Genomic DNA, 57417 nt, shown 5'->3' with positions numbered 1-57417 from the left:
GATTTCGCTTTCTCGAAATCGGTTCGTCTCAACAGTTTGCCGCCGCGTGCGCGATTTCTGGCGAACAATCTCGCCGCGCACCCCGTTTTCTAGCTAGCGGCAGGGTCCTAGAATCCATCCCGCTCGTTTGATGAACCGCCTTTCACGGCGGCGCTTGCAGTCTTTTAACCGAGGAATCTCAGGGCATGGAAGAACAATCGCCCGAATCCACCAAGCTGGATTCGATCGAAGCTTCGGCAGCGGACCTTAACGATCAGGAAATCTCGTCGGAGGAAATCGCCCGACTCAATACGGCTTCGCAGCCCTATGTCGGTCGCTGGAACTCGTTGGTTTCGACCACCAACTGGGAAAAGGGCCGGATTATCGCTCAGTGGCGGCAGTCGCTGACCGAACAACAAGCCCCAGCCACCGAATACTCGGACGAAGCCTGGGCGAGCCGCGTCGGCTCGGTGACCGGACAGCATGTCGGCCGCCTGCGCCGCGTCTACGATCGTTTCGGCGACGTCTACGAGAAGTTCGACAAGCTGTTCTGGAGCCACTTCCAGGCGGCGATCGACTGGGAAGACGCCGAAATGTGGCTGGAAGGCGCCGTCCAAAATAGCTGGTCGGTGGCGACGATGCGGGGCCAACGTTGGGAAACGATGGGAAGCCTCGAAAATGACCGCCCGCGCGACGAAGACGTCGTCGTGACCGAGTTGGACGAAGACTTTGAGCCGCATGCCGAAGGGGGCGACTCGGAACTAAAGGGAAGCGTCGGCGAGATCGAACCGCACGATGGCATGCCGGTTCCGGAAGGTCCTGACTTTGGCGATGAAGACGCCCCTGGCGCCTTGCCGCGCGAAGTCTCGCAGTCCGGCGAAGAATCGGAAGCCGCTCCAGAAGAACAACCGACGCTGGTCAAGCCGTTCTCCGAGATCGGCAAGCTGCCGGAAGACGTGCTCGAAGCGTTCGACGCCATGAAGTTGGCGATCATTCGTCACAAGGCGATGGGCTGGACCGAGATCAAGCTGGAAGAAATGATCAGCTGCATCGAGTCGCTCAAAGTTCTGGCCAACGCCCCCAGCGGCGATCCGGTGACTAAGCCGCGCGGCGAAGAAAAAGCGGAAGCGGCCCCCGAGGCGGAAGCGGAAGGAGAATAGTCCTACGCAGCGACTATGCTCCAAGAAACGCGAAGAGGCGATTCCTTCACGGAATCGCCTCTTCTGTTGCGCTGACGTACGCGCAGCACGTGTCGCTTACTCCGCCGCGGCGGAGGCCTTCGTTTCGATGCGGCCAAACAGGTGTCCGCTCACTTCGCCATGAGTCCAGGTTCCGGCATACTTGTCGCCGTCGATCACCACGTGCGAACTGAAGGTCCCCAGCCCCGGAATCGCCACATTGTCGAGCGTGATGACTGGCGTCTTCCCGGCCCACTTCACTTCCAGCGGCATCGGAATCACCGCGTCTTTGTCGCCGTACTTCACCCGGGCGTTAAACAACCAGAGATCTCCCTGGTCCAACTTGTGCACGCTCTTGATCTCGTAGCGTTCTTCCTTCGGCGGCATGTCGCGACCAACGATGGTGAACTTGCCGACCAAGACCGAACCAGTCAACGTCTTGCTGAACTTTTCGAACAACGCTTTCTGTTCGGCGGTCGGTTTCGCTTCTTCGGCGAGCGAGAGACTCGGCGCGATGGCCATCAGCGCCAACGCACAAACGGAAGGGAGCGATGTGGTGCGAGTCATGAAACGTTTCTCTTAAGTGATGGGGGTTAGGTTGGGTGCAACGAAGCGCTGGCCCAACAATGCGTTTGCCAGCGAAAGGTGGGTTGCGCGAGCGACTGAACGTTTCGAGCCAAACAACAACCTTGGGCTCGCTTCACCCACCCGACAGATGCTTTCGACAGCTTGCTATTATTTTTGCGGTTTCTGATGGCGGAGGCAACGCGCAAAAAAAGAGACCGCCCAGGGAAAGGCGGTCTCGATCGGATTCGCGTTTGTCGTAAGGCTTAGCAGTCCGTTGATTTTCTCAACAGGCTGCTGGATCGCAGGGATGCGCTCCCAAAATAGCGACCGTAAGTCGTTATTTTGGGAGCCGCGAAGAGCTATGCTCTGAGCCTGGCGAGGTTGGAAAATGCCACGAGGCCATTTTTCAACAGGCAGTTAGACCAAGCCGCGGCGAACGGCCCAGACCGCCGCTTGCGTACGATCGGTCACGTCGATCTTGCGCAAAATGTTTTGCACGTGTTCTTTGACCGTCTCGATGCTGATGTTCAGCGAACGACCGATCTCGCGGTTGCTCAGCCCCAGCGCCAAGTGACGCAGGACCTGCATTTCGCGATTGGTAAGCGGAATGTCGCTGTGCTTGGCTTCCTGACGTTTGGCCATCGCGCCGCGGACGCGATTCATCAGGCTGTCTTCGGCGATCGGCTGATCGGCGGCGGCGTTCTCGATCGCGGTGACGATCGTTTCGCGCGACGACCCCTTCAACACGTAATCATAAGCCCCCAAAGCGACGCCCCGCGCGACGTAGGTCGGGTTGTCGTAAGTCGACAACATGATGACCCGCGTGTTAGGGGATTCTTTCTTAATCTTTTCGAGGGCGCCCAGACCATCGGTGTTAGGCATCCGGATGTCCATCAAAACCACATCGGGGTGGTGGGCGATCGCTTTTTCGACCGCTTCTTCTCCATTGGACGCTTCGTCAACAATGCTGATAGCTGTCCCTTTGAGCAAACTTGCCAAGCCGCTACGAACCACTTCATGGTCGTCTGCAACAACGATGCTGATACTCATTAAATCACTTCTCCACAACATTTTCGTGCAATGCCACCTACCGCGTGCTGCCCGCGACCAGCAGGTAGTCTGCAAGATTGGGCGACGAATCCGCGAATGCCCAGTCAAACATTAGTTGGCGAACTTCAGGCTATCTTACCGCCCACAGCCCAAATAGCTAGTGCTTCTGGTGGGTCCAACTTCCGATTGCGGTGTTCCACCCCGTAACAAAGACGTAAATAGCCAAATTGCGTCCTTTTTTACGTCTAACCCGCAAGATGGGGATTCCCGCAGCGTTGCGTTTCCGCATCAGCGCGTTGACTTCTGGAAAGGCGTAACCTAGATAACCTTGTCGGCGCCATTTTTCGATTCGCCTGTGTTACGACAACTCCCCTGGTCGCCACTTCCCGCTAATAACCAAGTGTGAAAAGCATGAGTCAGCCCCATATCCTGCTGGTCGACGACGATCGCCATTTGCTCGAATCGATGGGCATGTGGCTTCGCGAAATTGGCTATGCAGTCACGACATCGCCTGGATACAACGATGCGATCGCCCAGTTGGCCGAACCGAAATTCGACCTGGTCCTGGCCGACGTTCGTTTGCAGGATGGGGACGGCTTCGATATTTTGCGACACGTCCAAAAAACCCAGCCGGAATTAACGGTTATTCTGATTACCGGATATGGCACGGCCGACGACGCCGTCGAAGCGATGCGTCTGGGCGCCTTCGACATGCTGACCAAGCCGCTGATCGATCGCGAATTGGAAATGGCGATCAACCGCGCCTTGTCGCAACGTCAGGTGCTGGCCGAAAACGAAAAGCTGAAAGAGCAGCTCGATCTGCGGTACGGCCTCGAGAACATCATTGGCCACGACCATCGCATGTTGAAGATCTTCGACATGGTCGAAAGCGTCGCCGATACTCGCGCCACGATCTTGATCACCGGCGAAAGCGGTACCGGTAAGTCGCTCTTGGCTCGCGCGATCCATCGCCGCAGCAACCGGCGCGAACGTCCGTTTGTCGAAGTTGCCTGCGGCGCGTTGCCCGAGACGTTGCTCGAAAGCGAACTGTTCGGCCATGTCGCCGGCTCGTTCACCGGAGCGACCTCCGACAAGATCGGTAAATTCAAGCAGGCCGACACCGGCTCGATTTTCCTCGACGAAATCGGCACCGCCCCGCAAAGCATGCAGGTCAAACTGCTTCGCGTTTTGCAAGAGTTGGAATTCGAACCAGTCGGCGGCACCAAGACGATCTCGGTCGATACCCGCGTCATCCTGGCGACCAACGAAAACCTGTCTAGCCTGGTCGAGCGGGGCGAATTCCGCCAAGACCTGTTCTACCGCGTGAACGTCATCAACCTGGAACTGCCGCCGCTGCGTCAACGCATCAGCGACATTCCCCGCCTGGCCGCCCACTTCCTGGAAGAAGTTCGCCAAGACACCGGCCGTCAGATCCGCGGCTTCACCGAAGAAGCGCTCTCGGCGTTGCAGCGATATCAATGGCCGGGCAACGTCCGCGAATTGCAAAACGTCATCGAACGTTCGGTGCTGTTGTCCAAGAGCGAAATGATCGGCCCCGGCGAACTGCCGGCCGCGATCGCCTCCGGCGCCCCGGTCTCGGTCCAGCGGACCAACGGCCGCACGCTGAAAGAAGCGCTCGAAGCCCCGGAACGTCAAATCATTCTCGAAACCCTCGAATCGAACGGCTGGAACCGGAACCTGACCGCCGACGAACTGGGCATCAACCGCACGACGCTGTACAAGAAGATGAAGCGTCTCGGGCTGGAAGACATGGCCGGCGCCCGCTAGTCGCGAAAGCCGCCGCTGATCCGTAAGGCCGCACTTGTTGCGGCCTTGCCTGTTTCTTGACGCCGATCAGGCGATATTGCGCGCGATTGGGCCTGCCCCGATTTTTTGCTGCGCAGCAAATGATATCCCGTAATATCATGCAGATCTGAGCGAATCACGCCTCTTCCCCCCATCGCCACTATGACGAAGTATTGCCTGCTTGCCGTTTTCGGATCGTTTGCGCTGGCCACCATCGCCCTTGCGGACGAACAAGCAACGCGTCCGTCCAACGTCGTCCTAATCGTCTCCGACGACCAGGGCTTCGCCGATCTCAGTTGCAACGGCGTCCGGACGCCGCACTTGGATGCCCTGGCCGCGGCCGGAACTCGGTTGACCAGCTTCTATGTCTCTTGGCCCGCCTGTACGCCGTCGCGGGGCTCGCTGATGACCGGGCGATATCCGCAGCGAAACGGCGCCTACGACATGACCCGCAACGAGGCGCCTGACTACGACCACCTTTACGATCCCGCAGCGCGTTGAGAATTTGATTCCCGCCTGAAAGAACATCGGCACGACCCATCTGACCAACGGTTGCTATCGATTGCATCCGGTCGAATGGGGCATCGGCGAAGCGGCTGGTTGCCTGGCCAGCTTTGCGCTGGATAGCAAACTCTCGCCTCGCGGAATTCGCGGTTCGGCCGATAAACTGGCCGACTTCCAGCGCAGCCTGGTCGCCGATGGCGTCGAGCCCTCTTGGGACAAGGCTTAAATCGCAGCGACCACTTCGCGCAGCGCTTGAAATCCGTAAACGGCGCAGGTCATCAGTGCGCCGATGACGAGGATCATCCCACAGCCAAGCGTGGCGATCGTCCGTGCCCAGCGATTATCAGCAGTTACGTCGCGGCTCATCGTCGTTTTCCCGTGCGTGTTGAGCGTTTTTCTGATCGCAGTAGCGTTTCTGGCGTTAGTGAGGCAAGCTGGTCAAGGCGACCGAAGCAGGCGAATCCTCAAGATTCGTCGATGCAGGTCAACGCCGACCAGCGCGGCCGCAACCAGCCACAACGATACAGATGGAGGAAAACCGCTCTAGTAAGAGATTGAGTGGAGGAACAGCAGCGTCCACATCAATACCCAGAGGAGCAAATTGACCGCCGCCAGACCGCTGGTCGCCATCACGCCCCACAGCAAGACGTTGTTCAGCGTGATATCCGCTTCCCAAGTGGTCTTCATGACATTTCCCCAATTCCCAGTAAGAACTAATTTCGCCTGCACCTACCTAGGCGAAATTGGGAGCGGGATCGGGTAAGAAAATTTTATGGGGCGAAAGAAATCGGCGTTAGAGCGACGTCGGATCGTCCGCCGGGGGCGTTTCTGGCTCGTCCGGTGTGCCGACATGAATGACGTCGGCCGTCGTTAGAACCCGTTCTTCTTTCTTGACTTCCGCCGCCGGGACGAACTCGACCAGCGTCTGGGAATGGGCGTCGCGATACTCCATTTCCCACTTCTCCGGCAGTCCCTCGATATGGGCCTCATGCGGCAGCGTCATATCCAATAGCAGCAGCCGCGAGCGGCGGGTCATCGCATGCCGAAAGATCTCCAATCGCTCGATCGGGATCTTGGCGTCGGTCGCCATCGCCAGGTAGGCGCACAGCTTGGGCAGGTCTTGGTCGCTGAAATCGGGGTTATCGATCGTGATGCAGAGGCCATTCTCGGCGTACCTATACGATCCCCCCAGCAGCTCAATATTACCGAGAATGCCGGCCCGATAGTTGGCGATCTGCAGCCGCCGGTCGTAGCTGGCCCCGGCAAAGAAGAGGGCGATGCAGGTCGAGAGAGTCACGATCTCTAGCATAGTGACGTGGAACCGCGATTCTTCTCGCCACCGAACGCGAACCTGGTGCGTAATGTCGATAATTCCCCCCAGCAGAATCGACATGCTCAGGGGGAATCGCCAATAGATATGCCCGGTCGCCAGCCACAAAATGGCCATGGCGATCACGAAGTTCATCAGCGCCGCCCCGCCGGGAAGACGCTTGGAATATAGGAAGTTGGCAAATCGCATTGGTTTTTGGGCCCAACGAAGGCAGGTGGCGCCAAGAGCCTAAAATGTGCAATCACCGAACCCCTCTACAGGAAGGCGGCCTCTAGCTCCTTTAGCACCTTATCTTCTTTATCGGAAATCCGGTCGCCAAAACGTCCCAAGATTCCGCCAGTTGCGTCGGCAACTTTGCGAGCGCGGCCGATTGTTTCGTCACGAAACGCTTTATCCTGCTCAGGCGACAGGCTATCGCGGATCGCGCGGACGTACGCTTGCCAAACCTTCATGCTTTGTTCTTGCGGCGGGTGGTCGAGCCAGTTCTCCAGCACGTCGTAACTGGCGTGCCCTTTTTCGACATGCAGGTCGAGCGCGGCCTGCAAAATCGCCGCTTTTTCTTCGACCTGTATAAACCCGTCGGCCCACGCAACCGCCATCAGCGGAAACAACGCCATCGCCGTCAGGTTCTCGGCCGTGACGCCGATGTCGACAAAGTGCTTCAGCAGCGCTTCATCGCGGATGCCGGTCGCCTTCTGCAGCTCAGCGATTTGTTCTTCCTCTTGGACCTGTTCCCAGAGTTTGGCCCAGAGCTCTTGGTTTTTGGGGACGAACATCGCATCCAACAAGAGACGGAAATCAGGCGTTTCATTGTGGTGCAGATGATTGGGTGCGTTTCGATCAGTCACGGTGCGCCCTCGCAGCTTTCTGGCAGGGAGAGGAGAGTTTCCTAGTACTACCCACATTTTATCCCTATTGCCTCGCGGGAACCACTACAAGGTTTTCGCCGCATGCAACAAATCGCGGGCTAGAACCGAGACTCGTTTCGTGGGATATTGGCGGCCCGCTCAATTCAGAGCGAGACGCGATCGCCGAAACTCTCTAAGAGCCGATGATGAAAAGACTTGCAGTCGTACTTGCCGCCGGCAAGGGAACCCGCATGAAGTCAGAGCTCCCCAAGGTGCTGGTCCCCGCCCTGGGACGCCCGATGATCGAGTACGTCCTGGACGCGCTCTCCGCCGTCGGCGTCGATCGGGTGCTGGTCGTCGTCGGCCATCAGGCCGACCTTGTTCGCGAAACGCTGTCGAATCGCGTAAACGTCCAATTTGTCGATCAGACCGAACAGCTTGGCACCGGACACGCGGTCATGGTTTGTCGCGAACAATTGGCCGATTTTGAGGGTTCGGTCGTCGTGCTGACCGGCGATTCGCCGCTGGTCCAGACCGCTTCGCTCGAAAAACTGCTGACCCGTTTCGAGCAAGAAGAAATGGCCTGCCTGCTGGGAACCTTGGAAAAAGAAAACCCGACCGGTTTGGGACGGATCGTCCGTGACGCCGAGGGGCGATTTACCGGCATTGTCGAAGAGAAGGATGCGAATGATCAGCAGCGGCAAATCCGCGAGGTGAACATGAGCACCTATGTCTTCGATTGTCAAAAAATGCTGCAGTCATTGGACGAATTGACCAACGAAAACCGCCAACGTGAGTACTACCTGACCGATTGCCCCGCCATTTTGCGGCAGATGGGGGAGCTGGTGGACGCTTCGCCGGTCTTGGCCGAATGTGAAGCGTTAAGCGTGAATTCGATGGAGGATTTGCGTTTGGTGGAAGAAGAGATGACCCGTCTCGGTTACACTAAGTAATTCGCCCTGGCCATTGTGTCGCTCGTACTGAACGCCCCTCCGGATTGGATCGTGCATTCCGCTTCGAAAATGAGAGAGATCAAAATCTTTAGCGGTCGCGCCAATCCGCGTCTGGCCGGCGATATCTGCAAGTTCCTGAACATCCCGCTGGGCCGCATCACGCTAGGGGAATTCCCCGATGGTGAGAACGCCTGCAAGATCGAAGAAGATGTTCGCGGCCGCGACGTCTTCCTGGTCCAACCGACCTGTCCTCCGGTCAACAACAACATCATGGAGTTGTTGATCATGATCGACAGTTGTCGCCGGGCCAGCGCCGAGCGGATCACCGCGGTGATCCCCTATTTCGGCTATGCCCGTCAGGACCGCAAAGACGAAGGTCGCGTGCCGATCACCGCCAAGCTGGTTTCGGACGTCATCACCGCCGCCGGCGCCGATCGCGTCTTGACGATGGATCTGCACGCCGCCCAGATTCAGGGCTTCTTCAATGTGCCAGTCGATCACTTGTACGCCGCCCCGGTGCTGAACCACTTCTTCCAGAATCTCAACATTCCGGAAGATGACCTGGTGATCGTCAGCCCCGACGCCGGCAGCATCAAGCGGGCCGTCAGCCATCACCGCCGTTTGGGCGGACGCCTGGCGATTTGCGACAAGCGTCGTCACAGCGCCAGCGACACTACGCAAGAGAACATCATCGGCGGTCCGGTCGAAGGTCGCACGGCAATCATCTTTGACGACATGATCAGCACCGCCGGCTCGATCTGCGGCGCCGCCAAGACCACCTTTGAAGCGGGCGCCAAAGATATCTACATCGCCGCCACCCATGGCGTGCTTTGTGGAGACGCGATCGCCCGGCTGCAAGCGGCCCCGATCAAAGAGATCATCCTGACCGATACCATCCCGCATCAGTCAGGCCACTTGCTCCCCAACACCAAAATCCTGACCGTCGCCCCGCTATTGGGCGAAGCGATCAAACGAATCCACAACGACGAATCGATCAGCGCGATCTTCCGCGAAGACTTTGGGGCGTTTCAGGGCTAAGCGAAACGCAACGACATTGATTCACTGAGAAACGTGTGCCGCTGCTGGCTTGCCCAGCAGTGCTTCATTTTCCAAGTTGTAGGGTGGATGGAGCAAGCGCTCAGAAAGTCATTTCGCAATAACGCATTCGCCGCTTGCGCAACCCACCTTCTGCCTGCGATCGCATTGTTGGGTTTCGCTCCGCTGCACCCAACCTACATTTTCAATGTGCCGCCTACGGCCATCTACTTTTTCTTCTTCGCTCGCTTCGCCAGTTTCAGCACGGCGTCCCATTCCGACTTCTTGACCGGTTGGACCGACAGGCGCGAGCCTTTCCGCATCAGTTCCATATCGGCCAGCGCTTTGACGCCGGTCAGTTGATCGCGGCCGAGCGCCTCTTCAAAGATCTCGGTCAATTGGATGTCGACCATAAACCACCGCGGCGACTCCGGCGTGCTCTTTTCGTCGTAGTGATGATCCTTCTTGTCCCACGACGTGTGATCGGGGTAGCCCTCTTTTACGATCTTGGCCGTGCCGACGACCGCCGGCGGCTTGGCGTTGCTGTGGTAAAAGAAAGCCTCGTCCCCAACTCTCATGTCGTCGCGCATGAAGTTGCGGGCCTGGTAATTGCGGACTCCGCTCCAAAACGTCGTCTGCTTTTTCTCATTCGCCAGATCGTCGATGGAATACGATTCCGGCTCGGTCTTCAGCAACCAATAACGCTTTGTCGAACTGGACTTAGCCGCTTTTTTCGCCACGACGCACCACTTTCCGTGATAGCAACAAGGAATACGGGTTGGGAGGTTGTCGCTTCATCATCTAAAATCAGCTAAATGCCGCAAGACAGGGAAGACGAAACAGGGCAGATTCGGTTTGGCACATCGCCGAATTTCCGCTAATTTGCACCCGATTCTGGCGAATAACTAGTCACGAAGAGCTATGAACGAAACGTCCACCAGCAAAACGATCGAACTCGACCGGTTTATGGCCGTGCCGATGTTCTGCGCTTCGCTGACGTTTCTCTATTTCGTTGCGGCGGCGGTGCAAGAGTTCAACTCGGAAACGGTCTATCAGTCGGACGAAGCGAGTCTCTACTTCGTCAAGCTGACGGTATTGATGTTTCCGATTTTCCTCGCCGAAGCGCTCGCCCATTGCTGGATCGGCAGCCCCCGCTGGAAAATGGCGCTGCTCCGTTCGCTGTTGCCCCCGCTGCGGTTGGCGGCTCGCGATCATGAGACCGGCACAACAATGTGGCTGCCGCTGCTCGGTTGGCGAGAAGTCGACGAAGATTTGCATGAAGAAGTCGAACGCGCCTTCAGCGGCCCGATGATCCTGGTCGCGCTGATGATCCTGCCGCTCCTCTCGATCAGCCTGGTTTGGCACTACCGGATCGACATCGGACAATATCCTTGGCTCCAGGTGATCGTCGAAACAGGCTACAGCATCACCTGGCTCGCCTTCACGGTCGAGTTCATCGTGATGTTCTCGCTGGTCGACAAGAAGTTCCACTACGTCCGCAAACATTGGGTCGACCTGCTGATCATCTGCTTGCCGCTGGTCGCCTTCCTGCGGGTGCTGCGAATTTCGCACCTCTTGCGACTGCAGCAAGTGACCAAAGCGTCGCGCATCTATCGGCTCCGCGGTCTGGCCCTTCGTTTCTGGCGAGGCATCATCGCGCTTGATATGCTCTCGCGACTGATGCAACTCGACGACGATCGTCGAATCGAAATGCTGGAGGAGTTGGTCGCCGAGAAGGAAGAAGAGCTCGAAAAAATTCGCGAACAGATCGCCGAGCTCGAGACGCGGGTCGAATCGAAATCGAAAGTAGCGGCGCCGCAGATCACCTCGGCGACGCCGGTTGAAGATACGGAAGCCGCCTAACGATGACGCGACGCCCGCTGGCCTGGCTAGAAGAAGAGTTGCAGACGCTCGATCAGTTGCACATGCGTCGCCACTTGCGCACCCACCACGGTCCGCAAACGGCCGAGCAAACGGTCGACGGCCAGCAGTTCATCAACTTTGGCGGCAACGATTACCTGGGGCTGGCCGCCGATCCACGTCTGGGCGAAGCGGCAATCGCCGCGATCCAGCAGGAAGGTTGGGGCTCTGGCGCCAGTCCGTTGGTTACCGGCCATGGCGTTTCGCACGCAGCGCTCGAAGCGGCCTTGGCCGAGTTGGAAGGGACCGAAGCGGCCCTCCTCTTCTCCTCCGGATTCGCCGCCAATGTCGGCACGATCACCGCGCTGGCCGGCAAGGGAGACGTCGTCTTCAGTGACGCCAAAAACCATGCCAGCATCATCGACGGCGTCCGCCTCTGCGGCGCTCGTCCCCAGATTTATCAGCATCTCGACGTCGATCATCTCGAGAAGCTAATCGCCCAGGCCAGCGCCTTCCGCCGCCGCTACATCGTCACCGACACGCTCTTCAGCATGGATGGCGACTTCGCCCCACTGGTCGACTTGTGCGAACTGGCTGACCGCTACGACGCGACGTTGATTGTCGACGAAGCGCACGCGACCGGCGTCTTTGGCGAGCAGGGCCACGGCGTCTGCGAACATCTGGGAGTCGAAGAGCAAGTCGACGTCCGGATCGGCACGCTCAGCAAGGCGCTCGGCGGACATGGCGGCTTTGTCGTCGGTGGCCAGCAGTTGATCGACTGGCTGCTCAATCGGGCCCGCAGCTACGTCTTTTCGACCGCCGCGCCAATGGCCGCTTCAGCGGCGATGCTGGCCGCCCTGCAGATCGTGCGGGATGAGCCAGAGCGTCGGCAGCTGTTACTAAAACGCGCCGACGCACTTCGCGAAACGTTACGCAAACAAGGCTGGCAAGTCGGCGGCGAGAGCCAGATCATTCCGATCCTGCTGGGCGAACCAGAACCAACCATGCAGGCCTCGCACCGCTTGCGCGATCAGGGGCTGTTCGTGCCGGGCATTCGACCTCCGAGCGTTCCCAGCGGCGAGTCGCTGCTGCGGATTAGCCTGAGCTATGCACACACGCCGGCGCATCTCGACAAGCTGACGACGGCGTTGGCCACTTTGCGTCAGCAACTGCTGTAAGCTCGCGTTCGATTTTCCACTTGATTGGCAACCTGCGCGATCCATCTCTATGGCAACCTACTTCGTAACCGGCGGCAGCGGCTTTGTCGGCAGACATCTTTGCCGTCGTTTGGCCGCCGATGGGCACTCGCTGCGGTGTGCCGTCCGCAAGCGTTCGCAAACCGCCCACCTGCAGGAAATCGGCGCCGAGTTGGTCAAAGTCGATCTTGCCGAGGGTGGCGAACTTACGTCGGCGATGGAAGGTTGCGATGCGATCTTCCATTCGGCCGGACTGATCAGCGGCATGTCGCGGCAGCAACTGTTTGACGTCAATCGCGATGGTACGCGGTTGGTGGGCGAAGCGGTCGCGGCGCTCGCCGATCCTCCGCCGCTAATCTATGTCTCCAGCATCGCCGCCGCCGGTCCGGCCAAGAAAGATAGTCGGCGCCGCCCTGACGAGTTCCCCAAGCCGGTCTCCGGTTATGGCGAAAGCAAACGAGCCGGCGAACGACAGCTGGAAACGCTGGCCGATCGCGTGCCGATCACGATCGTGCGGCCCGGCATCATCTTTGGGGCTGAGAACCGCGACCTGTTTCCGATGTTCCGTTCGATCAATCGGTTTGGCATCCATGCGATGCCGCGGGCCGATCTAAAGCTATCGGTCATCTACATCGACGATCTAATCGAACAGCTGGTTCAGGCGCTCGCCCAAGGCAAACGAATCACCCATCGCCCCGACCCGCAAGATAAATTTGATGGCGTCGGTTACTACTTCAGCTCCGATCCGGTGCAGCCAACTTACCTGGAATTGGGTCAAATGGTCGCCGATGCGGTTGGCGTCAAGCGACTGCGGCCGATCACCACGCCCCGCCCGCTGTTGTGGACCGTGGCGACGTTGTCCGAGTGGTTCGGCCGCGCGATCCGTAAGCCGAATATCTTGAGCCTGGACAAGATTCGGGAAGCGGTCGCCGGCGACTGGACGTGCGACATTACTAGCGCCCAAGAGGAACTCGGCTTTCAGACCAAACAACCGCTCGCCGAGAGCTTCCGCGAAACCGGCCAATGGTATCGAGAGAATGGTTGGCTTTAGACGTTACCGCCGGCGGCGCAGCTCAATCAAGATATGCCGCTGGTTCGCCAAGCTAGAGAAGCCGACTCCCAAAATCATCCAGCCGAAAAAGAGCATCATCAGCGGCGGATGCACCGGGATGAACATCATCGATCCGGCGGTCAGCATCCCCAGGCCAAACGTTGTGATCGCCAGCAAGATGCAGGTTGTTCGCCAACCGTCGGCCATGCTGTGCAGCGACTCGAGCGGCGGCAGCTCACGCAGTTCGACAATCGTCGTTCCCTCGTCCGCTTCCAGGATTCGCCGCGCCGCCGCTTCGTCAAAGGCGTCAATCTCGCCACGTTCCACCTTTCCGGTCGAGTCTTTCAAATAGGCGGCGAACTTCATACAGCGAACCCAGACGCGTTACAAAACGAGCGAACAACAGACCAAGCACATTCTACTAGTATAACAGTAGAACGCCTGTCGGCTATGTCAAAGCGGCTCGCGTTCGCTGAACCAAACTGTTGTCGCGAGCCCCCGAGCCAGGCAGGTTGAACATGCTCAGCCCCAGGTAAACATCTCGCCACTCGGGAGAAACGTGATAAAAGTCCTCGAGCACCGCCGAGCTAAACTTGTAGTCGTGGGCGTCGTTTCCTTTCAAGAAGACCAGCACCCGGGCGGCGTCCAACAGCTGCGTCGCGCCGCCGGTCCCCGCTTCGGCCAGATACCCGCGAGTTTTTCTGGCGGCGGTCATCGGGTCGCGGCTGAGATCGGCAAAAATCTGCTCGGTCGCCGCCGAATCGCGGTCCAGCTTCTCCGGCGTCAGATCGTCGATCGTAACGCTCTTCACTTTGCCGCGGCCTTTCATCGCGCCGCGGAACATCGGCAGAAAGGCGACGTTCTGCAACAGCATCAGTCGCCGCGTCTGGTCATCGCCTGAGGTTTGAAAAGCGTAGTGCAGGGCATTGGTCGTCGTCATCGCATGCAGTGCGACAATGCCTGGCTGCTGCATCAGCATCTCGCCGGCGGTTAGATGTAATGCATCCCAGATTGACTGCGGCGAAGCGCCCCGGTTCAAAAGCTCGACCGTCAGATCGCAGGCGTCGTCGTTGGTCGCGGATCGCATCGCGGTGATCAGTTCAAGCGTCGCATCGCTCTTCAGCGCGCCGTCCTGCCAATCATTGCGGATCTTCCCGGCGACTTCGCTGTTGCGGCGATAAGGTCGATCCGCTTCGTCATCGCGCTCGGCTGGATTGCTTCCTTCATGCATCAGCAGGGCGTAGGCGAGCGATCGCAACACTGGCTCGGCATGATCCCGCCCGACAAACTGCAGCGTCCGCTGGCTGTTGGCGACGAAGATCGCCTTGTGCCCGATCGAGCGAAAGTCGCGAGCCCCAAATCGATAGAACTGTTCGTAGATCTCGTTCATGCCGGCGGTGCGAGCCAGCGACGCCACCGCAGTATCAGCGGCCGCTTCATCCCAGTTCTCCATCGCTTCGGCAAAGGTCCGGCCGGCGACGGTTGGCTTGGGCATCTTTCCTTCGGCAACCGCAGGCATCATCCAATCGCCCCGCTCTTGCACATCGCGGGCAGCGGCCGACTTGTAGTAGTCAAGCGCCCAGAAGATCGGCAGCCAGCGATGCTCTGGCGGCGAAGCGATGCTCGCCAGGTGAGCCGAGTTGACGACCAGCACCGCGTGAAACTTGTGCCCGACCGACGGACGAGGCTCGACGTTCTTCACCCCGACCAGCAGCAGCGCGGCGAGCAGCTCTTGATAGCTGAGCCCTTTGTTGATCCGGGCGCCAATCTCTTCCAGCAGTCGATCGCGGGGCGTCTCTTCGATCAGCTTGACCAGCGGCGCGATCTCGGGCTGCAACTGCACATGGGCAAGATCGACGTTCGCCTCTTGGGCCGAGACGGGACGCAGCCCTTGCAGGAACGCAAGATTGCCGAGACCGACCGCTGCGCCAGTCTGCAAAAATCCACGTCGCGATTGTTTGCCGAACATGAGCTCCGCCTTCCTAAATCGAGATTGCCTGGAATCCACGCATGATTCGCTCTCTTCCTTTATCTCCCGTTTGCCGCCGCAAGGCAAATGGAAACGCGCACGGCGACCCGCAATCGCGGGCAAGAAATAACGCGACGCCGATCCTTCACAGAACCGACGTCGCGGGTTTGTAGGTTGGGTGCAGCGGAGCGCTGGCCCAACAATGCGGTCGCAAGCGAAAGATGGGTTACATAAGCGAACGACGCGTTGCCAATGAATGCAACTTGCCCGCGATTACTACACCCACCCTACATTTTTTCGCCAACTAGCCGACCGTGATCGAGGCTCGTTTGACGGCGATCAGTTCCAACAGCGCCTTTTGCGGGTTGGCGAACTTGGCGATCCCTTCTTCCATCAGCGTCTTCTCGAGGTGCTGATAGTCGACGTGCTTGTCGAGATCGGCCAAGACGGCGTCGCTCGGCATGTCGGCAACCTGGCTCGTGATCTGGACGCCGCTTTCCTGCACTTTGTCATTGGTGCCAGGCGGGTTGGTTTCGATATCGCTGCCGGCGAACGCGGCGACGTACTTCCACGGCGGATCTTCCGGCTTTTTGGTGCCGGTCGACGCGAAGATCATCTCTTGCTGGTGCTTGACCGGCTTGTCGCTCCAGAACTTCTGGTTCATCTGCCAAATCCGCTTGGCGTTGACGATGCCCAGCTGGCCCTGCGCTTCGTCGGTCAGTTGCGGCAGATGCTGTTCGGTGTAAACGTCGACCCGCGAAACGAAGATCGAGTAGACGCTCTTGAAGCTATCGAGATTCTCCCGACGCTGGGCGCCACGCCAAACGGCGTCGCGAGCCGCTTCGTACTGACGCTCGGTGAAGATCAACGTCACGTTCAGCGTGATCCCGGCGGCGCACAGTTCTTCCAACGCGTCGAGCCCGGCCGGGGTCGCCGGCACTTTGATCATGCGGTTCTTGTGACCTTCGGCCCAATGCTTGCCTAGCTCGATGTACTTGGCGACGCGCTCGTCGTGCGGCATGTCAACTTCCGGATCTTCCAACAGCGGATCGACCTCGAAGCTGACGTAGCCGTCGTTGCCCCCGGCCTTTTCCCAGACCGGCAGAAAGACGCTTTGGGCGTCGGCGACCAGCTGATTGGTCAACGTCCAGGCCACGTCGTTGTCCGAAAGTCCTTCGGAAATCAGCGCCGCGATTTTGTCGTCGAAACGGCCCGTCTTGATGAGGTCCGAAACGATGACCGGGTTCGACGTAGCGCCGGTAGCGCCGAGGGCAAAGTTACTGCGAACCAGGTCGGGATCGATCGAGTCGAGCCAAAGTTTCGTGCCGGAAGCAATCAGCGATTCGAGCGGTGAGGCCACAATGGTCTCCTTAGTTGTGGGAAACGAAAGCACATTTCTCAATTCTAGCGGATTCCTGGGGAGAGGCCAGCGACCGTTAGCGGGGCGGAAGTGCCCAAAAATTAGCCACATGGGGCCATGAAGTTTCCGTTAACGCAAATCCTGGGGAAAGACCACGCCGAACTTGATTTGCCCTGCCGTATCCGATATTTTGACTTATCAAACAATCACAAAACATTTGCACAAACGCGAGGCTTTCATGCTCCCCAATTTTCGCCAGCGCACCGAGCGGCAAAGTGGCTTTACCCTGGTCGAATTGCTGGTCGTGATCGCGATCATCGGTATCTTGATCGCCCTGCTGTTGCCTGCCGTGCAGCAAGCCCGCGAGGCGGCTCGCCGGATGCAGTGCACCAACAACCTGAAGCAGATCGGCATCGGCCTGCACAACTATCACGACGCCCTTGGCTCATTCCCATCGGGCTATGTCTCGCACAGCAATTACAGCTCGATCAGCAGCCTGCCATCCGGGGACTATGACGCGGTGACCTGGGACGCCACCCCAGGTTGGAGCTGGGCGAAGTTGATGCTGCCGTTTGTCGAACAGGCAAATGTCGCTGACGCCCTGCCCAACCGCAGCAAAGCGTGGGACCCATCCCTGCAGGCCGCGGCGCAGACCAAGCTCGAGATGTTCCTCTGTCCGTCGTCCGCCGGACCGACCGACGCGCTGCAGGTAGTCGACGACGCTGGCGACCCGCTCGACAAAGGAAGCGGCGCGATCTACCTCGGCCGGGCGCACTATGTCGCCAGTCATGGGCAGGAAGAATGCTGGGGCGACGCCAGCGGACCGAGCGGCGGCTTGAACGGCGACGCCGGCAAGATCGCCGATGGCCCCTTTTTCCGCAACTCACGCACCCGGTTTCGTGACGTGACCGACGGCCTATCCAACAGCGTCTTCTGCGGTGAGCATACGTCGCGTCTGAGCGACAAGACGTGGGTCGGCGTTGTGCCTGGCGCTTTCGTTCACCCAAAGATCGCCTCGCCCGAAAATGGCGCCGAGTCGGCCGCGACGCTGGTGCTGGTTCATAGCGGTCCGGCGGCCGGCGAACAGGACGCGTTCGGCAACCCGATCATTCACCCGCCCAACTATCCAACGCTACACGTCGGCCAAATGCAGTCCGATCATCTCGGCGGCGCGAATGTGTTGCTCGGCGACGGCTCGGTCCGGTTTATCTCGGAAGTGGTCAACCGCCAACTATTCGCCGCGATGACGAGCATCGCCGAAGGGGAGGTGATCAGCGATGAATAGACGCGATTACCTTGCCGGGGCGTTGGCTCTGCTGACGATCATCGGCTGCGGCGGCTATCCCGAAGTGAGTCCCGCCGCCTACGAAATGGCGAAAACCCTTTCGACCGTCTGCAACCTGCAAAACGACCAGCAACTGCAGCGATTTCGCACCCTGATCGACGACAAATTGTCCGCTGGCGAAATCACCGCCAGCGAGCATGCGATGCTCTCGCGAATCGCCGACATGGCCGAGTCAGGCGACTGGCAAAACGCCGAACTGGAAACGCGGCAGATGATGCTCGATCAGGCAGGCAGATAGTTGCCGGCTTTGTCGGGACCGCGTGGATGAACATAGACGTCGGCCGCGATGGGGCTGCTCATTTGGCCGTACGGCTTGAAACGGAGTTGCCCCAGTTTTTCATTGAGCTCCGCGAACGCCTGTCGCGGAGCTTTGCCATCCATTCCACTGCGTAGCGAATCGCAGTGGCGGGCGTAGGCCTCGTTATCGCCGGTATTATTGACGCACGCGTAAACTGGTTCCCAGGTTTGGAAGACTTGCCACAGCAGCTGTTTGTGATGGACGAAGACCAGCCGATAACGGATCCGGTTCCACTCATCGTCCGAGATGAAGTACTCCACGCGAAAACTTGCTCGAAGATTCGCACTGAGAAACTCGCTGTATTTAAACCGCCACGCCGTATTTACCGCCGAGAGCAATTCGTCGCTATACGTCCCCCCTTCAAACGCGACGACGCGAGCCAATTCGTCGGCCGTTAGCCCCCCCCGCTCAATCCGCCAATCGATGCCTTCTGCATAGAACCGCTGAAACAGCTCTACATATCGAGGGGCGTCTAGCGACTGGAATGGCCGATCGGTGGGGCGATTCTGGTAGAAAACCTCGAGCGATTCGTAAAGCTCGTCCTTTGACAATAAGCGCACGTTGAATTTCGGCGACAAATCCAATTGGAACGGGGACGAGACGACAACCGCATACGTTTGCTCCGCTTCGCCGACCGAGGTGAACTCCACAAATAGTTCCTTTGCAGAGGTCTGTTGAAGTTCGGCCAAGACGCAGTGCTGCGGCTGCCAGAACGCTTCGACGCGAAAGTCCGGCGAGACGGTTCGCATTTCTTCGCTACTAAAGTCCCCCAGCGGATGGAAACGGTTCAGCTGCAGGTACTCCTGAACCCGTTCGACAAAGTCGGCATCGAGCCAGCGAATCCCCGGGTTCGGCTGCAACTTGATCCGCATCGGCGGAACCTGGATCGTTCGCCAGTCAATTTCTGACCGGGCCGGTTCCCACGATCCCGTTACATCAATCAACCATGAGAAAGCGGCGATGACGAGCAGGAATAACAAGATGGCGGCAAGTACAACATGCCATGACTCCATCGCTTCGCTTCTCCCTACCTACCTATCTACACTTCCCCATCCAGCTTGATCTCTTCATTCAATAGCAGCTGATTGCCGAACGGATCGATCACCTTCATACAGAGCGAATTGTAAAACGTCTTCTCGACGCTCGGCCGGTTGTAGGGGTAATCTTTCGCCATGATCTCGGCGTGCAGCGCCTCAATGCCGGTCATCCAAACAAAGACGTTGGTCCCCGGCGTGCCGTCGCCGTGATGTTCGCTGAGGTGCAAGATTAGCCCGGCGCGAGAAACCTGCAGATAGATCGGCGAGGTCTCGTCGAGACGATGTTCCCAGTCGATCTGGAAGCCGAGGAAATCGAGGTAAAACTCTCTCGCCTTGGCGAGGTCAAAGATTCGCAAGACGGGTATGGTTTGTTGAAACGCAATTGTCATCCAGTCGACTCCCCCCGGTGGGAAATTTGAAAATGCGTCCCTAGCGTCCGGCATCTGGCGGTCAAAGTCAAACGAATAATTGCCTGGGCGCCGTTGCCACGTCCGCGTTCCCTGCTTCTTCTATTCGCAATTTCCCACCCCTTCAGCTACACTTCCTAGATACGAGCTGGGTCGAAAGTCGGCGGAGTTTTCACCAGCGGCAAAGGGGTTCGGTCCCGCGTCAGGCAAGGCGCCAAGACTGGCTCTCTTTCCTGGTGCGCACTTCCGTTTTTTCCCTTGGCTGGCGGCTTGTAAATCTGTGGAATCTGACGACCCTTTCCACCATCACGACGACCCCGAGCGTCCTAGTCCGCTGTCGGCGCCCATTCGCAAGATGGTCACCGGCGCCGTGCTGTTCCTGATGATCTGCGTCGTCGCGGTCGTTGGCTACGTCTCGGCCGGCTGGGATCTGGCCGACTCGATCTACATGGTGATCATCACCATCTTCGGCGTCGGCTACGGCGAAGTGCAACCGGTTCAATCGATCCCGCTGCGGGCGCTCACCATCATGGTGATCATCGCCGGCTATGGCGCCGTCATTTACACGGTTGGCGGGTTCATGCAAATGGTGGTCGACGGCGAATTGCAAAAGGCGCTAAAGGCACGACGAATGACGAAAGAAATTGAAAAGCTGACTGGTCACACCATCCTGTGCGGCGTCGGGCGAATGGGCTCGATCCTGGCTCGTGAACTGCACGCCGAAGGGAAACTGTTCGTTGTGATCGACTCCGACGAAGCCCGGCTGGCCGCGGCCGAAGCGCTCGGCTACTTGATTGTCAAAGGAGATGCGACCGAAGAGTGGGTGCTCGAGCAAGCCGGCATCCACCGCGCAGCGCTGCTGACGACCGTCCTGTCGGCCGACGCGACCAACGTCTTTGTGACGGTCACGGCCCGCGAGATGAACCCCGAGCTGACGATCATCGCCCGGGGCGAAAACCCCCGAACCGAAAAGAAGCTGATCGGCTGCGGCGCCAACAAGGTTGTCTTACCGACGGCGATCGGCGCCAAGAAGCTGGCCCAAATGATCATCCGCCCGTCGGCCGAAAACCTGCTCGAGCAGCTAACCCACCGCAGCGATCTGAACGAAGAGCTCGGCCGGATCGGGCTGCACTTTGACGAGTTGGAAGTGGCCCCTGGCTCTTCGCTGGTCAACAAACCGCTGGGCGAGATCGAACTGCGCAGTAACCACGGCTTCTTGATCGTCGGCATCCGCCATCCTGACGGCTCGACGATCCTCAACCCGCCGCCCGAGTCCCGCCTGATCGCCGGCGACATCGTCATCGTGCTGGGCCACGACGACGACATCCCGCAACTAGCCGAACGCTTCAGCAGCTCCAAAGGCAAAATCATGTACCGCGGCGCGATCATCGACGCCGACTGAGAAGAAAAGCGGAGAGCGGTAGGAAGCAAACACGAACCCGAGGGCGCGAGCCGAGGGAATGCGGCCGCAAGTCGAGAGGGAATAGAACACCGAAAGAAGCCGTAGGGCAGGCCTTGCCTGCCGAACTTCGCGCCCCACATCGCATTCTTCTCGAATTACCAACCAGCCTCCTCTACAATCAGCCATGCCGTCTTAAGTCTCTTCCTGGCTGACATTGCGTCATGACCAAACTGCGAAAATGGATCTTGTTCGCACTCGCTCCTCTCTGGCGGTGCAAGTGGCTCCTCTTGGTTTGTCTACTCATCACCGTGGGCTACGGCGCGGGCACCTTTCTCACTGTCGCCAACGCCAGTGTCACGGTTTATACGCCCGCCTCGTTGGGAACATTCATTTCTTACACCGAGATCCACTATGGCTGGCCGCTCGAATACGAGGTGCGCCAGGTCGACAGTTCGCTTCCGCTGCACCGCTGGAAGCTGTGGGCCAACGTGCAGTCGTTCTCCGGATTAAAACTTGCGGCGAACGCACTTGTGGCGCTGCTCACCAGCCTCTTGATCACCTATGCGACGGCGTGGCGGCGGGCTCGCTGGGGCTGGCAATTTCAATTGAAAGAATTGGTCGCGCTCGTCGCTCTGATCGCGGCGGTCTTGGCCTATGCCGCGCACCTCCGGTCGGTCGATTTGGCCGACCAGCGCTACCTGGCCGATTTGCAAAAAAGGGGCTGGGTCGCCAAGCGGATCCACATCCCTTGGCAACGACGCCCGTTTCGCGACCTCGGCCTGATCAGCGAGAATGCGGCCCATCAATACTGGTTGACTTGGGAAAATCGGAGCCAAGGGGCGTTCATTGATCAGGCGCTCCAGTTCGAGCCGAAGTCGGCCGACGTCAATCAACTGCTGGCAGAACAGGCGCGGGATCCACGGCGGCTTTCCTCACGATTCATCGCCGCAACGGTCAACGATCCGCAGCTCCATGGAAGCGGCGTCGAGGCGTTTTTAAACTGGACGCCGAGCGTCTCGTATCTGACGCTCCGCGGGGATCAAATCCCAGGATCCTCGCTGGCGCAAATCGGACAGCACTGTCCCCACGTGAAATCGCTGGGGATCGATATGCCGCTGGTCCAAGGTCCTGATTTGCGTGGGCTCGAGTCGCTCCACCACCTCGAATCGCTGTTAATCTTCAACTGCGATCCGGACGCAGGCCCCGAGATCGTGCGCCTGGCCGAGCGACTTCCCCAGCTCGAGCTGATCTACCTCTCGGGAGCCGTCTACGCGGAGCTTACACCAGCCGAAATTGCCACGCTCCGCAGCCGCCGAGGGCTCCTCTTGACGCAATAAAATGGCCAACCTGCGCGGCATTCGGCGTCTCATTTTTGTTCCTTGACAAAGCGCACGGATTTCCGCTCGACTACAAGGTCGTCGCGCATGCTCCGCGGACTTCGTTTGGGGCGTTCGATTCGGACGTGAAGCATTGAGTCTGGTTGTCACGACACGACATGATCGTGGTAAGCATCCGCCGTCGACGCGAAAAAAATTGGTCGTGGTCCAGTCCACCAAGCGGCGAAAAAATGAGTGCGGTCCGGTCCAGTCTGCGCGTGGAAGGGACGCGCGATCTGAACGAAGAAGCGAGCGAAAAAAACGAACGGTCGAGTCCACTGCGGTTCGAAAAAAGCGAATCGTCCGGTCCAGTTTTCCGAGATCCCAGCGAAAAGCGTGAGCCAGGTTTGACTTAGGTCATTCCTGTGGGGCTTTGAACTTTCGGCGCTGGTTCCCATAGAGCTGCGTCGCTTGGCGGCGGAAGAACAAATTTCGCGGGCGGAGTCCACTTTTGGTGTTGGTCCGAATAGTAGACAGGTCAAGCAATCGAGCGAAACGGGACGCAAAAAAAACGAACGCTGCAGTCCAGTCCGTACCCGTTTTGGGGCGAGCTTGAATGGCCGCATCAAGACACGGCTCACAGAGCCGTGGCACGCGGGCGTGAATTGAGAAATTTTGCGACTTTGCTCGGCGCAGAAAAAAACCTGCGTGCGGGCGCAGGTGGGGTCGAGGGATTGCTTTGGTGGTAGAGCCACTTAGGCGGCGGCTCGGTCGCTGCGGGACGTGCCGCCGTGCTGTGGCATGCGAATCGTCGCCGGCGAGTCATCGGCCTTGATGTCGGCCGGCTCCAGTTGGACCGGACGCTGACCGCGGGCGCCGCTGAGGTGTCCCAGCAGCACGCCGATCGCCGCCTTGGGGTTGGACAGCGATTTGAGCGACTGGGCGATCACTTGGTTCCAATAGCCGTCCGTCTCGAACTGCTGCGGGTGGCGAACTCGAATCCGTTCGGCGGCAGCGGCCGACGCGTAATCGTGCTGCTGCACCAACGACTGCTCTTTGACAATCAGTTGCGAGGCTGCGGTCGGCCGGCTGATCAGACCTTGGGCCTTCAGCGAAAAGGCGAGGTCGAGATCGGCGGCTTCGTCACCGAGCTGCGCGGCGGCGGGCAACAGCGGCTCGAGCCAACTGCGGCGATAGAACCCAGCCAGGCGGCTTGGTCCGACCAGCGATTTGCCTTCGGCCAGCGGCAGGAAGCGGCGATAGCCGAGCGAGTCGGCCGCGACGCCAATCGACGCGATCTGGTCGCCCGTCCGAAGGGCCGGCGAAACCGACGCCACGGCTGGATCGGCGAACAGGGCACGCACACCTTCGGCCCAGCCGGCCGTGGCGACGACGCCGGACGAGAGGAGGTGGACGATTTCGCCGCTGGTGGCGGCCAGGCCGACCTGCCAGCATTGAACTTCGCTGACTACACTTCGAGCTTCGACAAACTTCACTTCGCCTGCCAGTTCGTACGGGTCGGTGTAGAACCCGCTATGAACGACAACAACCTCGGCGGAAGCGGGGCGGTTTTCGAGCACCGACAGCATCGTCTCTTCAAGCAGCGCCGCGTCATGCAGCGCCGGGATGATGATCGAGAGTCGCACAGATATTCATTCCTTCCGGCTTCGACGCAACGCGTCGCATATCAGGGGTGGCCGTGAACACTGCCGGCATGCTCACGTGATGAATCTTCGGAACCGAAGGGCACGCGAGTTTACCTGTTTTCACCCAAAAACGCTCGACGCCGGGGGAAAGAGTGTAAGCGTCGCTAGCGGCGCCATCACTTCTTCTCGGCCCAGACCCCGAGCAGGGAGATTAAAAGTTCCACTGCCTTCTCCATTTCATCAAGACAGGCCCATTCCAAAGGGGAGTGGGGATTGTGCTGCCCCGTCGAAAGGTTAGGAGTCGGCAAACCTTGTTCGGTCAGGATCGAACCATCGGTGCCGCCCCGAATGACTTCCAGCTTGGGGGTGCGTGATAGCCGCTGGTGGGCCTCGATGGCGTAGTTGAGCGCCCGTGGCTCTTTTTCCAGCCCTTCCCGCATGTTGCGGTACTGGGGCGACGTGACGACCGTCAGCTTGCAGCCCGGCAGGTCGGCCTCGACGCTGCGGGCGGTCGCTTGCAGCAGGTCTTCGTGACCTTCCAGCTCTTTGGTTTCAAACGATCGGAGAATCAGTTGGATTTCGACCTCGGCGACCCCGCCGCTGACATGCACCGGGTGGATGAACCCATGACGGCCCTCGGTCGTCTCAGGCGACATCATGTCGCGCGGCAGACGATCGAGGTACATGCCGGCTGCCCGCAATGCGTTGACCATCCGCCCTTTGGCGATCGAGGGATGAATGTTGACGCCATGGATCGAGACGACCGCCAGGTCGGCCGAGAAGGTTTCGGCGTTGATCTCGTCGGCGCCGCCCCCATCCAGCGTGTAGCAAACGTCGGCCGCCAGCCGCTTCAGATCGACATGGTCAACGCCGTGGCCGATTTCCTCGTCGCAGGTCAGCAAGATCTTGACCGGCCCGTGGGGGATCTGTGGATCGGCCATCAGCCGCTCCGCCATTTCCAGGATCACGGCGATGCCCGCCTTGTCGTCAGCGCCCAGCAGCGTTGTGCCGTCGGTGGTGATCAGCGTGCAGCCATGCAAATCGGCCAGTTCCGGATTCTCGCTTTCGCGGATCACCTTGGTGGCGTCGCCCGGCAAAACGATATCGCCTCCCTCGTAATTCTGGATGACCTGCGGTTGGACGTTCGCGCCGGTCGTCTCAGGCGAAGTGTCCAAGTGCGCGCAGAACGCCACCGCTGGAGCGTCCGGTACATTGCCGGGCAGCTCGGCGTAGATGATGCCGAACTCGTCCTGCTCGGCGTTGGAAATGCCAAAGGCCCGCATTTCGTCCGCCAACATTTTGCCGAGCTTCAATTGCCCTTTGGAGCTGGGGTATTCCTTGCCCGGAGAACCCGCGGTCGTGTCGACCTGGACATAGCGGAGAAAACGATCAAGCAGGCGTTTGCGAGTCATGGAGACCAATCTCGAGGAGAAGCGAATGTGTGCGGGAAGAAGTTCTATTTCACCCGGCGGCGCAGCAAATGACAACCATCCCCGAGCGGAACGGCAATGCGCCGTATCGCAAGATAGGGGCAAGATGGCCCCGTATAATCGAAAGAGGCCCGATTTCACCAGAAAACGGCGCCAATCCGAACAGTGAGCCCCCAGGGTTATTGATGTATGCTTTACTAGCGGCGACGATCAACTGCGGCATTACAAAGTCTCTTGCGAAAGGGGGGGCGACATGGCGCGGAACGTAGAAATCAAGGCCCACGTGACCGACATGCAACGGCTGCGTCGACTGGCGGCGCAGATCGCGACCGAAGGACCTTGGACGCTCAGTCAAGTCGACGTCTTCTTTCATGCCCACCACGGGCGATTGAAGCTGCGGACGATCAACGGCGAAGAGTCGGAGTTGATCTACTACCATCGCGACGACTTGGAAGGGCCGAAGACTTCGACCTACGAACGCTCGGTCACCGAAGACCCGGCAGGAATCCGGCGGATCTTGTCGGCGGTCCTGGGAGAGTTGGGCGAGGTTCGCAAACGGCGGACGCTTTATTTGGTAGGCCAGACGCGGGTCCACTTGGACGAAGTCGAACAGCTGGGCAACTACATGGAACTGGAAGTCGTCCTCCGCGACGACCAATCCGAAGCGGAAGGAGCGATCATCGCCGAAGACTTGATGGACCGCCTGGCCATCCGCCGCACCGATTTGTGCGACGGGGCTTATTTGGATTTGTTCGAATCATCGCAGGTTCGCCGAGCAGCGGACGAGTGAGTTGCGCCAACTGGCCGTTGTCGTCGACGTGCTTCAAGTCTTCAACTATCCTGGCAATTAGCCAATCATACGTCTTTTCCGCCGAGCATCGCATGTCATCTCGCCTATTCGTTTTGTTGTCGCTGTCGTTCGCCTCATGCGTTTCGCTGCAGGCCGAAGAGATTCCGCCGGCGCTGACCGAATACAAAGGCCGAACGATTGCGCAGACGATGCACTATCTTGGCGCTCCGTGGCTGATCCGGGAATCGCGCGAACGAGAAGAAGACTGCACGACGATGCTGAAAAACCTGGGCCTGAAGCCAGGGATGACTGCGTGCGACATGGGCTGCGGCAACGGCTTTTACACGCTGAAGATGGCCAAAGCGGTCGGCGAGAACGGCAAGGTGCTGGCGGTCGATATCCAGCCCGAGATGCTGCGGCTGCTGCAAGCCCGGGCCGAGGAAGCCGAGCTGACCAACATCGAGCGGATCCAGGGAGACGTCCACGATCCCAAACTGCCGGAAGGTCAGGTCGATCTGATCCTCTGCATCGACGTCTACCACGAGTTCTCACACCCCGAGCAAATGTTGGCCGCGATGCGCCAGTCGCTCAAACCGACGGGCCTCGTGGTGTTGGTCGAGTTTCGAGCCGAAGACGACAACGTGCCGATCAAGCCGCTGCACAAGATGAGCAAAGAGCAGGTCAACAAAGAATTGACGGCAAATGGATTTCGCCTGGCGAAGCAGTTCGACGGCCTCCCTTGGCAACATATGATGTTCTACGCCCGGGACGACGCCCCAAGAGAGGCCCCCAAAAAGACGGAAGCCCCTTCGCAATAAAGATTTACGTTGCGACTACCAACCTTGCCGGGTCTGGCCTAGAATAGAATTTTGCGTCCCCCACTGTCGTCGCCTGGCTCTATGGAAATCGATCAACTTTCTGACTTACTCGCGCAAGACGCCGCCCTGGCCTCTTGGCTTAGGCAGCTACGCATCGCCGATATCCAGCGGGGAAGCGAGAACGTCCGCAGCATCGCCCGGCATCCGATTTCGCCCGATCTGGTCGTCTTTCTGCTCAACCAGCTTGAGCGGCTGTTGCCCGGCTCCAGCGATCCCGACATGGCGCTGAACAACCTGGAGCGGCTCTTCCAGGCGAGCCGTAGCCCGCTGTCGATGGCCAGCCTGTTTGAGCGGGACCTGCGATCACTGGAGACGCTGCTGCGGATCTTCGCGACCAGCCAGGCGCTGGCCGATCAATTGATCTACGATCCGGAAAGCTTCGAGCTGCTTCGCATCACCGACGGCCAGCCGATCGCCCGGCAGATGCTGGTCGACGACGTCGTCTGCGAGGTGAAAGCGCTGAACGACGAAAAAGCGATCATGACGGCGCTCCGCCGCTTCAAACGGCGCGAGACGCTGCGGATCGCCTATGGCGATGTTATCCGCGAACAGTCAATCAGCATCGTGACGCGGCAGATCTCGTACCTGGCTGACGCGCTGCTCGAAGCGACCGTCGCCGCCGCCTACCGCTTGATGCAACCGCGGTATGGCCGCCCCATGGTCAAAGCCTCGGGACCCGGCGGACGCCGGCCAGCGCGATTCGTCGTTCTGGCGCTGGGCAAGCTGGGCGGCGTCGAGCTGAACTACTCCAGCGACGTCGATCTGATCTTTATTTATGACGAGCATGGCGCCACCGACGGCGAAAAGAAGATCTCCAATGGCGAGTTCTTCGATCGCCTTTCGCAACGCGTCCTGAAACTGCTCGGCGAACCAACCGAACTGGGCGCACCTTATCGCATCGACATGCGACTGCGCCCGGAGGGAAGTCGCGGGCCGCTGGTCGTCAGCTTTGAATCCGCGCTGCACTACTACGACGTGCTGGGACGGACCTGGGAACGTCAGGCGTTCGTCAAAGCCCGCAGCGTCGCCGGCAACCATGACCTGGGCGAAGAACTGCTGACGCAGCTCGAGTCTTGGATCTATCGTCGCTACCTCAGCCGCGCCGACATCTCCGGCATCAAGGCGCTCAAGCGGCGGATCGAAAAGCGGGCCGAACGCGAAACGACCGACGACACCAACGTCAAAACGGGCCGCGGCGGCATTCGCGATATCGAGTTCGTGATTCAGTTCTTGCAACTGCTGAACGGCGGCGACTTGCCCGGCATTCGGACCGGCAACACGCTCGAAGCGATCGCGGCGCTGGAAGGCGCCGGTTGCTTGACGCTGCAAGAGCGGACGATCCTGGAAGAGAACTACGCGTTCCTCCGCAAGCTCGAACATCGGCTGCAGATCATGTTCGACCTGCAAACTCATACGATGCCCAGCGATGAGAAAGAGCTGACCAAGGTGGCTCTTCGCATGGGCTACGAGCATGGCAAAGAGGAATCGGCCCTGGTCGCCTTCCAGAACGACTACGCCGAAAAGACCGAGCTGAATCGCAAGATTCTCGATCACCTGCTGCACGATGCGTTTCCCGGCGACGACGACACCGCGCCAACGATCGACCTGGTACTCGACCCCGAGCCAGGCGACGAGATGATCGACGAAGTGCTGACCGGCTACGGGTTCCATCACCCCAAGAACGCCTACGACAACCTGATGGCGCTCACGACCGAGAAGGTTCGCTTTCTCTCGACGCGGCGCTGTCGTCACTTTTTGGCGGCGATCAGTCCCCAGTTGCTCGAAGCGATCTCGACGACGCCTGACCCCGACTCGACGCTGATCAACCTGGCGCAGGTCAGCGACTCGCTTGGCGGCAAGGGAATCTTGTGGGAGCTGTTCAGCGCAAATCCGGCGACGCTTAACCTGTACGTGCGGCTCTGTGCTGGCAGTCCCTATCTATCGAGCATCTTGATCAGCCACCCTGGCATGATCGACGAGCTGATGGACTCGCTGATGCTCGACAAGCTGCCGACGCGCGAGACGCTCGACCTGACGCTGACCGAACTTTGCCGCGGCGCCGAAGACATCACACCGATCTTGCACAGCTTCAAGAACTTGATGCACTTGCGGGTCGGCGTGCTCGACATGCTGGGCAAAAAAGACCTGCAAGCGCGGCTTGAGACCCTCTCGGACATCGCCGACATTTGCCTGAAGCGGATTGTCGCGCGCGAATACGATTATCTGAGTCAGCGGTTTGGCGAACCATGGCTGCCCGAAGATCGCCGCTGCGAGATGGTGATCATCGGACTTGGCAAGCTGGGTGGTCGTGAGCCGAACTACCATAGCGACCTCGACCTGATCTTCCTGTACGAAGGGGAAGGGCAGACCAATCCGGTCAACGGCAAAGGCCGTCCTGGCAGTGCGACCAGCAACCAACATTTCTTCGGTCAGCTGTCGCAGCGGATCATCAAATCGATCAGCGAGCTGGGCCCATACGGACGACTGTACGAAACCGACGCTCGACTTCGCCCGACCGGCAAGCATGGACCATTGGCGGTCTCGTTCGCCGAGTTCTACCGTTACCATGTCGAAGGCGTGGGCCAACTTTGGGAACGCCAGGCTCTTTGCAAGGCGCGCCCCGTCCATGGCGATCCGGCCGCCGGCGAGCGAGCGAAAGAGCTGATCCGCAACGTGATTGTGGCGAAGACCTGGCAGCCGGAGTACGCCGTAGAGATCCGTGACATGCGGCGGCGGATGGAAGAGACCGCCACCATCGCCAACTTGAAACGCGGCCCCGGCGGCACCGTCGACATCGAATTTGTCGTGCAGATGCTGCAGCTGTCGTGCGTCAGCGAACAACCCGAAACGCTGCAGCCCAACACGATCGATGCGCTCAGCGCCTTGCATGACGCGGGACGCCTGGCCGACGACGACCACGAACACTTTCATAATGCGTACGTCTTTTTTCGGATCGTCGAAGCTCGGCTGCGGTTGATGAATACGACCGCACGGCATGACTTGCCGAAAGAGCGACTGGAAGTGGCGAAACTCGCTTACCTGCTGGGCGACATGAACGGCGCCCAACTGCTGCGCGAGTGTCGCAAGCTGGCCCGCGAAACGCGGCGCCGATTCGAGCGAATCTTCAGCGAAGCGGCCCAACTGGCGCCTGCTTCGTCGTAGCTAGTTCGATCCCAAAGTAGTTTTGCGATCTGCAATCTCTTTGCTGCGCAAAAACTTGACTTCGACGAAGATTGTCGCGAACCTCAACCGGCAGACGGATCTCACCACTGGCCTGTGAAGTTTCGTCGATCGGACGAATGGCGTCAAAAAGCTTTACGCGGCGCCAAGCGCCTTTGCATACTAGAGCGTTTTTCTGATAGCTGTAGCGTTTCTGGCGTTAGTGAGGCAAGCTGGTCAAGGCGGCCGCAACCAGCCAGAACGATACAGATGGAGGAAAACCGCTCTAAGCGTCGCCCGAATGCTCGTGTGGGTAAGGCTCTAAGTGAACCAGCACGTCTCGCAATTGCACGAACTGCTGGATCAGCTTGTCCTTAACCTGATGGCCGATCCGATGCCCTGCGTCAACCGTTAGCTGGGCGTCGACTTCGATATGGATGTCGGCGAGAAACTCGAGCCCGGTCTTACGCACCCATAGCTTTTCGACCGCGCGCACGCCGGGCACCGCTTCGGCGGCAGCGCGAATCTGCTGGATCAATTCGTCGCTGGCTTGCGGATCGAGCAACTCGCTGGTCGCTTGCCGGTAGATGCGGCCCGTGTTAAGCAAGATCGCCCCGACCACGACCAAGGCGGCGCCTTCGTCGGCCCACATGTAGTCAGGCCCGCCCCAGCGGACGACCGCCAGACCAATCAACACGGCGAGCGAACAGAGAGCGTCGCTGCGATGATCCCATGCGCTAGCCGCGATGGATAGCGACCCAGTGCGGCGGCTGATCGACAGTTTGTACCAGAAGAGCGACTCTTTGATCACGATATTGGCCGCCGCGATCCACATCGTCCAGACCGGCGGAACCGCGTGCTCGCTTCCCAACCGACTGATCGCTTCCCAGCCGATAAACATCGCCGAGATGAAGATCAACATCGCTACGTTCGACGCGGCGACCGCCTCGGCCCGGGTATGCCCATACGGGTGCTCATCGTCGGCCGGACGCTGGGCGTACCACAAACCATAGATGACGACGATCGAAGTGAGGGAGTCGCCGAGCGAGTTAACCGCGTCGGAGATCAGCGCGAACGAGCTACCCAATAGGCCGCCCACCAGTTTCACGATTCCCAACGTCAGGTTCACGCCCAGCCCGAACCAGGCGGCGCGCGAAGCGCTGCGGTAGAGAGGAGCGGGCGAAGAGCCAGACGAAGGATTCAAGGGCGAAACAACCTATTGCAAGCTGGGGAATCTCAATCGTAGCCCGAAGCGCGAGCGAGGGAAATGCGGTCTCCCCCGTATCGCACTACGCTTGCGTCCAGCGGCGGAGAAAAAAACGTTCGGCCAAGTTGATCGAGACAAACACGATCACCCCCAGCAGCGTGCAGCAGATCATCGCGGCGAACAGCTCGTCGGTCTTCAGATTGTCGCTGGAACTGCGAATGTAATAACCCAGGCCATGTTGCGTGCCGCTATATCCGACGAAGAACTCGCCCACGATCGCGCCGACCACCGCCAAGCCGCTGCTCGCCTTCATGCCGGTGACCAGGTAACGGATCGCCGCGGGAAATTGCAGTTTCCAAAGCGTCTGCCACCGCGACGCTCGATGCAGGCGAAACAATTCGTCGAGCCCGCGATCGACCGACAACAGCCCGGTCGTCGTACTGGTGATGATGGGAAACAAGCTGATGATCGTCGCCACCACGATCACGCTCGGCAGGCCATAGCCGGTCAGCGTGACGATCCAGGGAGCGATCGCCACGATCGGCACCGTTTGAAAGAAGATCGCGTAGGGATAACCGCTGAGCCGGATCAGGCGCGATTGCGAAAAGACCAGAGCGACCAACGTTCCGAGCGCGACCGCCGCCGCAAAGCCGGCCAGTGCGCCGGCGCCCGTCAGTAGCGAACCGAACCAGAGCGCGCTCCCTTTATTCCAAAACGCGGAACCAACTGCCGCAGGGCTCGGCAATAGATAGGGCGGAATCTTCGCCAGCGAGACGCTCCCCTGCCAGATGGCCAGTGCGATCAGCAGCGTGACCATCGGCAACAAGATTCGTTGTAGGGTCTCGCGCATCAGGCCGCTCCTGTGCGGAGGTGATGCGAGATAGCGCCGCAGGTAGCGGCGAACTCGGCCGAAGCTCGCAGGTCGGCGTCGCGGGGAGCGTCAAACTTGATCGGCACATCGGCAACAATCCGCCCCGGCCGGGCCGACATCACCAACACCCGCTGGCTAAGGAAGACCGCCTCGGCGACGTTGTGCGTGATAAAGACGCCGGTCCAGCGGCGCTGCTTCCAGATCGAGAGCAGCTCTTCGTTGAGTTGCTGTCGCAAGATGTCATCGAGCGCCGCAAACGGTTCGTCCAATAGCAAGACCTGTGGATCGGTCACCAAGGCCCGAGCCAACGACACCCGCATCCGCATCCCGCCCGAGAGCATCCGCGGAAGCTTGCCGGCATCTTCCTGACGTAGCCCAACCAGCTGAATCGCCGACGGGATCTTCGCCAAATGCTCGCCATCGGCCAACCCCAGCAGTTCCAGCGGCAAGCGAATGTTGGCCTGCGCGGTACGCCACGGCAACAGGGTTGGATCTTGAAAGACGAACGCCGTCTGCGTCTTGCCGGGATGTTGCTCGTCGATGGTAAGATCGCCGCTGGAGACCGACTCGAGCCCGGCGATCAGCCGTAAGAGGGTCGACTTGCCGCAACCCGACGGCCCAACCAGCGACACGAACTGCCCACGCTCAATCGTCAGATCGGTCGGCGCGATCACCTGCTGATCGGCGAACCTCTTGGCGACGGCGGAGAGTTGAATCATTTGGGAAACCGGTACGCGGCAATCAGAGCAAGTCTCTACCAGTGTAGGTTAGTCCGCCAAGCTGACGAGAGGGTGGGAAACAAATTCCTCGCCTCTTGAAACTTAGACCTGCGTGGCGCCGCGTCGATTTGCGCGACGCGCCGAACGAACAGCACGTAGACGCGCACCATGGGGGAGGAAGGCGCAACTTCACGACTCTCTTCGTCTGCTACGGACAAGCCCCGACTCCTTCGACCGCATCGCCACGCAGTGCTGCGTGCCAGACTAGATCGCCTGATCGCCCGGCTGATTATTCACCGGGATGTTCAAATTCGTCCGCACCTCGACGCCGTTGACCGTCATCACCGAGACGCCGGCGCCGGTGATTGAACTAGCGTCGAAAATCGCCGTCGGAACTTTCGCATCTTCAATCCATTGCAGCACGTTGCGCCACTGCTGCAAGCGGAAGAATTCCGACACGCCGACGCCGGGCGGAATTCCTTTGCGGGCCAGATCGGCTTCGGTTTTTTCCCGAATCTCATCGGCCCAGATCAGCTTGCCGTCCCCATTGGCGATCCGCAGCGTGGCGAATACTTCGGTCTTCTGGATCGATTCGACGGAGAACCGCCCGATGATGCGCAACCGTAGCGTCTCTGCCGTCAGTTTCTCTCGCACTTCGATCGTTAGCACATGCCCGGCGCTGGGGTCTGGTTTGTAGCCCGCCTTGATCGCCTTGGCGAGATACAAACTCTGCAGTTCTTTGGCCAATTCGTTCCGCTCGATGTTGATCGTGGGGATCTCGGCGTCGACGCGAATCGCCAGTCGATCGCCGCTGGAAAGAAGCGGAGCAAGCGGCTGCAGATCGTTAATCAGCTCGGCGTCTTGCGGCTGCGGCAGACGAACCGCACGGACCGTTGAATCGGTTTGGTTCGCGTCGCCAGAGACGTACCACTGCCGTCCATCCGAACCGCGATAGCCGACGCCGCCAAACGGCAACAGGTAATTCCAACCAATCCGTTCCGACGGCAGATGGACCGCCACCAGGTGCGCCGCGACTGTCAGCTCCGGCAGCCTCGAGAACGCTTTGACCAAGAGCACGTCATCGTCTCCCCACGAGATCGCCAGCGGCTTGTAGGGAAATGGGAACGATTTGTCGACATTGTTGGCGACCAAGTCCCACACGAGGATGCGCTGGGCATCGGTTCCGGCATAGCAGGCCATCGCCAACTTGCGGCCGTCATCGGAGAACGCCATGTAGCCGGCGGCGGTAAACTTCTCGATCGCCGGACTGGCCAGCGTGCCGAGCATCGCCCCCGAGTCGGCGTCGAGCAATTCCATCTTTTGCGGCGAAGCGACGCAGAGCGTATGGCCGCTGGGGGACGCTTGCAACCGAGTCGAAGCGCCATACATCCGCCGGGCGACGACGCGACACTCCGGCAGCTTCCATTGCGTCAGTTCTCCTTTTTTCGACAAGACCCAAAGCGTCGACTTGTCGGAACCGAACGCCATTGTCGCGATTTCGCCATCGCTGTTCTGAAACGGGCGAAACGCGACCGCCGGCTTGCCGGTCGCCAAGTCGAACAAATCGATGCGGTCTTGGTTCGCCTTGTCGGCAAAAGCGCCCCAACTGCCGGTCGGATCGACCGCCTTCAAAAGAGTCGCAAAGGGCAGCGTGGTCCGCATCAGCGGCTTGCCGGTCTGCAAATCGACCAGGTCAAAGTATTGCTCTTCGATCGTCGTCAGGCCGCGTTGGCGGCGATTGCCGTCGGGTTCGCGAAGTCCGATCAAGGCGCGATTGGCGGTGCGGGCCATCACCATCTGCCCCAGCTGGGCGAAGTTGGCGATGATTCGAGCGCCGTCGTGTAGGCTCGCGTCGGCAACCGCTGGGGCCTCGTCCGGCTGGTACTTCCATTGGATGTCGGTAACGATCTCCTGAATCCGGTCATCGACGATCGGCGTGAGCGGCGGCAATCCATTGTCAAAAGCGGTCGCGCCGCTGGCGATCATCTCGCGGTTGGACGCGATGGTGTCGTTAGAAATCGCCGTGAGGGCCATCGTCATCCGGCGATCACTGTCGCTGGCGAAGTCGAGCAGGCGATTGTTGTCGACAAACCGCCGCGGCTGGCCCACGTCGCTTGACGACTTCTGCGTATCGTCAATCCAGACGATGTCAGGCGAACCCCGCTCCACCAATACCCAGCCGCCGATCAGCCAGCCGCTGCGATCGGGACGCCATTCGATCGGTCGATCATGATAAGAAAATCCCGCCGGCCCCTTACGGCCAGGATCTTCGTCGAACTGCAACTCGGCCCCTTTCTCGCCGGTTCGCATGTCCCACGTGATCAAGTGCTTGCCCCCTCCAGAATTGGAGTAGAGCAGCAACTCTTCGCCATCGGGGGAAAAGCTGACCAGTTGCGGCGAAGCGAAACCGGGAAGCTGCGCCTTGCCGCCGACCTGGCCCGCTTCAACCCCGGTCCGCAGGTCGTAAATGTGCACCATCTTGTCGGTCGAAGTCGCGACGGCGACATAGGCGCCGCCAGGGCTGACGGCCAGCTGAGCTTCTTGGAAGAAGCTGCCAACGCGAATCTGACTAATCATGCGACCACTGGCGATGTCGTAACAACGGATCGCATGGTCGTTCGGTTCGGCGATCAGAATCCGATCGGGCCCGGCAAAGCGGATCGCGGTCAGATAAAAACTGTCGCTGCTGGGAGTGATCGTTCGCACCAGACGTTCTGTGGCGAAGGACCAGACCTGGACCCCCGTCTTGCGCGTCGTATCGTTACGAACCTCGGCGGCGAAGTAGTGCCCGTCTGCGCTATACGCGATCTTCTTATACAGCGAAGATTCGAAGTGGAGCTTGCCGACCAGCTTTTGCGTCGGCAAATGGTAGGCGAAGAAGTCTTTCGAGCCTTCGGCGAAAAAGACGAAATGGCTCGGATGTTCTGCGAACTGCGGCTTGAGTGAATAGCTTTTCTGCGGCGAGGTCGACTTGACCGTCTTCTCAGGCGGCAGCATAAACTCGTAGGGATTGGCGTCGACGGTTACCTGCCACTCAAACTGCTCCGAGCGTACCAGCGGCGGCGTTTGCGCGTCGGTCCGCGGCATGGTGGGATAGTTGCCCAGATCTTCTTGAATCGCGGCTGCGGGGACCGGGGCAGGGTTGCCCACAACTCCAGCGGCGGGAGCACCGCCGGCGCCACCGCTCGGAGCGCTGCCGGGGGCTCGAGGTGGCGAGAACCCGCCTCCGGTCGCTGCGCCGTCGGCCGGCATTCCCCCGTTGATCGCCTTGGTCAGACGGTCGAGTTCGGCATGCACAAATCGGACGTCATCCAGGCTCAGCTTGGCGAGCGGAACCGCGATCTCCTGCCCGGTGTCATCTCGTTTCAAGACGGCGGCGCCGTCGCGGACATCGACCAGCTCGGCCTTGACCGAGAAGCCCCCTTCGCGGGCATGCCACTCGCGCGCAGCCGCGGGAACCGTCAAACCGAATAGCAGCAGGGATAGGATGAACCCGCGCACGTATGTTGCCCCAAAATCGGAAGAGAAGAAACGTCTTTGGGGCGATTTAGCCACGTCACCCCCGACCGATGGTAACCCATCGACAGGGCCGGGTCAAAATGGCTTTCAAGACGGATAGATCAAGAGAAAACCGGCCGATTTCGCCCGACTCTTGTCGGCCGATTGACGACCAACATGGCCATTGGCGAAATTCCCGCTATTTGCGTCGCGACTGGGCGGAATATGCCTGCTTTACGAAATTGGGAACCCGCATTTGCGACGCCGGGTTCACGGTCGCGTCGCCATGTTCGGCAATCTGATCTTCCAACATTTTCAAGATCTTATTGTTCGACTTGTAGGCGGCGTCGAACAGGTCGCCCACGAACGGAATGATGCCAACCAACAGGTCAAAGAAAACATAGCCGACCATTTTCGCTCGTTTGCGAAACGGCATCCCTAACTGCCTGTTGAAAAATGCCATCTTGGCATTTTTCAACCTCGCCAGGCTCAGAGCGTAGCTCTTCGCGGCTCGCATCCATGCGATCACGCAATCCGTCGAGAAAATCAACGGACTGCTAAACGACGCGTTTCCCATAGTAAAACGAAAGCCGCCTTCGCGGTGACGAAATCGCCGACTCCTGGAATAAGCCCCAACAACGCGTCGAGGCCAACGCGCCATCGCGTGCCGGGTATGCGAACCGCGTTCTCCATGAGATCGACGAAGCGTTGCATCCGCGACGACGGTGACTTCGTTGTCTTGTTTGTTTCCGCCGACATGATTGAATCGCCTTCCTTAGAGCGGTTTTCCTCCATCTGTATCGTTGTGGCTGGTTGCGGCCGCGCTGGTCGGCGTTGACCTGCATCGACGAATCTTGAGGATTCGCCTGCTTCGGTCGCCTTGACCAGCTTGCCTCACCAACGCCAGAAACGCTACAGCTATCAGAAAAACGCTCTAGAACAACAGGATTGCTGCGACCATCAGCGCCAAAACCAGTCCGAATATGCCTGACGGAATTCGCATCGATCCGATACCAGGGATGACGCCCAACAGCGTCAGTCCCAATGCGATTAACATCAATTTGTGAATCATCGTTTTGCCTCCCAGCGATCATTCGTTTCCTGATGAGGGCTTAACGCAGGCGGCATGCCACGGCGCGGAAATTCGAGACATTTCACCCGTAAGCCATTACACAGAAACGACTTAAAATTGCGACACGTGCGGCCAAACGGGGCGATTGGCGAGACTCGGCAGTGGTGGGCGGGCGCGCAACCAGACCCCGACACAGCCAAAATTTATGAAAAAAGCCGCGATCGAAATCGCGGCTGAGAGCAGTTTTCTAGAATAACGGCAGGGAAAGCGGCCTAGCAGTCCGTTGATTTTCTCAACAGGCTGCTGGATCGCAGGGATGCTATCCCAAAATAGCGACGTAAGTCGTTATTTTGCGAGCCGCGAAGAGCTACGCTCTGAGCCTGGCGAGGTTGAAAAATGCCACGATGGGATTTTTCAACAGGCAGCTAGCCGTCCAATCCGCCGAACAGCGGCGTCGAGATATAGCGTTCTCCCAGGCTCGCCATGATCACAGCGATCCGTTTGCCCTTCATATCAGGACGAGCGGCCAGTTGCGCGGCGGCCCACATGGTGGCGCCGCTACTGATGCCAGCGACGATCCCTTCCTGCTTGGCGAGCTGGCGTCCCCATTCGAACGCATCCTCATCATCGACCTTGATCACCTCGTCCAGCACCGACGTATCGAGGTTCTTCGGCACGAATCCTGCGCCGATCCCCTGAATGCGGTGCTTGCCCGGTCCGCCACCGCTGATGACCGGCGAGCTGGCCGGTTCGACGGCGACCGCCTTGAAGTCGGGGTTCTTCGACTTGATGAAGCGGGCGACGCCGGTGATCGTTCCGCCGGTTCCGACGCCGGCGACGATGGCGTCGATATTCTCACTCGAGTCGGCCCAGATTTCGGGACCAGTCGTCTTTTCGTGGATCGCTGGGTTGGCCGGGTTGTCGAACTGCCCAGGCATCCAGGCGCCCGATTCCTTCTCGACCATTTCGGCGGCGGCGTTGATCGCCCCCTTCATCCCTTCAGCAGCAGGCGTTAGCAACAGATTCGCGCCCATGGCGCGAAGCAGGGCGCGACGCTCCAGCGACATCGACTCGGGCATGGTCAGCGTCAGCTTGTAGCCTTTGGCGGCACAAACGAAGGCGAGCGCGATGCCGGTGTTGCCGCTGGTCGGCTCGACGATGTGGGTGTACTGATTGATTTTGCCGCTCTGCTCAGCGTCGGCGATCATCGCATAGCCAATGCGGTCTTTAACGCTGTTCAGCGGATTGAAGAACTCGCACTTCGCAAAGACGGTCGCATGGTCATCGGGCACCAGGCGATTGATCTTAATCATCGGAGAATCGCCGATGGCGGCGCAAGCATTATCATAAGACTTGCCGCGTGGCATGACTTTATCCTTCCAAACTATAACGATGGTGGAATTTGGGTCGAGGCTAGCCTAGCGCCGGCGGGGCCGCTGCAATCCGTTTGGTGCGACCTCCCATTACAGGATATCCCCGGCAGCCTAGTAGAGAATTTCTCAAACTACGAGAATCGTGGAATAATGTCAACCTGGACAAAGTGCGTACGGCTTCAACGATTCTTTGGCAAGATAATCGTCGCCTGATCATGGATCGGCGTCGCACTGGCGCCACTTCCATGAAATCGTCCGCTCCGTCCTCGCGACCCGCTCCGCAGTACAATTCCCCACATCAAACCGGCGACCGCGGCGATGATCGCCATGGCGCTGACGCCGGCCGTCGCCAGCTTCTTACCAAGCGAATGGATCGGTCCGACCGCCGAATCCTGCTTTTCTTGCACTAATACGACTAGCCCCGTTGAGCGCGGCTCGGTCTCGTTGCCCGGCGTGATCTTTACGGACTCAGTCGCGGCGATCCAAGGACCAGCCAACTCAGCCCCGGCGGGATCATGCGATAACGGGTCGATGTAGTCGTATACTTCCTGGTCGGCCAACGCATCGACCTGCACGCGCAGGTTCGAGTCTTCGCAGAACTGATCGGGCAGGCGGCTCTCGTGCTGCAGCAACTCATCAAACAGAGGATGCTGCAAGATCATCCCGCCTTGCGGCCCTGGGCGCTCGTCGACCAGCACCGCAAACTGCTGGGGCGAACCTTCAAACCGAGGGAAATTGCCGACATTGATCGTCAACGACGCCACCGCGATCGTCTCCCCATCAACCCGAATCGGCGCCGAAATTGCGCATTTCCAGGTGTTGCTGGCGGTACTTAAAAAGACCGCCGACAGATGCGAGTCGTCGGTCGCCGTCGGATAAATCCCATTCGGCGGCGGCACTGACGCATGATAGCGCGGATCAATCGCCGGATGGTCGAAATCCTCTTCGCCGCCATGAAAATATGAGCGATACCCGTAGTAACCGCCGACCGGCGAATCGACCGCCTTGCCGGCGGACGAAGCGATGTGAAATCCATATTTGTCGAGTAGGAACCAGCTGGCGTAACGTCCGTTGCCTTCCGCCCAGCGCTGGATCACCAAGTCCTGCAGCGACTCGCGGGCGGGATGCTCTTGGAACTGATGAACCAGTTCGGCCCGTCGCGCCATATCCAAGTTCGGGTCGCGTAGCTGCTTCAGCAGATCTTTTAGCTCGGCGTTTTCCAAGGTCGCCTGGAGCGTGGCGAGCACGTCCGGTCGGTCGGCGAAACGCTCAGCATCGTCAAACAGCGATTCGATATCATGGGCTACATTGGTGGCGGCCAGCTCTGCCGCAAATTGATTACTGACCCAGCTCTTCGAGGCGAGCGCCTTCGCCGAATCGCCAACCGCCTGTGAATACCCCCAAAAGCCAAACCCCAGCATGATCGCCAGCAAGACGGCGGGCGCAATCATGCCCAACCAGACCAAGGCGCGGCGATCGCGGTTCCGTTGTCGCGCCTGCAGCGCATCCAGCACCGCCTGAACGTTGGCAAAGCGTCGCTTGCGGTCAACCGCCAGTTGCTGGTCGATAATGTCGATCAACTCGCGATCGACGCCTGGCACGTCCCGATGGGCGACCGGCATTTCGGCCTGCTCAATACATTGGCGATAGCGATCGAGCCGGGCCGTCAGACTGGCGGCGGAGTCAATCTGCCCGATCGCGTTAGCGCTGCGAAACGGCGGATTGCCGGTCAACATCGTGAACAAGATCGAGCCAAGCGCGTAAACGTCCCAGCTGACGTCCGGTACGGCGTTCAGCTCGGCTTGCTCTGGCGCCATATAAAACAAGGTCCCGAGAGCCGGCTTCTGTTCGTGCGAAAGTCGCGATTGGCCGAAGTCGGCCAGCCGGGCCTTGCCATCCTGATCGAGCAAGATGTTGGCGGGCTTCAAATCACAGTGCAAAATCCCCTTCGCATGGGCATGCAGCAAACCGACGACGATATCCTGGAAGATCTCGACCGCGCGATCAGGCGGCAACGGGCCATTGCGTTTGAGCAGGTCTTCCAGCGAGCCGCTTTCGACATACTCCATGATGTAGTAGGGCGGATCCGAATCCCAACCGACGTCCAGCAACTGCACCACGTAGCGATCAGCCGAAAGAAAAACGAGCTTTTCGACCTCTCGGGCGATCAAACTGTCCTCCAGCGACGCCCGATGATTGTAAAATTTGATCGCGACCTGTCGTCCGGTGTTGGCGGCGATGGCGAACCAGACCTCACCGTAGGCCCCCGATCCGAGAAATCGCTCGATCGAGTACCCGGGGATTTCCCGGGGGGGACGCGTCTTGCGGAGGCTCAATTCCTCCGAAGCCTTCATATCCGTGTCGGTTTGCAGTTCAGTCCGTTCCAAATTCATCCGTTAGCCGCATCGAAGAAGGCGAAAGATCAGGCCGCTCGTAGCGAATTCATTCTAGGGGGCCGTCGTGCGCCAGTGAACTGACCGCGGCAAATTCCCCCCTTTTCCGTCCGAGTCGTAAACTAAAATAGTTGCCGGACAAACGGGAACGGAAACGACGTTTCCATTTTTTGCGAGAAATTGCGTGCTGGGTATCCTCTTAATCCTGTTCATCCTGGTTCCTTTCGTCGAGCTGACGCTGCTGCTGTTTTTGGCCAGCGCGACCGATCCGCTGTTTACGCTGGCCCTGGTTGTCGTGACCGGCGTCATCGGATCGATGCTAGCAAAGAGCCAGGGATTTGCGACCTATCGAAAAATCCAAGCCGAGTTTTCCAGCGGCCGCATGCCGACCGACTCGCTGTTTGACGCCGTGTTGATCTTCGTGGCCGGCGTGCTGCTGATCACGCCAGGCATATTGACCGACATGACCGGTTTTTCGCTGCTGATCCCTTTCCTACGCACCCCGATCAAAGCTTGGCTGATCGCGTGGGGAAAAAAGCACTTTCACGTTACGACCAACGCCACCGTCGACGGGTTCGCCACCTCGGCCTCATCCGCTTCGCAGACGCCGCAGCCCGGCAGCAGCGAGATCCTGGAGTCGTACGTGGTAGAGTCGCGAAAAGAAGACTAGCTGCCTGTTGAAAAATGCCATCGTGGCATTTTCCAACCTCGCCAGGCTCAGAGCATAGCTCTTCGCGGCTCCCAAAATAACGACTTACGTCGCTATTTTGGGAGCGCATCCCTGCGATCACGCAGTCCGTCGAGAAAATCAACGGACTGCTAGACCAAGCGGCCCACGAAAAAAGCCCCTGCATCGCACGACGCAAGGGCTTTCTCATTTGTCAGTCACAGCGAGCGCGAAACCTAGATCGCGTCGTCGTCCGCTTCGGCGTTGTCACCGCCACGCGGACCGCCGGGTCCACGTTGGCCACGTTGGCCGCGCTGTCCACGTTGGCCTTGCGGGCCACCTTGGCCACGACCACCCGGGCCACGCATCTGCGAGCGATCGAGTTCAAAGTCGATGGCGATCAACTTTTTGATCTTGGCCTGTTGTTCGGCGGTCAGGGCGCCGTTGACCTTTTCCTGCATCGCTTCGCGGAATTCGGTCATCTTTTCCTGGCGTTCTTCGGGCGAAGCGTCACGCAGCTCGGCGAACATTTCCCGCATTTCGCCAAACGCTTCCTGGCGAGCTTCGTTGATCTCTTCAGCCTGGGCGTCCGAGATGCCGAGTTCGGCTTTGACCATCGAGTCGTTCAGGGCGCCAGCCAGATCCGATTTCAACATGATGGCGACCAACTTTTCCTTTTGGGCGTCGGTCAGAACGTCGACGGTCTTTTCGGCGTTTTCGGCCATCATCTTCGTCATCTTTTCGCGACGAGCTTCGCGATCTTCGTCGTCGCGGCCGCCTTGGAACATTTCACGCATCGCCGAACGCGATTCTTCGCTGATCGTTTGCAGCTCTTCTTTTTGATCTTCGGTCAGAGCCAGGTAGGTCTGAACTTGCTCGTTGCCCAGCAGCGCCGTCGCGTTCATTCCGAAACCGCCGCGTCCGCCAGGTCCGCCAGGTCCACGACCGCCGCGACCACCGCCCGGACCTTGGGCGACGCTGATTTGGGCCATCGCGGCAACTAGGCAAACTGCCGTCAGGCAGGCAAACCACTGCTTCTTCCACACGTTCATATTCGTTTCCTAATCAGTTAGCAAAGGGAAAAGGTTGCTGGCCGATCGCGGGACATGCGATCGCCGAGGTTTTTGAGGTTCGGGTCGCTGCAGATCAGCCCCCCACAGAAGGACCACCAGCGGCAACGAACTATTTAAACCCAGCACTTTTACGGAAGTTACGGCAAGTTTCTAGAAATTTACCCGCGACGACGAAAAAGCCCGCGTCCCCTATAATGCCAGTCTGCGGAAACAGGGGCTTCGCCACATGCGGGGAAGGTAGTGATTCGTCGTATTGCCACACGTTGGGGCGTTCGATTCTGGAACGCCATGCAGCATTCGTCCAACCGTGATTCGGACGTATATGCAGCCTGCATTGCGTTTTACGTCTACATGTGGATGCTGCTGGCCGGGATCGTCTTCTTTGCCACCGCACGGACATTAGTACGCGAATCGATCACCGAGCAAGATTTGCGGGTCGAGCTGCGAAGCTGGATCGCGTCGGAAAGCTCGGCAGAAACCGCCGAAAGCTTCATGAGCTTCATTCGCGAAGGCGCCCGCAGCGATACCGCGGTGATCGGTTTTGGCCTGATGGGACTGCTGCTGCTCGGGGCGACAGCGTTCGCCTGGCTTGAGCGGGCCTTCTCTCGGATCTTCGACCTCGAATATCCCTCCAGCGAGACCTGGCGACAGCTCTTGTGGAGGATCGTGTTTTATCGGCTCAGGGCGTACGTCTTTGTGATGGTGCTGGGGTTCATCGGCGTTGCCGCCCTGGCGCTGCTGTTCGCCTGGAAGCAGTTCTTGATCCGGAGCGACTCGACCTGGGGACTGTCGGTCTTCCTCCCCTCGCAATACGGGGCCAGTCTGCTGTTCAACTGGATCTTGATCACGCTGATCTTTTGGCAACTTCCGCGGACCAGCGTCAGCTTTTGGCACGCCCTCCGCGGGGCGCTCCTCTGCACCATCATGTGGGAAATCTGCCGAATCCCGATCGACATCTTCGTCGTCACCGGCAAGATGTCGACGTTTGGGATGATTGGCTTTTTGATCGCCAGTATGCTCTGGCTGTACTATGCGATTTGGATCGTCTTATTTGGCTGCGCGTATGTTCGCTTTCTGGCGGAACCCTATCCGCCGGCATCCGAGTCGGCGCAATAGAAAAGGCGCCCTCATCCGCAGAGAAGGGCGCCGATTGGCTTTCCAAGGTTAGCAGTCCGTTGATTTTCTCAACGGACTGCGAGATCGCAGGGATGCGATCTGAGCCTGGCGAGGCTGAAAAATACCACGATGGCATTTTTCAGCAGGCTGTTAGACGTAAACGCCGTTACGCCGCGCAGTCGCAAGCGGTGCACTCGCACCCCGTGCAGGTGCAGACCTCACCGTCACAGCACTCGCAACCCGCTTCGCACGGGCACTCTTTTTCGCACGGGCGGTTCGGGCAGGCGGCGGAAGTCGCGGTCAACGCCGTGTCGGTCGTCATTTCGCAACCGCACTTCTCGCATTTGCAATCGCCGTCGCACGAGCAATTGACGCCATCGCAGTCGGGGCACGCACAATTGACGCACTCGCACTTTTTGGCGGTCGGCGCCGCGTCGGCGGAAGCCCAAGAAATCATCCCGAACGAAAACGAGAAGAGCGCAGCCAAAACCATTAAGCTTTTCATCGTAAGTATCTCCAAGAGAATATCGTAAGTCAGAATTCAAAATCGAAGCTGTCAGCGCAGCGTTCGATTTAATTCCGCCAACGACAATGGAGAACTTGTAGAGAGACTTCTGTCGCGAACGGGGCGACGCGATATTGTAAATCGGAACCTGCCGCCGCCGATGGGGCGACCGCAACGGGACTGGTCCAAGCGAGCAAGTCGATCGGCAGGTGCGTTTCGCTTGCCGACGAAGGCGCCAGCGGCGTCTCAACCGGTTCGTAGCAGCAGGGGCATCCGTTACAAATGGGAGCCGCAAGGCTTTCGCTACTCGTTTGCTGACAGCAACTTCCCGCCGTCGCACTGCAGCAAGTAGGGATCGTTGCATGACAGCAGGCGTCGGACGTCGCCTGACCGCAGCTACAATTCGTTTCGCCCGGCGCCGCACACAAGGGCGCTGCGCTAACCAGATTGCTGGTCGAGCCCAAGGCGAGCCCCAGCATCGTTAGCAGGATGGCGGCGAAACGAAACATGCAGTTTTCCGGATGTGAAATCGAGAAAGGTGCGACAACGAAGGAATCGTACGCAACGCCTTTCCCCGAGGCAAGGCAAGTTCTAGCGAGGCTGCCGCGGCATCTTGTCGCCGAGCGACTCCATCAGGTGCGCCGCTTTGGCATACGGCTTGGCGCCGCCGCTACTTCGGGCACTTCCTTCCGGCAGGCCAATGTCGTCGCCTGAGACCCGCATTTCCCAATAAATGTCGGTGTTGCGAGGGATCTCGGCAAAGCTCAAGACCGAAACCCGCGGCAGGTTGGTCGACATCAACCGCCATAGATGGCTGCGGAGATCAATCGACGTGACCAGGGCGGTCGGCTGTTGTTGCTCTTCTGATTGCTGGAAGCTGTCGACCAGGTTGTCGACCAGTCGCTCAACCCATGGGCGAGCTTTTCGCCCGGCGCCGGCATCGTTCAACTCGAGCAGCCGTTCTTCCAACTCCGGCTCCAGCCCGATCGCATGGACGCGACCATCCCGATCGAGATAACGTTGGCAAATCTGCCGACCCAAACGAACGCGGACCGCGGCGACCAAGAGCTCGATGTCGCCGGTACGCGAACCATGACGGACCAGCGTTTCCAGAATGCGGGGGAAGTTCTTGATCGAGACCTGCTCTTCTAGCAGACGTACCAGGACCGCATGAATGGTCGACAACGAGAGTGGGCTGGCCCGCAACTCTTCGACCTCGGCCGACTGCGAGTCGCGCTGCAGTTCGATCAGGTTGCGAACGTCATCCAGCGTCAACAACTCGGAGGCGAACCGACGCAGCGTCTCTTGCAGATGCGTTACCAGCAGCATGCCCGGTTCGATCACCAGGTAGCCCGCTTTTTCCGCCTCGCGCTGCTGATCGGCTCGAATCCAAATGCCAGGTCCGCCAAAGGTCGGATCGACGCCCGGCGTGCCGTCCAGCGTTTCGGTCGACGTCCCCATGTCGAGCGCGATGTAGCGTCCCGGGCCGAACCGGGCGCGGGCGATTTCGTTTTCGTCGATGAGAAAGCGGTACTCGTTGTCGCCTAGTTGGCGATTGTCGCACATCCGAATGTTGGGGACGAGAATTCCGAGCGAGTCGGCCAGCTGGCAACGGACCGCGGTGATCCGATCGAGAATGTCTTTCGACTCGGGGGCGATGATCGAAACCAACGACTCTCCGACTTCCAGCGAGAGCCGGTCCAGATCGAGGTAGGTGCGCCACGGGTCGAGCTTGTCGGTGGTCGGCAGATCCACTTTCTCGCGCTGTTCCGCTTCCTGAAACCAAGACGGCTTGTCATGGTCCGGTACGACCGGGATGTCGAGCAGTTCTTCGTCGCCGCAGCTGATCGCCACGATGTGGTGAAAGTGGACGAGCGCCTCTTGGCCATGATCGCTGTCGACGTTCCACGAGATTTCCTCAGCGTCCCCCTGCGTACTGGCGTTAATCAGGCGAACGCAGTCGTCGTAGATGGCCGCGACTTCGCCGCGGAGCTTGATATGTCCAAAGGTGGAGACGCAAACCTCTCGGCCGATATATCGCGAAAGAATCGAGGAGTAGTCCATCGGTGCGCCCCTAACCTGTCTAAGATCGAAATCAGTCGTTTCGCCGGCATCACGATCGCCCCACGAAATGATTGAATGTGATTTTAGTTACAACTCAAGGAAAGCGACAACCTTTTGCTTGACTCAAAATGGACCATGCGGCGTAGAATCCCAAATATGGGGTTCCGTTTGTGAGGATTCCATCAAACTCCGGGGTTGAATAAGAAACGAAGAAAATTGCTGGTTCGTATGGACAATTGCGGGCTTTTCGCACTAGAACATGGGCATCCGGCAAATGCTGACAAGCTCTGCGGCCCTCCGCCGCTGGCATGCTAGTTTGCTGGCGCCGAAGCGGATCCCACATGGAAGTAGCGTCGTCTACGGACGATGAAGGGAGGCGAGATGAAAATCTTACGGCTATCCGGGTAGCGAAAGATTGACCGTCAGGAAACAGTCAATCTAACTTTGCTCAGGATCGAAACCGCATGATTGATCACGCGGGCCAACAGCTTCCTAAGCTGTTTGTGCTGGACACCAATGTCCTTCTTCACGACGCCAAGAGTTTCCGTAATTTCGTCGACAATGATGTCGTCATCCCCATTACGGTTCTGGAAGAGCTGGACCGATTCAAAAAAGGAAATGAAGACATTCATTTCCAAGCTCGCGAGTTCCTCCGCCAAATCGACCTCCTGACCGGCGATATTCTATCGGAAGCCGGCGCCTCTCTAGGCGAAGGATGCGGCAAGCTGCGAGTGGTCTTCTGCCACGAACAAGACGCCCGACTCAATCGCGTCTTTATCTCCGATTCGCCCGACAATCGCATTCTCAACACGGGACTTCATCTGCAACGTACCGCGCCCGATCGACGCGTGATCCTCATTTCCAAAGACACCAACCTGCGGATGAAAGCGAAGAGCCTGGGTTTGCAAGCCCAAGACTATATCAACGACAAGATTGAGAGTTTCGACAAGCTCTACACCGGACGACGAATCGTCGAAGACATTTCGACCGAACAGATTGATCGTTTCTTTCAAAATGGCGGCGCCGTCAACGCCGTCGATTTTCCGGAGGTGCAACAACCGACCGCCAATGAGAATTTCGTGCTCCGCAACGGCTCCAAATCGGTGTTGGCAACATTTAACGCCGGCAACCAAGTCTTGCAACGCGTCGAAAAGTTCGCCCCCTACGGCATCAAGCCGCGCAACGCCGAACAGCTGTTCGCCATCAAGGCGCTGCTCGACGACGACATAAAGCTCGTGACCCTGGCCGGCAAGGCTGGCACCGGCAAGACGATCCTGGCGCTCGCGTCGGCGCTGGAATGCTCTTCCAGCTATCGCCAGATTTTGCTCGCTCGTCCGGTCGTGCCCCTCTCCAACAAGGACCTTGGCTATCTGCCGGGCGACATTTCCGCCAAGCTCGATCCCTACATGCAGCCGCTGTTTGACAACCTCTCGGTGATCCGACATCAGTTCGGCGAGAACGATAAACAGGCGCAAAAAATCAATCGCATGCTGGAGATGGAGAAGCTGGTAATCACGCCGCTCGCCTACATCCGCGGCCGCAGCTTGCAGCGGATGTACATGATCGTTGATGAAGCGCAGAACCTTACCCCACATGAGGTGAAGACGATCATCACCCGCGCCGGCGAAGGGACCAAAGTGATTTTGACCGGCGACGTCCAGCAGATCGATCATCCGTATCTGGATTCGCTTTCCAACGGATTGTCGTACCTGATCAACCGCATGGTGGGACAACCGCTGTACGCCCATATTAGCCTGGAAAAGGGGGAACGGTCCGACCTGGCGGATCTGGCAAGCGAACTGCTCTAGCGTTTTTCCGCAGAAAAACTTCGCCAGCCGCAGGTAGTCTCTCGGCCTTGGTTCGACTATCTTGAAGCTGCGAGGGTGAGAACCAATTTCTCGCTCCGCAGCTTTTCTTGTTATCCCGCCTGACTCGCCAGAGACGCGCCGATGCGATCTATTTTCTCGCTCTTTTTCGCGCTCACCTTTGCCATGCCTTTGCTCGGTCAAGACGCCAAAGCGAACTACGACGAAGCGAAAATTCCCGACTTCACTCTGCCCGATCCGTTGGTCGCCCAGGACGGGACCAAGATCACGACCGCCGAAGCGTGGGAAAAAATTCGTCGCCCAGAGCTGCTCGAACTGTTCGAGACCGAGGTCTACGGCAAAGCCCCAACGGCGAAACCGATCAGCAGCCGCGTCGTTTCTGAGCGAGAAGTTTTCGACGACAAAGCGACCGAGCGTCAGGTTCGCATCTTTCTGACCGGCGACGAGGATGGCCCGTACGCCGACCTGCTGCTCATCCTTCCCAAAAGCGACAAGCCGGTTCCGGTCGTCGCGGCGCTTAACTTCAAAGGCAATCACTCGCTGAGCGACGATCCGGCGATTCCGCTGACCAAGTCGTGGGTGCGTAACGACGCCTCCAATGGCGTCACCAAACATGTCGCCGTTGAACAGTCGCGCGGCGCCGCCAAAGCGCGCTGGCCGGTCGAGCGAATCATCGATCGCGGCTATGGTCTGGCGACCGTTTACTATGGCGACATCGATCCCGACTTTGACGACGGCTTCCAGAACGGCATCCATGGCGCCTTCCGCACCGAGGGCGACAAGCTGGCCGCCGACCAATGGGGCACGATCGCTGGGTGGACGTATGGCCTGTCGCGAATCGCCGACTACCTGGAAGAACAAGACGCGATCGATCACGACCGCATGATCGTGATGGGGCACTCGCGACTCGGCAAAACGGCGCTGTGGACCGGCGCGACCGATCCTCGTTTTGACCTGGTGATCTCCAACAACTCGGGCTGCGGCGGAGCGGCGCTCAGCCGTCGTCGAATCGGCGAGTCGGTCTGGCGGATCAACAAATCGTTCCCTCATTGGTTTTGCGACAACTTCCTGAAGTACGACAACAACGAAGACGCCTGCCCAGTCGACCAGCACGAGTTGATCGCGTTGATCGCTCCGCGACCGGTGCTGATCTGCAGCGCCCAGGAAGACTACTGGGCCGATCCAAAGGGCGAGTTCCTGTCGGGACTGTACGCCGATCCGGCGTATCGCTTGCTTGGAACGGACGGATTGGCTGCGGACAAAATGCCTCCGGTCAACAAGCTGATCAACAGCCGCATCGGCTACCGGATTCGTAGCGGTGGACACAACGTCTTGCCGAGCGATTGGGAAGCGTATCTCGACTTCGCCGACAAACAACTGCGCGGCAAGTAACGCCGCAGACGTCAAAGGTCGAATGTCACGTCGGGCCTCCACGCCGCACGTCGCCTTACTAATCGAAACCTCGCGCACCTACGGGCGCGAGCTGCTGCATGGCGTTCGCCAGTATGTCGCCGAGCATGGCCCGTGGTCGCTATTGGTTGAGTCGCGGTCGCTGGAGTCTCCTCCGCCGCCGTGGCTGCCGGCATGGCGTGGCGACGGCATCCTGACCCGAAGCGGCTCGCAAACGATGGCCGACGCGGTTGGTCGCGCACGCCTGCCGACGGTCGAACTCCGCTCGACGCGGCTGGAACATTCCTTCCCCTTCGTCGGCGTCGACAATCGCTCGCTCGGCAAACTGGTGGCGGAGCATTTTCTCAATCGCGGCTATCGCCACTTCGCGGTCTATCAACTTGGCGCCGAGGAATACTTCCAGCAGCGGTGCGAGAATTTCGTGCAGACGGTCGCCGACAACGGCTACCAAGCCCAGCGCTATCATCCCCGCAATCGCCGCGAGCAACCGACCCAGTGGGAACAAGCGCAACAGGAACTAGCCGACTGGGTCGACAATCTGCCAAAGCCGGTTGGCGTGATGGCCTGTACCGACCAGCTCGGCTTCTGGCTATTGGACGCTTGCCGCCGCTGCGGGGCTACCGTGCCCGAGGAAGTCGCCGTGGTTGGCGTTGAAAATGACGCGTCCCTTTGCAGCATGGCAAGCACGCCCCTTTCTAGCGTTGAGCTGAATGGCGTAGCAATCGGCTACCGCGCGGCCGAGCTGCTGGAACATCTGATGCGCGGAGGCAAGCCGCCTAAGCAGCCGATCTTGGTCGATCCGTTGGGCGTGGTGACGCGGCAATCGTCCGACGTCGTGGCGGTCGATGATCCGGAACTGGCGGCGGCGCTCCTCTTCATGCGTGAGAACGCTTGCAAGGGCGCCTCGGTCGCCGATGTACTGCGGGCGGTCGCGATCTCGCGGAGTTCGCTGGAACGAGGCCTGCGAAAACTGCTCGGTCGATCCCCCAACCAAGAGTTGCTGCGACTCAAACTAAACCGGGCCGAAGAGTTGCTGACCCACACCGACCTGACCTTGGCGGCGATCGGCGAGCGGTGCGGCTTCCGTCGAACGCAACATCTGGCTGAAACGTTTCGCACGTTTTATGGCGTTCCTCCCGGGCAGTATCGTCGCGAACGGCGAAAAACCTAGCGTCTTGATCGCCTTTATCGGCTGACAAAATACCGGAGCAACTCTACGCATTCGCGGATTGCATCGGCCCAGCGGCTGGGCGAGGATAAGGCGATCACATCCGCCACGCAATATCCTCATCTCACCTCCCCATGCAGGAGCCCCGCATGTCACAGCCCACACTCGATCGCCGCCATTGGATCGCGCAAGTTTCGGCTGCCGCCTCTTCGGCGTTGGTCTTTGGCGGCCTTTCGACGGCCGCCGCTGACGAAAAGCCGCGCGACGCCAACTCTCGTCTGGGCGTGGGCGCGATCGGCCTTCGCTACCAAGGCTCGGTCATCACCGAAAAAGCGGCCGCCCATGGCGACGTCGTCGCGCTGGCCGACGTCGACCGAGAAATCCTGGAGAAAGCCAACCACGACTTCGGCGGCAAATCGAAGCTGATGGAAGACTACCGCGATCTGCTCGCTCGCGACGATGTCGATGTGGTGATGATTGGCACGCCGGACCACTGGCACTCGAAGATGGTGATCGATGCGTGTCGCGCCGGCAAAGACGTCTACTGCGAGAAGCCGTTGACGCTGACGATCGATGAAGGGAAGACGCTACACAACGTCGTGCGTGAGACCGGCCGCGTCGTCCAAGTCGGATCGTGGCAACGCAGCGACAGTCGGTTTCGGACCGCGGTCGAAATGGTTCGCCAAGGCTGGGTCGGCGCCCTCCAGCGCGTCGACATTGTCCTGGGCAAGAACAAAACTGGCGGGCCGTTCGCCAAACAGCCGGTTCCCAAGAATCTGAACTGGGATCTATGGCAAGGCCAGACGCCTGACGTCGCGTACATTCCAGAGCGTTCGCACTACACGTTCCGGTGGTGGTACGAATACAGCGGCGGGCAAATGACCGACTGGGGCGCGCACCATATCGACATCGGCCAGTGGGGCGCCGGTGCGCTGCCGGTCGAAATCGAAGGGACCGCCAAAATGCCCAATGTCGCCGACGGATACAACGTGGCGATCGACTACCACGTTCGCTACAAGCTGGACAACGGCGTCGAGATGACGGTCGCCGACAATGGTCGCAACGGCTTGATGTTCACCGGCGACAAAGGACGCCTGTTCGTGAACCGCGGTTCACTGGAAGGGGCGCCGACTGAAAAGCCGCTGCCGCGCGAGGAATTTACGCTCTACAACTTCGACAACCTCACCCGTCCCGAGCGGGCCGGCAAGCTCGACGCGATCGTCAACCACATGGGCAACTTCTTCGACTGCGTCGCCGCCCGGAAGACGCCAATCTCGGACGTCGAAGGTCAACATCGCAGCGTCAGCACCTGCCACTTGGGGAACATCTCGATGAAACTGGGCCGCAAGCTGACCTGGGACCCCAAGAGCGAGACCTTCGTCGGCGACGACGAAGCGAATCAGCACCTCCGCCGCGAGCAACGCCCCGGCTTTGAAGTCGCCTAAGCTCACCTCTTAATCGAGAACCCGATGCCTCACCTACCCCGAATCGATCGTCGCCGCTTTCACGCGCTTTCCGCCAGTGCGATCGGCGCTAGTCTGATCGGCACAAGTCGCGCTGCGACCGACGCCGCTTTTCAACTCCACTACATGCTCCCTTCCTGCATGTACGGCTACGCCAAGCTGGCGGAGATCTTGCCCGAGGCGAAGAAGATCGGCGCCAAGCACATTGACGTTTGGCCCAAGGTGCACGGCGATCAGCGCGAACAGATCGACGCACTAGGTGAAGCGAGTTTTGCCGAGCTCTTGCAGCAAAACGACGTGAAGCTCGGCTGTATCACCCAGTACAAACTAGGCCCATTCGGCCTGCAAGACGAGATGCAATTAGCCCAGCGGTTTGGTTGCCAACTGATGGTGACCGGCGGCTCTGGCCCCAAGGGTTTAACCGGCGCCGAACTGAAAAAGGGAGTCGCCGCCTTCGTCGAAAAGATGAAGCCTCATCTGGAAGTGGCCGAAGAAACCGGCGTCACGATCGCGATTGAGAATCACGCCAATAACCTGATTGAGTCGCCCGACTCGCTGCGCTGGCTGCTGGAGTTGCGGCCATCCAAAAACTTGGGAATCGCGCTCGCGCCGTACCACTTGCCGCAGGACGAGAAGCTCCTTGCCGAGTTGATTCATGAACTGGCCGAGGGGCTCGAAATGTTCTATGCCTGGCAACATGGCGACGGCTGTCATGAGCCGCTGCCGACCGAGCGGCAGCTCTTACAGATGCCGGGACGCGGCCCTGTCGACTTCCAACCATTGGTCGCCGCTCTCGCCGCGATACAATACCAGGGCTGGACCGAAGTTTTCATGCACCCGGTCCCTCGCGGCATCCCCATCTTGCCCACGGTGGCCGAAACGACGGCCGAGATCGACCGGGGACGTCAATACCTCGATAACTACGTCGCTAAGAGCGCGAAAGGACAATAACGTGTCGGACAAGGTCTTGATCATCATCGGCGACGCGTCGGAAACGCTCGACACGCTTTATCCTTACTATCGCCTGCAAGAAGGGGGCTATCAGCCGGTGGTCGCCGCCCCCGAAAAACGCCTGTACCAAATGGTGATGCACGAAGTGAAGCCGGGCTGGACGATCACCAAAGAGTGGGAGGGGTACACCCTGAACGCGGAGATCGCCTTCGCCGACATCGTGCCGGAAGAATACGCCGGCATCATGCTCAGCGGCGGTCGTGCGCCCGAATATATCCGCTATGACGAGCACCTGGTCAAAGCGACGCGTCACTTCGTTGAGTCGGGCAAGCCGGTTGCCTGCGTCTGCCATGGCGTCGAGATTTTGGCTTACGCCGACTGCGTGAAAGGTCGCCGCATGGCGACCGTACCCAAGTGCAAGTTCGACCTGGAAGTCTGCGGCGGGATCTTCGTCAACGAGCCCTGCGTCGTCGACGGCAACATCGTCAGCGGCCGCACGTTTCATGACAACGGTCGGTACTTCGGCGCGTTCATGAAACAACTGGATGAAGCTCGCGATGCCGCAGCGAACGGACTTGGCGCCGCGACGCGCTTATCCGCCAACGGACGTCGCTAGGCCCCGCCCGCGATCGATCGCCAACGCCGACTCCTGCGAGCCGGCGTTGCTGGTTGCTGGCCGGCGATTCTATTCGTCGCCCGAAGGCCCATAGACGCCGGGGACGGCGATGTCGTTCATCCGCAGATAGACGCGGACCGTCGCCCGGTGATGCACCATGTGGCTGAGCGCCCATTTCCGCAGCGTAGCGCCCTTGGTCATGGTGAACATCACTTGTCCTCCCATCATGAACGCCCAGTCTTGGGCGAAGACTTCGTCGGGCGTTTTCTCCAGCACCTTCCGCGCGTGGGCGACGTTCTCATCAAATAGCGCCAGAATCTCTTCGCTCGACTCCAGGCTCGGCGACTTCCAGGGAGGACCATCCACCGGAGCGATGTCGAGTGAGTCGTGCTCCAGCATGAACTCGATCCAGCTCGGGATGTCGGCCAGGTGATTGGCGTTCCAGCCGATCGTGTTCGACTTGACGTGCGGCTTCCAATTCAGCTTGTCGCTGGGAATCGCTTCCAACGTCTTCCGCGTTAGCGCCATCTCTTCGTCAAACTCGGGCAACAGGGATTGGGCGATCGTCATCGATTTTCTCCACTGGGCGATAGTCGTGTACAGGGACCTTGAAGCGCTGACTTGGGATAACCCGCAAGCCATGCCAAAAGTGTACAAAACTTCACTCGCCGTACCAGTACACGTGTCGCGCATCGCTAGTCTCCAGGGTCTAGCCGCGGATCTTCTGGCCTGTCTGTTTGCCGTTGAGAATCCGCAAGAGTGCAAACCACTGCCCAGGAGAGCCACTCTCGCCCCCTTAACATGCCTCAATGAAAATAATTCGCATTATTTTACATGTTTTCGCTACACAAAAAGGGCTAACGCGCGACAATCATGGAATACGGTGACTCCACCGCAGCTCCTCCTTCCATCCATCTTTTCTCTTCGCTTGGGAGCGTCGCCATGAGTATCTTCAGATCCCGCCGACCAGGATTCACGCTGGTCGAATTACTGGTCGTTATCGCCATTATTGGCGTATTGATCGCGCTGCTCTTGCCGGCGGTGCAGCAGGCCCGCGAAGCGGCTCGTCGGATGCATTGCTCCAACAACTTGAAGCAGATCGCCTTGGCGATGCATGTCTACAACGACGTCCACAACACATTCCCCATTGGCACGTGCCAGCACAACTCCGGCGGCATCGTCAACAGTCGCGGCTTTATGGGTTGGGCGATCGCCATTCTTCCCTATGTCGAACAACAGAACCTATACGATTTGTACGATCATTCGGTCGACTCGCTCAGTTCCCGCAACCAGGCGGTCCGCGAGACCTCACTTGCGGCTTACAACTGCCCCAGCGACACCGTCCGCGTGACGGCCAAAGAAACGCTTCCCCCGCGGTACAACACACAGACCGAACGGGAATTCACCGTCGCCGCCGGCGGCAGCGACCAGGCCGATTTCTCTCTCGATTCGAAGTGACGAGCGCGGATCTCAGCGGCCAGCACACTTGAGACCCGCATTTCTTCCAGCGCCTCCGCTCATCTTACGCAAGGCGCCGCCTCATCTCACTGCACCAAAGTACGAAAACTTTCGTTGACACCTACGAAGAACTTCGTACAATCATCGCCATTGAAGAGCTTCTATCCCCCAGAGCACGCGATGTCACCCAAGAACGCCAACCAGCCGACCGAAAGCGAACTGGAGATTCTCTCGATCTTGTGGAACGTGGGCCCGGCCACGGTCCGCCAGGTTCATGAGCACATGCCGCGAACGGTCGGCTATACGACCGTGTTGAAGCTGATGCAGATCATGGCGGAAAAAGGACTAGTCACCCGTGACGAATCAGAGCGGTCGCATGTGTATGCCGCCAAGCAAAAGCGAGAAACGACGCAAAAGAAGCTGGTCAAAAACCTGCTCGATCGCTGTTTTGGCGGCGCCGCCGACCAATTGATCATGCAGGCCCTCTCCGCCAAGAATCTGTCCGCCGCCGAACTGGCCGAAATTCGCACGATGATCGATGAATTCGAAAGGAAGCGAAACGCATGACGATCGCCAATCTGATCTCGACCGATGAACTTGCGCGACTAGGCGCGGCGCTGTGCCATTTTCTTTGGCAAGGAGCGGTTCTCGGCGTCATAGCCGCGGTATTGTCTGTAAAGCTAAGGCGAACCGGGCCCCAAGTTCGTTACGCAGTTTTCCTGAGCCTACTCGTTATCTCTCCCTGCTGCCTGCTGACGACCTACGTTTGGCTCCTGTCGCAGGCTGCGCCCGTCGTTTCCGAAGAATTGGTCGCCGAGCCCCCGACGCCCCAACCAATTCCGCTGGCCACTTCCGGTCCGGAAGCGCCCGCCGAACCGCCGGTCGGGCTTCTTCCGCCGCACGTTGAACCAATACCGGTCACTCATTCCCCTAGCGGTTTCGACACGGCGTTCAGCCTGCTCGCGCTGCTCTGGGGAATTGGCGTCGCGCTTCTTTCTCTGCGACTGATCGGCGGCTATTGGCGGGTGCGCTGCTACGCCGGTCGCGATGGTATGCCGCTCGACCCAACGTGGATGCAACGGGCCGAAAGACTCGCCGAAACGATGCAGATCAAGCGAAGAATTGTGTGGTTGCAGTCGACGATCATTCAGACTCCGCTCACCTTCGGCTGGCTACGGCCGATCGTGGTCACGCCATCCGCGCTACTGAGCGGCCTGACCGTCGCCGAAGTGGAATGCCTGCTGGCTCATGAGCTGGCTCATATTCGTCGTCATGATTTCGTCGTCAACTTGCTGCAAAGCGCCGTCGAAACGCTGCTGTTCTATCACCCGGCAATCTGGTGGATCTCGCGGCAGATCCGCTTCGAGCGCGAGCAAATCTGCGACGAAATTGCCATTCAAGTCGTGGGAGATCGGGTTACCTATGGCAAGGCGCTGCTGTCGGTCGCCACGGCCGCGCCGGTCGAAACGCTGGCGATGGCGGCCGGCGATAGCGATTTGAAACGGCGGATTCAGCGGATTTTTGGGATTGGCCCCAATCCCGCGTCAAGGAACTCGAGATTCTTGGGGGCGAT

Annotated in this window: 54 protein-coding genes and 1 pseudogene (1 of these 55 cut by a window edge); 28 read left to right on the top strand and 27 right to left on the bottom strand. The window is 59.3% G+C overall.

Annotated features, from left to right (window positions below; all coding sequences use genetic code 11):
* Positions 1–185: 185 nt before the first annotated feature.
* A complete protein-coding gene (locus Enr8_RS14295; RefSeq protein ID WP_146432643.1) occupies positions 186–1139 on the top strand; it encodes a hypothetical protein in 954 nt (317 codons plus the stop codon).
* A 96-nt stretch (positions 1140–1235) separates the two neighbouring features.
* Here the strand turns inward: Enr8_RS14295 and Enr8_RS14290 are convergent, their stop codons facing one another.
* Together Enr8_RS14290 and Enr8_RS14285 are read right to left on the bottom strand one after the other, a co-directional pair.
* The gene (locus tag Enr8_RS14290) at positions 1236–1724 is read right to left on the bottom strand and encodes a hypothetical protein (RefSeq protein ID WP_246120084.1); all 489 of its coding nucleotides are present in this window, start codon (positions 1722–1724) and stop codon (positions 1236–1238) included.
* Between the two features lie 417 nt (positions 1725–2141).
* Positions 2142–2774, bottom strand: coding sequence for a response regulator (locus Enr8_RS14285; RefSeq protein ID WP_146432641.1), 633 nt, complete (start codon positions 2772–2774; stop codon positions 2142–2144).
* 411 nt (positions 2775–3185) lie between these two features.
* Here Enr8_RS14285 and Enr8_RS14280 point away from each other — a divergent pair, with 411 nt between their 5' ends.
* The 3 genes from Enr8_RS14280 to Enr8_RS26200 all read left to right on the top strand — a co-directional run bounded on the left by Enr8_RS14280 (position 3186) and on the right by Enr8_RS26200 (position 5310).
* Positions 3186–4562 carry a sigma-54-dependent transcriptional regulator gene (locus Enr8_RS14280; protein ID WP_146432639.1) on the top strand — a complete coding sequence of 459 codons (1377 nt, stop codon included), beginning with the start codon at positions 3186–3188 and terminating at the stop codon, positions 4560–4562.
* Positions 4563–4742: 180 nt separating this feature from the next.
* Positions 4743–5081, top strand: coding sequence for a sulfatase-like hydrolase/transferase (locus tag Enr8_RS14275; RefSeq protein WP_146432637.1), 339 nt, complete (start codon positions 4743–4745; stop codon positions 5079–5081).
* 25 nt (positions 5082–5106) lie between these two features.
* On the top strand, positions 5107–5310 hold the full coding sequence (locus tag Enr8_RS26200) for an FAD-dependent oxidoreductase (protein WP_261342467.1): 204 nt from the start codon (positions 5107–5109) through the stop codon (positions 5308–5310).
* Here Enr8_RS26200 and Enr8_RS25485 read toward each other — a convergent pair.
* From Enr8_RS25485 to Enr8_RS14260, 4 genes are all read right to left on the bottom strand, one after another.
* On the bottom strand, positions 5307–5450 hold the full coding sequence (locus Enr8_RS25485; protein WP_186767660.1) for a hypothetical protein: 144 nt from the start codon (positions 5448–5450) through the stop codon (positions 5307–5309). The two genes, Enr8_RS26200 and Enr8_RS25485, sit on opposite strands and share 4 nt — an antisense overlap.
* 177 nt (positions 5451–5627) lie before the next feature.
* Entirely contained in the window at positions 5628–5771 is a 144-nt protein-coding gene (locus Enr8_RS25480; protein ID WP_186767659.1) for a hypothetical protein, read from the bottom strand.
* A 106-nt stretch (positions 5772–5877) separates the two neighbouring features.
* Positions 5878–6603 (bottom strand): hypothetical protein, encoded by a 726-nt coding sequence (locus Enr8_RS14265; RefSeq protein ID WP_146432635.1) that lies wholly within the window; start codon positions 6601–6603, stop codon positions 5878–5880.
* A gap of 65 nt (positions 6604–6668) precedes the next feature.
* A complete protein-coding gene (locus tag Enr8_RS14260; protein WP_146432632.1) occupies positions 6669–7262 on the bottom strand; it encodes a hypothetical protein in 594 nt (197 codons plus the stop codon).
* 206 nt (positions 7263–7468) lie between these two features.
* Here Enr8_RS14260 and Enr8_RS14255 point away from each other — a divergent pair, with 206 nt between their 5' ends.
* Both Enr8_RS14255 and Enr8_RS14250 read left to right on the top strand, forming a co-directional pair.
* Positions 7469–8215: a sugar phosphate nucleotidyltransferase gene (locus Enr8_RS14255; protein WP_146432630.1), complete on the top strand. Its 747-nt coding sequence runs from the start codon at positions 7469–7471 to the stop codon at positions 8213–8215.
* 69 nt (positions 8216–8284) lie between these two features.
* A complete protein-coding gene (locus Enr8_RS14250) occupies positions 8285–9253 on the top strand; it encodes a ribose-phosphate diphosphokinase (RefSeq protein ID WP_146432628.1) in 969 nt (322 codons plus the stop codon).
* Positions 9254–9477: 224 nt separating this feature from the next.
* Here the strand turns inward: Enr8_RS14250 and Enr8_RS14245 are convergent, their stop codons facing one another.
* On the bottom strand, positions 9478–9990 hold the full coding sequence (locus Enr8_RS14245; RefSeq protein ID WP_146432626.1) for an EVE domain-containing protein: 513 nt from the start codon (positions 9988–9990) through the stop codon (positions 9478–9480).
* 181 nt (positions 9991–10171) lie between these two features.
* On the opposite strand from Enr8_RS14245, the gene Enr8_RS14240 reads away from it, so the two are divergent.
* From Enr8_RS14240 to Enr8_RS14230, 3 genes are read left to right on the top strand one after another with little or no spacing between them, the layout of a single operon-like run.
* Entirely contained in the window at positions 10172–11113 is a 942-nt protein-coding gene (locus tag Enr8_RS14240; RefSeq protein WP_146432623.1) for a hypothetical protein, read from the top strand.
* A 2-nt stretch (positions 11114–11115) separates the two neighbouring features.
* The gene (gene bioF, locus Enr8_RS14235; protein WP_146432621.1) at positions 11116–12288 is read left to right on the top strand and encodes an 8-amino-7-oxononanoate synthase; all 1173 of its coding nucleotides are present in this window, start codon (positions 11116–11118) and stop codon (positions 12286–12288) included.
* Positions 12289–12337: 49 nt separating this feature from the next.
* Positions 12338–13357 (top strand): NAD-dependent epimerase/dehydratase family protein, encoded by a 1020-nt coding sequence (locus tag Enr8_RS14230; protein WP_146432619.1) that lies wholly within the window; start codon positions 12338–12340, stop codon positions 13355–13357.
* Between the two features lie 3 nt (positions 13358–13360).
* On the opposite strand, the gene Enr8_RS14225 is transcribed toward Enr8_RS14230, so the two are convergent.
* The 3 genes from Enr8_RS14225 to Enr8_RS14215 form a co-directional block, all read right to left on the bottom strand.
* Positions 13361–13723, bottom strand: a complete 363-nt coding sequence (locus Enr8_RS14225; RefSeq protein WP_146432617.1) for a hypothetical protein — start codon at positions 13721–13723, stop codon at positions 13361–13363.
* An 82-nt stretch (positions 13724–13805) separates the two neighbouring features.
* Positions 13806–15326, bottom strand: coding sequence for a hypothetical protein (locus tag Enr8_RS14220; protein WP_146432615.1), 1521 nt, complete (start codon positions 15324–15326; stop codon positions 13806–13808).
* Between the two features lie 304 nt (positions 15327–15630).
* Positions 15631–16686 (bottom strand): transaldolase family protein, encoded by a 1056-nt coding sequence (locus Enr8_RS14215; RefSeq protein ID WP_146432613.1) that lies wholly within the window; start codon positions 16684–16686, stop codon positions 15631–15633.
* Between the two features lie 238 nt (positions 16687–16924).
* Between Enr8_RS14215 and Enr8_RS14210 the strand changes: the two genes are divergently transcribed.
* Both Enr8_RS14210 and Enr8_RS14205 read left to right on the top strand, forming a co-directional pair.
* Positions 16925–17971 carry a DUF1559 domain-containing protein gene (locus tag Enr8_RS14210; protein WP_146432611.1) on the top strand — a complete coding sequence of 349 codons (1047 nt, stop codon included), beginning with the start codon at positions 16925–16927 and terminating at the stop codon, positions 17969–17971.
* The gene (locus Enr8_RS14205) at positions 17964–18269 is read left to right on the top strand and encodes a hypothetical protein (protein ID WP_146432609.1); all 306 of its coding nucleotides are present in this window, start codon (positions 17964–17966) and stop codon (positions 18267–18269) included. The genes Enr8_RS14210 and Enr8_RS14205 overlap by 8 nt, the downstream gene beginning before the upstream one ends.
* Here the strand turns inward: Enr8_RS14205 and Enr8_RS14200 are convergent.
* On the bottom strand, positions 18254–19342 hold the full coding sequence (locus Enr8_RS14200) for a hypothetical protein (protein WP_146432606.1): 1089 nt from the start codon (positions 19340–19342) through the stop codon (positions 18254–18256). The two genes, Enr8_RS14205 and Enr8_RS14200, sit on opposite strands and share 16 nt — an antisense overlap.
* A 26-nt stretch (positions 19343–19368) precedes the next feature.
* Positions 19369–19755 carry a glyoxalase superfamily protein gene (locus Enr8_RS14195; protein ID WP_146432604.1) on the bottom strand — a complete coding sequence of 129 codons (387 nt, stop codon included), beginning with the start codon at positions 19753–19755 and terminating at the stop codon, positions 19369–19371.
* Positions 19756–20053: 298 nt separating this feature from the next.
* Here Enr8_RS14195 and Enr8_RS14190 point away from each other — a divergent pair, with 298 nt between their 5' ends.
* Both Enr8_RS14190 and Enr8_RS14185 read left to right on the top strand, forming a co-directional pair.
* Complete coding sequence (locus Enr8_RS14190) at positions 20054–21175, top strand: potassium channel family protein (protein ID WP_186767658.1); 1122 nt, start codon at positions 20054–20056, stop codon at positions 21173–21175.
* A gap of 221 nt (positions 21176–21396) precedes the next feature.
* On the top strand, positions 21397–22512 hold the full coding sequence (locus tag Enr8_RS14185) for a hypothetical protein (protein WP_146432602.1): 1116 nt from the start codon (positions 21397–21399) through the stop codon (positions 22510–22512).
* A 734-nt stretch (positions 22513–23246) separates the two neighbouring features.
* On the opposite strand, the gene Enr8_RS14180 is transcribed toward Enr8_RS14185, so the two are convergent.
* Together Enr8_RS14180 and pepT are read right to left on the bottom strand one after the other, a co-directional pair.
* Complete coding sequence (locus Enr8_RS14180; RefSeq protein WP_146432599.1) at positions 23247–24137, bottom strand: glycosyltransferase family A protein; 891 nt, start codon at positions 24135–24137, stop codon at positions 23247–23249.
* A 176-nt stretch (positions 24138–24313) separates the two neighbouring features.
* Entirely contained in the window at positions 24314–25549 is a 1236-nt protein-coding gene (gene pepT, locus Enr8_RS14175; protein WP_146432597.1) for a peptidase T, read from the bottom strand.
* A gap of 271 nt (positions 25550–25820) precedes the next feature.
* On the opposite strand from pepT, the gene Enr8_RS14170 reads away from it, so the two are divergent.
* From Enr8_RS14170 to glnE, 3 genes are all read left to right on the top strand, one after another.
* Complete coding sequence (locus tag Enr8_RS14170; protein WP_146432595.1) at positions 25821–26357, top strand: class IV adenylate cyclase; 537 nt, start codon at positions 25821–25823, stop codon at positions 26355–26357.
* A gap of 92 nt (positions 26358–26449) precedes the next feature.
* On the top strand, positions 26450–27175 hold the full coding sequence (locus tag Enr8_RS14165; RefSeq protein WP_146432593.1) for a class I SAM-dependent methyltransferase: 726 nt from the start codon (positions 26450–26452) through the stop codon (positions 27173–27175).
* A gap of 81 nt (positions 27176–27256) precedes the next feature.
* The gene (glnE, locus tag Enr8_RS14160) at positions 27257–30397 is read left to right on the top strand and encodes a bifunctional [glutamate--ammonia ligase]-adenylyl-L-tyrosine phosphorylase/[glutamate--ammonia-ligase] adenylyltransferase (protein ID WP_146432591.1); all 3141 of its coding nucleotides are present in this window, start codon (positions 27257–27259) and stop codon (positions 30395–30397) included.
* Positions 30398–30680: 283 nt separating this feature from the next.
* On the opposite strand, the gene Enr8_RS14155 is transcribed toward glnE, so the two are convergent.
* The 9 genes from Enr8_RS14155 to Enr8_RS14120 form a co-directional block, all read right to left on the bottom strand.
* Positions 30681–31598: a cation diffusion facilitator family transporter gene (locus tag Enr8_RS14155; RefSeq protein WP_146432589.1), complete on the bottom strand. Its 918-nt coding sequence runs from the start codon at positions 31596–31598 to the stop codon at positions 30681–30683.
* 85 nt (positions 31599–31683) lie between these two features.
* Complete coding sequence (locus Enr8_RS14150; RefSeq protein ID WP_146432587.1) at positions 31684–32451, bottom strand: ABC transporter permease; 768 nt, start codon at positions 32449–32451, stop codon at positions 31684–31686.
* Entirely contained in the window at positions 32451–33191 is a 741-nt protein-coding gene (locus tag Enr8_RS14145; RefSeq protein ID WP_146432585.1) for an ABC transporter ATP-binding protein, read from the bottom strand. The genes Enr8_RS14150 and Enr8_RS14145 overlap by 1 nt, the downstream gene beginning before the upstream one ends.
* Before the next feature lie 264 nt (positions 33192–33455).
* On the bottom strand, positions 33456–36692 hold the full coding sequence (locus Enr8_RS14140) for an SHD1 domain-containing protein (RefSeq protein ID WP_186767657.1): 3237 nt from the start codon (positions 36690–36692) through the stop codon (positions 33456–33458).
* A 196-nt stretch (positions 36693–36888) separates the two neighbouring features.
* A complete protein-coding gene (locus Enr8_RS26435) occupies positions 36889–37152 on the bottom strand; it encodes a DUF4112 domain-containing protein (RefSeq protein ID WP_186767656.1) in 264 nt (87 codons plus the stop codon).
* A gap of 83 nt (positions 37153–37235) precedes the next feature.
* Positions 37236–37448, bottom strand: coding sequence for a DUF4112 domain-containing protein (locus Enr8_RS26430; RefSeq protein WP_261342462.1), 213 nt, complete (start codon positions 37446–37448; stop codon positions 37236–37238).
* A gap of 175 nt (positions 37449–37623) precedes the next feature.
* Positions 37624–37761 (bottom strand): hypothetical protein, encoded by a 138-nt coding sequence (locus Enr8_RS25470; protein WP_186767655.1) that lies wholly within the window; start codon positions 37759–37761, stop codon positions 37624–37626.
* Between the two features lie 425 nt (positions 37762–38186).
* The gene (gene cysK / locus Enr8_RS14125; protein WP_146432577.1) at positions 38187–39128 is read right to left on the bottom strand and encodes a cysteine synthase A; all 942 of its coding nucleotides are present in this window, start codon (positions 39126–39128) and stop codon (positions 38187–38189) included.
* A gap of 185 nt (positions 39129–39313) precedes the next feature.
* Positions 39314–41488, bottom strand: a complete 2175-nt coding sequence (locus Enr8_RS14120; protein ID WP_186767654.1) for a serine/threonine-protein kinase — start codon at positions 41486–41488, stop codon at positions 39314–39316.
* 223 nt (positions 41489–41711) lie between these two features.
* Between Enr8_RS14120 and Enr8_RS14115 the strand changes: the two genes are divergently transcribed.
* On the top strand, positions 41712–42197 hold the full coding sequence (locus tag Enr8_RS14115) for an FxsA family protein (protein WP_186767653.1): 486 nt from the start codon (positions 41712–41714) through the stop codon (positions 42195–42197).
* Positions 42198–42430: 233 nt separating this feature from the next.
* Here the strand turns inward: Enr8_RS14115 and Enr8_RS14110 are convergent, their stop codons facing one another.
* Positions 42431–43246, bottom strand: a complete 816-nt coding sequence (locus tag Enr8_RS14110) for a Spy/CpxP family protein refolding chaperone (RefSeq protein WP_146432570.1) — start codon at positions 43244–43246, stop codon at positions 42431–42433.
* Between the two features lie 309 nt (positions 43247–43555).
* Between Enr8_RS14110 and Enr8_RS14105 the strand changes: the two genes are divergently transcribed.
* Both Enr8_RS14105 and Enr8_RS14100 read left to right on the top strand, forming a co-directional pair.
* Positions 43556–44383: a YihY/virulence factor BrkB family protein gene (locus tag Enr8_RS14105; RefSeq protein WP_146432567.1), complete on the top strand. Its 828-nt coding sequence runs from the start codon at positions 43556–43558 to the stop codon at positions 44381–44383.
* Positions 44305–44916, top strand: coding sequence for a hypothetical protein (locus Enr8_RS14100; RefSeq protein ID WP_146432565.1), 612 nt, complete (start codon positions 44305–44307; stop codon positions 44914–44916). Before Enr8_RS14105 ends, Enr8_RS14100 begins: the two co-directional genes overlap by 79 nt.
* Positions 44917–44956: 40 nt before the next feature.
* On the opposite strand, the gene Enr8_RS14095 is transcribed toward Enr8_RS14100, so the two are convergent.
* Positions 44957–45397 (bottom strand): hypothetical protein, encoded by a 441-nt coding sequence (locus tag Enr8_RS14095; protein WP_146432563.1) that lies wholly within the window; start codon positions 45395–45397, stop codon positions 44957–44959.
* 82 nt (positions 45398–45479) lie between these two features.
* Complete coding sequence (locus Enr8_RS14090; protein WP_146432561.1) at positions 45480–46952, bottom strand: FHIPEP family type III secretion protein; 1473 nt, start codon at positions 46950–46952, stop codon at positions 45480–45482.
* A 464-nt stretch (positions 46953–47416) separates the two neighbouring features.
* Here Enr8_RS14090 and Enr8_RS14085 point away from each other — a divergent pair, with 464 nt between their 5' ends.
* The 6 genes from Enr8_RS14085 to Enr8_RS14060 all read left to right on the top strand — a co-directional run bounded on the left by Enr8_RS14085 (position 47417) and on the right by Enr8_RS14060 (position 54386).
* The gene (locus tag Enr8_RS14085; RefSeq protein WP_146432558.1) at positions 47417–48760 is read left to right on the top strand and encodes a PhoH family protein; all 1344 of its coding nucleotides are present in this window, start codon (positions 47417–47419) and stop codon (positions 48758–48760) included.
* A gap of 141 nt (positions 48761–48901) precedes the next feature.
* On the top strand, positions 48902–50170 hold the full coding sequence (locus Enr8_RS14080; protein WP_146432556.1) for a glucuronyl esterase domain-containing protein: 1269 nt from the start codon (positions 48902–48904) through the stop codon (positions 50168–50170).
* 22 nt (positions 50171–50192) lie between these two features.
* On the top strand, positions 50193–51359 hold the full coding sequence (locus Enr8_RS14075) for an AraC family transcriptional regulator (RefSeq protein WP_146432554.1): 1167 nt from the start codon (positions 50193–50195) through the stop codon (positions 51357–51359).
* A gap of 146 nt (positions 51360–51505) precedes the next feature.
* On the top strand, positions 51506–52801 hold the full coding sequence (locus Enr8_RS14070; protein ID WP_146432552.1) for a Gfo/Idh/MocA family protein: 1296 nt from the start codon (positions 51506–51508) through the stop codon (positions 52799–52801).
* A gap of 24 nt (positions 52802–52825) precedes the next feature.
* A complete protein-coding gene (locus Enr8_RS14065; RefSeq protein WP_146432550.1) occupies positions 52826–53770 on the top strand; it encodes a sugar phosphate isomerase/epimerase family protein in 945 nt (314 codons plus the stop codon).
* A gap of 1 nt (position 53771) precedes the next feature.
* A complete protein-coding gene (locus tag Enr8_RS14060) occupies positions 53772–54386 on the top strand; it encodes a DJ-1/PfpI family protein (protein WP_146432548.1) in 615 nt (204 codons plus the stop codon).
* A 69-nt stretch (positions 54387–54455) separates the two neighbouring features.
* Here Enr8_RS14060 and Enr8_RS14055 read toward each other — a convergent pair whose 3' ends face one another.
* Positions 54456–54956, bottom strand: coding sequence for a DinB family protein (locus Enr8_RS14055; RefSeq protein WP_146432545.1), 501 nt, complete (start codon positions 54954–54956; stop codon positions 54456–54458).
* Between the two features lie 372 nt (positions 54957–55328).
* On the opposite strand from Enr8_RS14055, the pseudogene Enr8_RS26185 reads away from it, so the two are divergent.
* The 3 genes and pseudogenes from Enr8_RS26185 to Enr8_RS14040 all read left to right on the top strand — a co-directional run.
* Positions 55329–55724 (top strand): annotated as a pseudogene (locus Enr8_RS26185) (DUF1559 family PulG-like putative transporter); the annotation flags it as partial.
* 300 nt (positions 55725–56024) lie between these two features.
* Entirely contained in the window at positions 56025–56411 is a 387-nt protein-coding gene (locus tag Enr8_RS14045; protein WP_146432541.1) for a BlaI/MecI/CopY family transcriptional regulator, read from the top strand.
* Positions 56408–57417 carry the beginning of a M56 family metallopeptidase gene (locus tag Enr8_RS14040; RefSeq protein ID WP_146432539.1) on the top strand. Its footprint extends 3097 nt past the window's final position, so only the first 1010 of its 4107 coding nucleotides appear in the window; it begins with the start codon at positions 56408–56410; the stop codon falls past the right edge of the window. The genes Enr8_RS14045 and Enr8_RS14040 overlap by 4 nt, the downstream gene beginning before the upstream one ends.

Origin of the sequence: Blastopirellula retiformator, from assembly GCF_007859755.1 — a bacterium.
Classification (GTDB): Bacteria; Planctomycetota; Planctomycetia; order Pirellulales; family Pirellulaceae; genus Blastopirellula; species Blastopirellula retiformator.
This window is presented reverse-complemented; position numbering and strand designations above follow the sequence as displayed.

Coding starts and splice junctions, on each gene's coding strand:
- Enr8_RS14105 (WP_146432567.1), top strand. CDS start 43,556: ATGCAGCATTCGTCCAACCGTGATTCGGACGTATATGCAGCCTGCATT.
- Enr8_RS25470 (WP_186767655.1), bottom strand. CDS start 37,761: ATGATTCACAAATTGATGTTAATCGCATTGGGACTGACGCTGTTGGGC.
- Enr8_RS14255 (WP_146432630.1), top strand. CDS start 7,469: ATGAAAAGACTTGCAGTCGTACTTGCCGCCGGCAAGGGAACCCGCATG.
- Enr8_RS14225 (WP_146432617.1), bottom strand. CDS start 13,723: ATGAAGTTCGCCGCCTATTTGAAAGACTCGACCGGAAAGGTGGAACGT.
- Enr8_RS14195 (WP_146432604.1), bottom strand. CDS start 19,755: ATGACAATTGCGTTTCAACAAACCATACCCGTCTTGCGAATCTTTGAC.
- Enr8_RS14230 (WP_146432619.1), top strand. CDS start 12,338: ATGGCAACCTACTTCGTAACCGGCGGCAGCGGCTTTGTCGGCAGACAT.
- Enr8_RS14095 (WP_146432563.1), bottom strand. CDS start 45,397: ATGTTTCGTTTCGCCGCCATCCTGCTAACGATGCTGGGGCTCGCCTTG.
- Enr8_RS14295 (WP_146432643.1), top strand. CDS start 186: ATGGAAGAACAATCGCCCGAATCCACCAAGCTGGATTCGATCGAAGCT.
- Enr8_RS14045 (WP_146432541.1), top strand. CDS start 56,025: ATGTCACCCAAGAACGCCAACCAGCCGACCGAAAGCGAACTGGAGATT.
- bioF (WP_146432621.1), top strand. CDS start 11,116: ATGACGCGACGCCCGCTGGCCTGGCTAGAAGAAGAGTTGCAGACGCTC.
- Enr8_RS14150 (WP_146432587.1), bottom strand. CDS start 32,451: ATGCGCGAGACCCTACAACGAATCTTGTTGCCGATGGTCACGCTGCTG.
- Enr8_RS14285 (WP_146432641.1), bottom strand. CDS start 2,774: ATGAGTATCAGCATCGTTGTTGCAGACGACCATGAAGTGGTTCGTAGC.
- Enr8_RS14240 (WP_146432623.1), top strand. CDS start 10,172: ATGAACGAAACGTCCACCAGCAAAACGATCGAACTCGACCGGTTTATG.
- glnE (WP_146432591.1), top strand. CDS start 27,257: ATGGAAATCGATCAACTTTCTGACTTACTCGCGCAAGACGCCGCCCTG.
- Enr8_RS14265 (WP_146432635.1), bottom strand. CDS start 6,603: ATGCGATTTGCCAACTTCCTATATTCCAAGCGTCTTCCCGGCGGGGCG.
- Enr8_RS14090 (WP_146432561.1), bottom strand. CDS start 46,952: ATGGACTACTCCTCGATTCTTTCGCGATATATCGGCCGAGAGGTTTGC.
- Enr8_RS14085 (WP_146432558.1), top strand. CDS start 47,417: ATGATTGATCACGCGGGCCAACAGCTTCCTAAGCTGTTTGTGCTGGAC.
- Enr8_RS14220 (WP_146432615.1), bottom strand. CDS start 15,326: ATGTTCGGCAAACAATCGCGACGTGGATTTTTGCAGACTGGCGCAGCG.
- cysK (WP_146432577.1), bottom strand. CDS start 39,128: ATGCCACGCGGCAAGTCTTATGATAATGCTTGCGCCGCCATCGGCGAT.
- Enr8_RS14275 (WP_146432637.1), top strand. CDS start 4,743: ATGACGAAGTATTGCCTGCTTGCCGTTTTCGGATCGTTTGCGCTGGCC.
- pepT (WP_146432597.1), bottom strand. CDS start 25,549: ATGACTCGCAAACGCCTGCTTGATCGTTTTCTCCGCTATGTCCAGGTC.
- Enr8_RS14070 (WP_146432552.1), top strand. CDS start 51,506: ATGTCACAGCCCACACTCGATCGCCGCCATTGGATCGCGCAAGTTTCG.
- Enr8_RS14110 (WP_146432570.1), bottom strand. CDS start 43,246: ATGAACGTGTGGAAGAAGCAGTGGTTTGCCTGCCTGACGGCAGTTTGC.
- Enr8_RS14075 (WP_146432554.1), top strand. CDS start 50,193: ATGTCACGTCGGGCCTCCACGCCGCACGTCGCCTTACTAATCGAAACC.
- Enr8_RS14210 (WP_146432611.1), top strand. CDS start 16,925: ATGCTCCCCAATTTTCGCCAGCGCACCGAGCGGCAAAGTGGCTTTACC.
- Enr8_RS14200 (WP_146432606.1), bottom strand. CDS start 19,342: ATGGAGTCATGGCATGTTGTACTTGCCGCCATCTTGTTATTCCTGCTC.
- Enr8_RS14205 (WP_146432609.1), top strand. CDS start 17,964: ATGAATAGACGCGATTACCTTGCCGGGGCGTTGGCTCTGCTGACGATC.
- Enr8_RS26435 (WP_186767656.1), bottom strand. CDS start 37,152: ATGGCATTTTTCAACAGGCAGTTAGGGATGCCGTTTCGCAAACGAGCG.
- Enr8_RS14280 (WP_146432639.1), top strand. CDS start 3,186: ATGAGTCAGCCCCATATCCTGCTGGTCGACGACGATCGCCATTTGCTC.
- Enr8_RS25480 (WP_186767659.1), bottom strand. CDS start 5,771: ATGAAGACCACTTGGGAAGCGGATATCACGCTGAACAACGTCTTGCTG.
- Enr8_RS14165 (WP_146432593.1), top strand. CDS start 26,450: ATGTCATCTCGCCTATTCGTTTTGTTGTCGCTGTCGTTCGCCTCATGC.
- Enr8_RS14250 (WP_146432628.1), top strand. CDS start 8,285: ATGAGAGAGATCAAAATCTTTAGCGGTCGCGCCAATCCGCGTCTGGCC.
- Enr8_RS14145 (WP_146432585.1), bottom strand. CDS start 33,191: ATGATTCAACTCTCCGCCGTCGCCAAGAGGTTCGCCGATCAGCAGGTG.
- Enr8_RS26430 (WP_261342462.1), bottom strand. CDS start 37,448: ATGTCGGCGGAAACAAACAAGACAACGAAGTCACCGTCGTCGCGGATG.
- Enr8_RS14055 (WP_146432545.1), bottom strand. CDS start 54,956: ATGACGATCGCCCAATCCCTGTTGCCCGAGTTTGACGAAGAGATGGCG.
- Enr8_RS14170 (WP_146432595.1), top strand. CDS start 25,821: ATGGCGCGGAACGTAGAAATCAAGGCCCACGTGACCGACATGCAACGG.
- Enr8_RS25485 (WP_186767660.1), bottom strand. CDS start 5,450: ATGAGCCGCGACGTAACTGCTGATAATCGCTGGGCACGGACGATCGCC.
- Enr8_RS14290 (WP_246120084.1), bottom strand. CDS start 1,724: ATGACTCGCACCACATCGCTCCCTTCCGTTTGTGCGTTGGCGCTGATG.
- Enr8_RS14185 (WP_146432602.1), top strand. CDS start 21,397: ATGACCAAACTGCGAAAATGGATCTTGTTCGCACTCGCTCCTCTCTGG.
- Enr8_RS14120 (WP_186767654.1), bottom strand. CDS start 41,488: ATGAAGGCTTCGGAGGAATTGAGCCTCCGCAAGACGCGTCCCCCCCGG.
- Enr8_RS14065 (WP_146432550.1), top strand. CDS start 52,826: ATGCCTCACCTACCCCGAATCGATCGTCGCCGCTTTCACGCGCTTTCC.
- Enr8_RS14080 (WP_146432556.1), top strand. CDS start 48,902: ATGCGATCTATTTTCTCGCTCTTTTTCGCGCTCACCTTTGCCATGCCT.